The sequence below is a fragment of the Janthinobacterium sp. GW460-12-1-14-LB5 genome (assembly GCF_059423585.1).
Genome location: NZ_JBWKYD010000015.1, coordinates 1 through 55135, shown reverse-complemented (window position 1 = coordinate 55135; position 55135 = coordinate 1). Strand labels below are relative to the sequence as shown.

The window sequence follows — 55135 nt, the reverse complement described above, 5'->3', positions numbered from 1 at the left end:
ACAGCGGCCGCCTGCAGGCCCAGCTTGCCGGCGCGCGCAGCGAACGCAACGAGCTGATCGTTGACTACAACCAGAATGTCTTCAATGTCGTGCGCGACGTGGCGCAGGCCGGTGCCAGGGTGCAAGGCGTGGAAAACCAGCTGCGGCTGCAGCAGGAAAGCCTGCGCGCCAGCGAAGCGCAGTTGCGCAACGCGAATGCGCGGCTCAAGCAAGGTCTGGCCGACCGCGCCACGCAACTGAACGCGGAAATGACCGTGCGCGGCCAGGTGGACCTGGGCATGCAGCTGCAAAACCAGCGCCAGGACGCGGAAATCGGCCTGACCGTGGCCCTGGGCGGCGGCTACCGGGGCAGCAGCGACTTTGCCGCCACGACGACTAAACAATAACCATCGATTACGGAACACATCATGAGCAACGACACCACAGCCAGCAATGACAACCCCGGCAAGCGCAAGGCCGTCCTGATCGCCATCACGGCCGCCTTTGTCGTGGCGGGCGCGGCCTGGGCAGCTTATTATCAATTAGTGCTGGCCAGGGAAGAAGTCACGGACAACGCCTATGTGGGCGGCAACCTCGTCACCCTGTCCGCGCAAGTGACGGGCAATGTCGACGCCATCCGCGCCGACGAGACGCAGATGGTCAAGGCGGGCGCCCCGCTGATCACGCTGAACGCCATCGATGCAGACCTGGCCCTGAGCCAGGCGCAGGCACGGCTGGGCAACGTCGTGCGCCAGGAGCGCGAACGCTATGCCAGCGTGGCGCAGTACGACGCCGTCATCGAGCAGCGCCGCCTGGCCCTGGCCACGGCGCAGGGCAACCTTTCTCGCCGCGCGCCGCTGGCGGCGGACCAGACGATCTCGGGCGAAGACCTTGCCCATGCAAAACAGGCCGTCGATGACGCGAAAGCGGCCTTGATGGTGGCGCAGCGCCAGGCCGAATCCGCCAAATCGGGCGTGGCGGGCGTCAGCCTGGCCAGCCATCCGGCCGTGCTGTCGGCCCGGGGCGACGTGCTGCAGGCGTGGCTGGCCGTGCGCCGCAACGCCGTGGTCGCGCCCGTCTCGGGCTATGTGGCCAAGCGCAGCGTGCAGCTGGGCACGCACGTGACGCCGGGCACGCCGCTGATGTCCATCGTGCCGCTCGATCAATTATGGGTCGATGCGAACTTCAAGGAGTCCGAATTGCGCAATATCCGTGTCGGCCAGGCGGCCACGATCGAAACGGATTTGTATGGCAGCAAGGTGGTGTACCGCGGCAAGGTGCTGGGCATGTCGGCCGGCACGGGCAGCGCGTTTTCGCTGTTGCCGGCGCAAAACGCCACGGGCAACTGGATCAAGGTGGTGCAGCGCGTGCCCGTGCGCATCACCCTGGACCCGAAGGAATTGGCCGCCCACCCGCTGCGCATCGGCCTGTCGACGACGGTGACGGTCGACACGAGCCATGGCGAAGGGGCAACGCTGGATCAGCCGATGGCGGCATCGACCGTCTACACGACCCAGGCGCTGAGCCAGCCCGTGGATGAGGCGGAGAAGATGGCCGATGCGATTATTGCGCAAAACCTCGCACACTAGACCCAACTGCGACGACTGGGGTCGTACCCTGCAGGGTACGACCCCGGCATTTGCCATTCGGGTTTGATTATATTTACTTCGCCTTCCCCGCCGCGGCCACCTGGTCCAGTATATGCTTGGGCACGGCCGCATAGTGCTTGAATTCCATCGTGTAAGTAGCGCGGCCCTGAGTCAATGAACGCAAGGTTGTCGAGTAGCCGAACATTTCCGCCAGCGGCACCAGGGCCTTGACGATGCGCCCCGCGCCGCCGGGGATGTCGTCGACGCCCTGCACCATGCCGCGCCGGGCCGTCAGGTCGCCCATGACGTTGCCCATGAATTCTTCCGGCGTTTCCGCCTCCACCTGCATCATCGGCTCCAGCAGCACGGGCGACGCCTTGCGCATGCCGTCCTTGAAGGCGATGGAGCCGGCCATGCGAAAGGCGTTTTCGTTGGAATCGACGTCGTGGTAGGAACCGAACGTCAATGTCGCCTTCACATCGACGACCGGGTAGCCGGCCAGCACGCCCGCCTTCAGGGTTTCGATGATGCCCTTGTCGACGGCGGGGATGAATTCGCGCGGCACGACGCCGCCCTTGATGGCGTCGACGAACTGGTAGCCCGTGCCCGGCTCCAGCGGTTCGAGTTTCAGCACCACGTGGCCGTACTGGCCCCGTCCGCCCGATTGCTTGACGAACTTGCCCTCGATATCGTCCACCGTGCGCGTGATGGTTTCGCGGTATGCCACCTGGGGCTTGCCCACGTTTGCTTCCACGCCGAATTCGCGCCGCATGCGGTCGACCAGAATTTCCAGGTGCAGTTCTCCCATGCCCGACATGATGGTCTGGCCCGATTCCTCGTCCGTATGCACCCTGAACGACGGGTCTTCCTGCGCCAGGCGGTTCAGGGCGATGCCCATCTTTTCCTGGTCCGGCTTGGTCTTCGGTTCGACCGCCTGGGAAATCACGGGTTCCGGGAAGATCATCTTTTCCAGCACGATGATGTGGTCGATGGCGCACAGGGTGTCGCCCGTGGTGACGGCTTTCAGGCCCACGGCGGCGGCGATGTCGCCCGCATACACTTCCTTGATTTCCTTGCGCTCGTTCGCATGCATCTGCAGGATGCGCCCCAGCCGCTCGCGCGCGCTCTTGGTGGGGTTGTAGACCATGTCGCCCGAGTTCACCACGCCCGAATACACGCGGAAGAACGTCAATTGCCCCACGAACGGGTCCGTCATGATCTTGAAGGCCAGCGCGGAGAAATGCTCGTCGTCGGCCGGATGGCGCTCCACTTCCTTGTCGTGCTCGTCGTGGCCCATGATGGGCGGCACTTCCAGCGGCGACGGCAGGTATTCGATGACGGCGTCCAGCATCGCCTGCACGCCCTTGTTTTTAAAAGCGCTGCCGCACAGCATGGGCACGATTTCATTGCGGATGGTGCGCGCGCGCAAGGCTTGCTTGAGTTCCGCTTCCGTGAACGTGTCGCCATTCAGGTAGCGTTCCGTCATCTCCGTGGTGGCCTCGGCCGCGTGCTCGACCATATGCTCATGCCATTCCTGCGCCTGCGCCTGCAAGCTGGCGGGAATCTCGCCATAACTGAACTGCACGCCCTGGCTGGCGTCGTCCCAGGTGATGGCGCGCATTTTCAGCAAGTCGATGACACCCGTGAAGTGCTCTTCCGCGCCGATGGGCAGCTGGATGGGCACGGCCACGCCCTTCAGGCGCTCGGCAATCTGCTTGCGCACGCGCAAGAAATCCGCGCCCACCCGGTCCATCTTGTTGATGAAGGCGATGCGCGGCACATGGTATTTATTGGCCTGGCGCCAGACGGTCTCGGACTGGGGCTGCACGCCGCCGACGGCGTCGTAGACCATCACGGCGCCGTCGAGCACGCGCATCGAACGCTCCACCTCGATCGTGAAATCCACGTGGCCGGGCGTGTCGATGATGTTGATCCGGTGTTCGGGGAAGTTGCCGGCCATGCCTTTCCAGAAGGCCGTGGTGGCGGCCGAGGTGATGGTGATGCCCCGTTCCTGCTCCTGCTCCATCCAGTCCATGGTGGCGGCGCCATTGTGCACTTCGCCGATCTTGTGATTGACCCCCGTATAAAACAGGATGCGCTCGGTGGTGGTGGTCTTGCCGGCGTCGATATGGGCGCTGATGCCAATGTTGCGGTAGCGCTCGATAGGTGTTTTGCGGGTCATCACAATCTCCATGGCTAGCCCGGCACGCCAGTGTTTGCACCGGTTTTCCAGTGTAGCAGACATCGATTTGGACGGCACGGGGGACTAGTTTTTACCATGCGTACAACACTGTTCCCCCCGCGCACGGCTGGCGCACGGGGCAATCGAGGTATTCCGCTATACTTTCAAAACTATTAATCCAACAAAGATTAATCAGGATCAAGACGCACGGTGATTTATCGTGCAAGGCGACGCCGCCGGCATGCAGCCCAGGTGCGCACCGAATGACATGCCCCACTCAGCCTATGACCATCCAACTAAGAAAAATAATCCTCTCCTCCCTGCTGGCGTCGCCAGCGCTGGCCATGGCCGGCGAACTGGAACAGCAAATGCAGCGTTGCGCCGTGCTCGGTGACGCCAGCGCCCGCCTGGGCTGCTTCGACACCCTGGCCAAGGCGGCGGAAAAAGCCACCATCGCCGCTGGCGGCGACCCTGCCACGGCTGCCGTCACCCTGGCAGCAGCCGCCGAGGTCGCCCCGCTCACGTTTGTCAGCCCGCCGGGCGTGGCTACGCCGGACGCCGTCAACGCCGCCATACCCGCCATCGCGCAGGCTGGCGCGGCGCCGCCGGAAGCACCGATTTCGCGCACCCAGCAATCGTGGGAACTGAACGACGCCTCGAAGCGCGGCCTGTTCAACTTCCGCCCGCACCGCGACACTTATTTGCTGCTGGCCAACTACAGCGACGCCTCGAACGATGAACCGTTCCAGGATTTCACGCCGGGCGGCATCAAGAGCCAGCACGTGGAACTGACCTTCCAGCTCAGCTTCAAGATGAAGCTGCTGGAAGACATCGCCGGCACGCCCATCGACATGTGGTTCGGCTATACGCAGCAAAGTTTCTGGCAGGCGTATAACCGCAAGGCATCAAGCCCCTTCCGCGAGACCAATTACCAGCCGGAACTGATGCTGATCTTGCCGATCAACAAGAATTTCGCGGGCCTGGAATTCAATTACCTGAACCTGGGCCTGGTGCACCAGTCGAATGGCCAGACCTCGACCCTGTCGCGCAGTTGGAACCGCGTGTATGCGGAACTGGGCGTGGAAAAAGACAACCTGGCGATCACGGGCCGCGTCTGGCACCGCCTCGACAATAGTGCGACCGACAATGACAATATCGACATCACCGATTACATGGGCCATGGCGACTTGCGCGTAAGCTACCGCAACAAGGGCCATGAATACGCGGTGACGGCGCGCCGCAATTTCAGCAAGAAGCATGGTTCCATGCAGGCCAGCTGGGCTTTCCCGCTGAAGGCCAACCTGAAAGGCTATCTGCAACTGTTTTCTGGCTATGGCCAGAGCTTGATCGACTACAACTATTCGCAGAAATCGATCGGCGCCGGTTTCATGGTCGACCTGTAAGCGGCACGGCAAACAAAAATGGCGCCGAGGGCGCCATTTTTTATGGGAAATCCAGAAATCCAGTTCAGTGCCGTCCGCCGCCCAGCACGCGGGCCGGCAGCATGACGATGGCGCGCAGCAATTCGAACACGCCTTCCACGCCGATGCCGATCAAACGGAATGGCAGCAACAGCAGCCAGGCCAGCGGATACAGCACGAGCGCCAGCAAGGCCAGGGGCCAGCACACCAGCAAGAGCAGCAGCCACAGCACGAATCCCAGCATCGCGTTTCCCCTTAAATGAAATGTGCGGAGCAAGCCGTGCTTGCCCCGCTACCGTGACACCACTATAGTAACGCGCCGCCGGGGCGGCAACGGCCATGCGATGAACGGCACAATGCGGGGATGAACGGTGCAAAAACGGGAATGAACGGGGCTTACTGGCCGACGCAAATCACTTTCGTGACGTATTCATGCGCATTCGGCTTCTTGTTGGCGGCCCATTTGATGGCCTGGTTGGCCTCTTCGATGGTCAGGATGGAGGCCTTGTCCTTCGACTTGATGAAGGATACGCCTTCAAACACGCCTTCCTTGCTGCGCATTACCTTGGCAAACACGGGCGGTTTGGTCTCGCCGTCGCTGATTTTATTCTGTTGCACGAGGTAACGCTGATCGATCTGTTCCATGATAGTAAAACTGTCCAGTGGGTAAAAGACGGAATATACCCTGAATGGACAAACGCCGCAGGATGAAATCGCTGCGGCGTTGCCTTTACATTAATGATACTCAGGCGTAGACGGCGTTCTGCGTGGCAGGCTGCAGGTTGACGTCATAGATGACCTGCGCGCGGATCGACGCTTCCAGCGAGGGTATCGAGCCGCCCGCGCGGTACTGGAAGCTCACTTGCAGCACGTCGCCCGCCTTCACGGCCACCGGCGTGGCCAGCGGCAAGCACATGTAATGGTTCAGCCAGTCGATGGTGGACGAGCGCTCGGGCACCACGGCCAGGATGTTCTTGGTGACGAAACGCAGGGCATTCAAGGTGCCGCTGCGCTCGACGACGAACTTGCCGTCGAAACCGAACACGCTGTCCGTCGGCTGGCTGAAGTCGATGATGCTGTAGACGGACGGCGGCGCCAGTTCCAGCACGCCCGGATGGATGGCCGTGGTTTCCTGGAATTGCACGATGGGCGCATAAAAGCCCTCGAAATCGTATTCCTGCTGCATCGGCTGCACGGCCATGATGACGGCTTCGGGCAGGAAGATGGGCAACGGGCCGCCGAAGCGGGCCAGGTAGCGGCGCTTGAACGATTCGATCACTTCCACCTGCTTTTCGCGCAGCATGCCGACATGGATCATTTCGCAGATGACCACATCGACGGGCTCGGGCGGCAGGTATTCGAAGGCGTCCGCGTGGACGACTTCGACTTTTTCACCGTTCGGGTTGAGCGCCAGCATCTTGCGCGCTTCCTTGACCATGTCCGGATTGAACTCCACGCACCAGACCTTGTCGGCGCGCGCGGCCGCAAACCACGACAGCACGCCCGTGCCGCCGCCCAGCTCCAATACCTTCATGCCGGGTTTCACCGCGTAATCGATCGCCGACTTGAACCCGTGCATGCGGTTCTGGTCCATCAACATATTGTGGTGGTAATGGACGGGGATAAATTGCCCCAGGTAACAACTCTCGATTTCTCGTTCATTCAGCATGTCTGTCCTCTTGGAGTCTGGCTCCGATGGCCGATCGGTTTTGTCATTCCAGAAAGCAGTGATATCGCACGGGCTGCGCGAGGGGCGGCGACAATACAGCCGGCGCCTGACGGTGGTGGAATGGCCCATGCGAAAAATCTCCTGATTAATGCGACACGATCATTATCGTTAATCGCCAGGGAGAGCAAAGGGCTGAGGTGAGAGGCAATTCCATGCCAGTTTTGGCGCTGGCATGGAAAATATTAATACAAAGATTACTTTCTGGCAGCGCGCGCCTTTTGCGCCGCTTCGATGATGGCAACCACGCCCGGCTTGTCGCCGGCCTGGGCGAACTGCACGGCCGTCCAGCCGTGGTCGCTCTTCAGGCTGGCGTCCGCGCCCCAGGACAGCAGCAGCTTGACGGCGCCCTCCTGCCCTTCGCGGGCGGCAAACATCAGCGGCGTGACGTTGGCAGGCGCGCGCGCGTCGACCACGGCATCGCGCTCCAGGAAAATCTTCATGATGGGCAGGTCGCCAGCCGAGGCCGCATAGTGGAGCGCCGTCCAGCCGCTCTGATTGACCTTGGCACCCTTGGCCAGCAAGGCGTTCACCGCGTCCAGCTTGTGTTTATATGCGGCCATCATCAGCGCCGTGTTGCCGTTGGCCGAACGCGCCTCGATATCGATGCCGGGCGTGTCGAGCAGCAGCTTGAACACCTTGTCCGCATCATCGCGCAGAGCCAGCACCAGCGGTATGTCGCCCCGCTGCGCATCGGGCTGGTTCGGATTCATGCCGTCAGCCAGCATGCTGCGCACGCCGCTGTCGTTGTTGACGGAGACGGCGCGGAAGAAGGCGTCCGGTTCCGGCGCCGCGTAGCTGCTGCCAGCGCAGCACAGCAGCATCGCCAACGCGAGTTTTTTCATCATGGCTGACCTTAAGAAGTTATGGCAACTGATTGAATAGCTTGAAGAAATTATCCGTCGTCTGCTTCGCTACCTGATCCAGGGGAATGCCTTTCAAGGTCGACAGGTACTCGGCCACGTGGGCCACGTAGCCCGGTTCGTTCATGCGGCCGCGGAACGGCACGGGCGCCAGGTAGGGCGAATCCGTCTCGATGAGGATGCGCTCGAGCGGCACTTCCAGGGCCACGGCCTGCAAATCCCTGGCGCTCTTGAACGTGACGATGCCGGAAAACGAAATATAGAAACCCATGTCGATGGCGGCGCGCGCCACTTCCAGCGATTCTGTAAAGCAATGCATGACGCCGGCCACGCCGCCGTCGGCCACGCCCGCGCCCTCTTCGCGCATGATGCGGATCGTGTCTTCGCTGGCCGCCCGTGTGTGGATAATCAAGGGTTTACGGGTGATTCTTGAAGCTTTGATGTGCGTGCGGAAACGCTCGCGCTGCCATTCCAGGTCGCCCGTCAGGCGGAAATAGTCGAGGCCCGTCTCGCCGATGGCGATGATCTTCGGGTGGTCGGCCAGCTGGACCAGGTCTTCCACGGACGGTTCAGGCGTGTCCTCGTAATCGGGATGCACGCCGACGGAAGCAAAGATGTGCGGATACTGTTCGGCCAGGGCCAGCACCTGCGGGAAGTCCGGCAGGTCGACGGACACGCACAAGGCATGGGTCACCTTGTTCTCGGCCATCTTGGCGAGAATCTCGGGCATGCGAGCAGCCAGCTCGGGGAAATTGATATGGCAATGGGAATCGATATACATAAGGCGGGATTGTACCGGAGGGAGCGGAATCTGGCAGGGGGAAGGCGCAAATCCGCCCTGCCGGCGACTGCGCCCCCATCCCTCAGGCAAATTCCTCGAAGGGCAGCGGAACCGGGGAAACGAGGAATGACACGCCGTCCCGCTCCTGCTTGACGTGCCAGATGACGATGCCTTGCGTGGAGGTGCGCATGGACAGGGGAAACACGAACGGCGGCAGCCACAGCAGCTCGACCTCGCCATCGCCCTGCCAGCCCAGCGCGTAAAAATGACGGCTGGCCTCTTCGATGTAAGGCAAGGCTTGCTCGCGCGTTCCCAGCACGGCTTCCGGCGCCAGCGCAAACTGGCGGCAATCGATGTGCTCGTAGCCATACGCGTGGAAGGCGCGCATCTTTTCCGGTGCATAATCAATAGCTTTGCTCGGGTAGTTCATGTATTTTCTTTCATGCTCGTATGCGCTCCTGCCAGCGCGTGCGCCGCCTACTGCCCCTCCGGCGGCTGCCACAGCTCCACCTTGTTGCCCTCGGGATCGATGACCCAGCCGAACTGGCCATACTCGGAGTCGGGCGCCTTGTCCAGCACGTTGCACCCCTCGTCGCGCAGGGCTTGCAGCAGCGCGTCGAGGTCGTCGACGCGGTAGTTGATCATGAAGGACGCCTTGCCGGGCGCGAATTGTTCGTTGTCATTGGCCGCGACGGACCAGATGGTGGTGCCGCCAGTGGGTTTGCCCTCGGCATCCGTCCAGCTGAAGGCGGCGCCGCCCCACGGCTGCACGTCCAGACCCAGGTGGCGCTGATACCAGGCGCGCAGGGCGGCCGGGTCTTGCGCGTGGAAAAAGATGCCGCCAATGCCAGTGACTCGTTTCATGCACGCCTCCGTTGCTGTCCAATTCCTTGACTGTAACACCGGGCTCGGGAGGTGGCAATCAGACATGGACGGTAGGCAAAACCGTTATCAAGATGTATAGTTGCTTGCCGACGCGCAGCCATGGGGCGGCGTGCGGATACCTGGAGTGTTGCATGTTGAAAGTTGCCCGTCCCCTGATACTGACACTGCTGGCCTGTCTGGCGCAGACGGCGCATGCCCAGGACAAGCGCGACCTGCCCAAGCCGGCCGCCGATGCGGGCCTGTGCCAGCCCGTCTGCGCCTCGGCGCGCCAGGATTGCCGCGCGCAGGCGCAAGGCGCGACGGAAAACGATAGCAGCCCCATCTTGTCGATGAAGCCCAGCAGCAATCCCTACGTCGCGGCCGGCAGGAATGTCGACGCGCAAGCGGAGCAGCTGCGCCCCACTGAAGCCCAGGCCTTCCGCGCCCGGCGCGCCGAACGCCAGCAAGCGTGCGAAGTGCAGTACCGCAGCTGCACGCGCGCCTGCGGCTAAGTTCCCAGCGCGCCAAGAACCAGACAATCCGGATTAACTTAGCGATGCAAGTGCTTGATTTTATTGGCAGCTTGATGCGTAGTCGAGCAGCATGTCTTCCAGGAACAGCTTGGGCGACAAGGGGTGCTCGGCAATCGCGCGGCGCTCGTTGGCGGCCTTGATGGCGGCCATCAGGCGGCTGACGTTGATGCGGCCGGCCAGCGCTTCCAGCTCGCGCCGGTGGCGCGGGTAGTAGCGGATGGTGCCGGACAGCTTGACGGAAAACACGTCGTACAGCCAGCGCTGCAAGGAAGCCACCAGCGGCGCCAGCGGCGCCTTCTGCAATTTGTCGGCCGCCTTCAGGGCCGCTTCCACGCCCGGATTGGCCAACACTTGCAGCAACTGTTCCGTTTCTTCGCGGCCACCCGATTCGGACTGGGCCAGCGCAGCCAGCGGCGCGCCGCCCTGCTCGCGCAGCCAGCTGTCCGCATCGTTCAAGCCTTGGGCCTTGAGCCAGGTCAAGGCTTGCTCATGGCTGGGCATGGGCAAGGCAAATTTCCTGCAGCGCGACAGGATCGTCGGCAGCAAACGGTCCAGGCTGTTCGATGCCAGCAGGAACAGGGTGCCCGGCGGCGGCTCTTCCAGGGTTTTCAGCAAGGCGTTCGACGCGGGCGTGTTGAGCGCCTCGGCCGGGTACAGCACCACCACGCGCAAGCCTTGCCGGTGCGTGGAAATGTTCATGAAGTCGGCCAGGTTGCGGATCTGCTCAATCTTGATGTCTTTCGACGGCGTCTTGCTCTTGGCGCTTTTCTTCGCGCCCTCGCCCTCTTCGCCGTCGTCGGCCACCTCGTCTTCCAGCGCTTCCGGCCGCACGCGGCGGTAATCGGGATGGTTGCCCTGGCTAAACCAGCCGCACGAGGCGCAGGCGCCGCAGGCATGGCCGTCGGCGCGCACGTCTTCGCACAGCAAGGCTTGCGCGAAATGCTCGATGAAGTCGGCCTTGCCGATGCCTTGCGCGCCATGGAACAAAATGGCGTGCGGCATGCGCGGGCGCAAGGCTTGCAATTGCTGCCACGCGTCCTGTTGCCACGGATAGAGAGAACTGGTCATATTATTCTTTGTCAATCAACGTGTTGCAACACTTTGTTCAAGTAATACATCCAGCAGTTGCGCCAGCTGCACTTGAATATCGGCAATGCTTTGCGTGGAATCGATGATGCGGAAACGTTCGGGGAACTGCGCTGCGCGGCGCAGGTATTCGTTGCGCGTGGCGGCAAAGAAATCGGCCTGCTCCTGCTCGAATTTATCCAGCGCGCGCGTCGCGTCCAGGCGGGCACGGGCAACCTCCAGGGGCACGTCGAACAGGAACGTCAGGTCTGGCTGCAGGTGCGGATGCACCCACGCTTCCAGCTGCTCCATCTTGCGCAAGTCCATGCCGCGCCCGCCACCCTGGTAGGCGAAGCTGGCATCGGTAAAGCGGTCGGAAATGACCCACTCGCCCCGCTCCAGGGCGGGGGCGATGACTTGCGCGATGTGTTCGCGGCGGCTGGCGAACATCAGCAGGGCTTCCGTTTCCAGGTGCATCTTTTCATGCAGCAGCAGTTCGCGCAGCTTTTCGCCCAGGCTGGTGCCGCCCGGTTCGCGCGACGATACGAGGCTTACGCCCCGCTGTCGCAGGTAGTCGGTCACAAAGCCGATATGCGTCGACTTGCCCGCGCCATCGATGCCTTCGAAGGTGATGAAGCGCGGTTGATAGTGTTGTGTCATGAAACTTCTTACTTAATCAGGTGAAATTAGCAGGTGAAATTACCGCTGGTACTGGTTCACGGCGCGGTTATGGTCGGGCAGGTTGGCCGAAAACTGGCTGGTGCCGTCGCCGCGCGCGACGAAATACAGCGCCTGCGTGCGCGCCGGGGCCAGCGCCGCCGTCAGCGATTGCGCGCCAGCCAGGGCAATCGGCGTGGGCGGCAAGCCGCCGCGCGTGTAGGTATTGTACGGGGTGTCCGCTTCCAGGTCGCGTTTGCGGATCTTGCCCTGGTAGTTGTCGCCCATGCCATAGATCACTGTCGGGTCCGTCTGCAGCAGCATGCCCGTCTTGAGGCGGTTGACGAACACGCCGGCGATCATGGCCCGCTCGGATTTCTGTCCCGTCTCCTTTTCCACGATGGACGCCATGATCAGCGCCTCGTACGGGTTTTTATACGGCAAGGCCGGATCGCGCTTGTCCCACGCTTCGGACAGGCGGCCGATCATGGCCGCGTGCGCCTGCCTGAAAATCTGCATTTCGCTGGCGCCCTTGGCGAACAGATAGGTGTCCGGGAAGAACAGGCCTTCCGGCAGCACATATTCCGGGCTGATCTTCGCCATCAGTTCCTTGTCGGACAAGCCCACGGTGTCGTGCTTGAGGCCGGGATGGCTGGCCATGGCCATGCGCATCTGCCTGAAGGTCCAGCCTTCGATGATGGTCAAGGACTCTTGCGCGAACTCGCCCCGCGCCAGCTGCGTGATCAGGCGCTGCGGCGTCGTGCCCGGCTTCAGCTCGTAGGAGCCGGCCTTGATCTTCGAAGTCTTGCCTTCGATGCGCGCCAGCATGTTGAACAGGATGGGCACGATGGGCACGCCCGCGTCCGCGATCTGCTGGCCGGCCGCATGGGCGCCGCTGCCGGGCGCAATCGTAAACGGGATCGCTTCGCCTTCCGTGGTGATGGGCTGCTGCGCCCAGTACACAAAAGTACCACCGACGCCGATGGCGGCGATGACCGAGCTGACTACAAGTTTTTTAAAGAAAGCCATTGTTCCGATTCTTGTGATGCGGACGCTGATGGCCAACGTCCGCTTGTTATGATCGTTCATTTGTGAAGCAAGTGCGCGGAAAGCGGCGCCAACACTGGCAATCTTGCCGCTGCCGACGCAATCTGCGCGACATCACTATAATGAACCCGTAATGATAATGCTTAATCGCTGATCTAATGGAAATTATGAATAACTGGAATCAATTTTTAACCGCCCAAGGCGCCCGCCCCGCTGCCATCGATGGCGCGCCTGACGGCACCGCCCCCATCGCCGCCGCCCCTATCGCCGACTTCGGCCAGTCCCTGACAGTGTCCCAGCTACAAGAAGGTTTTGTCGCGGCCATCACGGACCAGGGCTTGATCGGCCTGAACGGCGACGAGGCAGCCAGTTTCCTGCACGGCCAGCTGACCAACGACGTGGAACACCTGAACCAGGAGCAAGTGCGCCTGGCCGGCTACTGCACGCCGAAAGGCCGGATGCTGGCCAGTTTCCTGATGTGGCGCAACGCCACCACCATTTATCTGCAATTGCCGCGCGCCATACAGCCGGCCATCCAGAAGCGGCTGCAAATGTTCGTGCTGCGCGCCAAGGCCAAGCTGCACGATGCATCGTTTGATGCAGCGAACCAGGTTGTCCTGGGCCTCGGCGGCACGCAAGCCGGCGCGGCACTGTCCGCCTGGTTCCCCGCCCTGCCCGCCACGCCGTTCAGCAAGGTCGAGCACGCGCTGGGCACCCTGCTGCGCGTGGCCGATGCCTTCGGCAGCGCCCGCTATGAATGGCTGACGTCGGCCGCCACGGCGCGCGACGTGTGGCCGCAATTGGCGGAAAAACTGGCCAAGGGCGGCAATGACGCTTGGCAACTGTCCGAGATCCACGCGGGCATCCCGCAGATCACGGCCGCCACGCAAGAGCAATTCGTGCCGCAGATGGTCAATTTCGAGCTGCTGGGCGGCGTCAATTTCAAGAAAGGCTGCTACCCGGGCCAGGAAATCGTCGCGCGCAGCCAGTACCTGGGCAAGCTCAAGCGCCGCACCACCCTCGTCAGCATCGCCGATGCATCCGTCGTGGCCGGCGGTGAACTGTTTGCCGTCAGCGACCCCGAGCAGCCTTGCGGCATGGTCGTCAACGCGGCGCCGAACGGCGTGGGCAGCTTTGACGCCCTCGTCGAAATGAAGCTGGGGGCGATCGAAGAAGGTTCAAGCGCCGCCGGCGCCGTGCGCTACGGCTCGGCCCAGGGCGCTGCCGTGCAGTTCCTGCCCATGCCTTACGTGCTCGACGCACTCGACTTGTGAGAATGCCATGAAAGATTTGTACATTTATTATCAGGTTAAGGAAGAGCACGCCCAGGCGCTGGAAGCCCGGGTGCGCGCCTTGCAGGCGAAACTGGCGGCCGCGTCCGGCGTGGCGCCGCAGCTGAAGCGCCGTCCCGAGGCCAAGGATGGCTTGCAGACGTGGATGGAAATCTATCCCGTCGTCGGCGAAGGCTTTGCGGAATTGCTGGCCAGCGCGGCCGATGAGGCGGGCTTGCTGTCGCTGACGGCCGGCGCGCGCCATACGGAAGTGTTCATGGATTTGCCCCCATGTGCCTGATCGTTTTTGCCTGGAAAGTCAATCCGCACATCCCGCTGATTGCCGCCGCCAACCGCGACGAATTCTACGAACGCGCCAGCGCCCCCGCCGGCGTCTGGCCCGAGCACCCGCAAGTGTATGCGGGCCGCGACCTGCAGGCGGGCGGCAGCTGGATGGGCATCACCCAGGCCGGCAGCGGCAGCTCGCGCTTTGCCGCCATCACGAATATCCGCAGCCCGCAAGACCGCAATCCTGACGCCCCCTCGCGCGGCGCCCTGGTGGCCGACTACCTGGCCGGCGATATATCGCCGCAAGACTATATCGCGCAAATCCGCCCCGGCTGCAAAGCCTACAACGGTTTTAACCTGGTGCTGGGCGACGCGGATACGCTGATCTGGTTTTCCAACCGGGGCGACGGCGATGCGCGCAATGGCCAGCCTTTGGAACCGGGCATCTACGGCCTGTCGAACGCCCTGCTGGACGCGCCGTGGCCGAAGGTCCTGAAGACCAAGGCCCAGTTCGCCAGCCTGCTGTGCCAGGGCGCGCCCGACGAGGCCTATTTCGACATGCTGGCCGACACCACGCGCGCACCGGACTTCCGCTTGCCCGACACGGGCGTGCCGCTCGACCTCGAGCGCGTGCTGTCCGCCGTCTGCATCGACACGCCCGGCTACGGCACGCGCACCTCCACCGTCGTCAAACTGTTCCCGGACTCGCCCGGCGAACTGCATGAGCTGGTGATCCAGTAGGTCAATACTGGGGTCTGACCCGCCGGGTCAGACCCCATGCACCACCGTCTCCCCTCTCCGCTTCACCGTCGCTTGTCTCCCTAAAAAATTGGCGCGCACAAAAAAGAAAGCGCTTGCGCAAGCGCTTTCTTTTGTTTACGATAGATTCCAACGCGGCGACACAGCCGCACACTATCGCAGCACACAATAAGAATAAAACCATCAGGAGACACCATGGCCACCATGGAAGATGTAGCGCGGGCGGCGGACGTATCGCTGTCGACCGTTTCGCACGTACTCAACGGCACCCGCAAGGTCAGCCCGAAAACCGTCGCCGCCGTCAACGCGGCCATGCAGCAGATCGGCTATGTACCGAACATGCTGGCGCGCGCCCTGGCCGGTTCCTCGTCGGGCACCATCGGCGTGGCCATTTCCGCCTTCACCAATCATTACTTCAGCGAAACGGTGCGCGCCATCGAGGCGGCCTGCACGCGCCATGGCTTGATGATGCTGTTTTCCGATACGCATGACGATCCCGAGCAGGAACTCAAGGTGGTGCAGAACTTGCACCAGCGCCGCGTCGACGGCATCGTGCTGGCGCCGTCCGGCGATGCGCACAACCGCGCCCTCGATTACTTGACCAGCAACAAGATCGCCTCCGTGCTGGTCGACCGCATGTCGCCCCAGCCTTTCGACCAGGTGGGCGTGGAAAACATCGAGGCGACGGCCGAACTGGTCAGCCATCTGATCGCGGCCCACGGCCACCGCCGCATCGGCTTCATCAGCGGCGCACCGGGCCTGTCGACGACGGACGAGCGTATCGACGGCTACCGCCTGGCCTTGCAGCGCGCCGATATCGCGTTTGACCCGGACCTGCTGCGCTCGGGCGATTCGAACCTGGAGCGCAGCGGCGCGGCCACGCGCGAACTGCTGGCCCTGCCTGCCGGACAGCGCCCGACGGCCATCGTAGCCGGCAATAACCTGATGACCATCGGCACCATGCACGCCTTGCGCGATGCACACATTGCGGTACCGCAAGACGTGGCGCTGGCAGGCTTCGATGATTTCGACTGGGCCGATTATTTTAGCCCCCGCCTGACCGTGATGGCGCAGCCGCTCGAAGAGCTGGGCGCCATGGCCGTCGACCTGTTGATCGACCGTATCGCCAACCCGGGCCGCGCCCAGCACGTGCAGCGCTTGTCGCCGACCTTGCGCGTGCGCAATTCCTGCGGCTGCCCCTGACCTTTCACTGTAAATCAACATGCATCCAGCGATTTCCCTCGGTATCGACCTCGGTACCTCCGAACTGAAAACCGTGCTGATGGACGGCACCGGCGCCGTGCGCGGCCAGGCCTCCGTGCGCATCGACACCAGCCGCCCGCAGCCGGGCTGGTCCGAACAGGCGCCGCAAGACTGGTGGGCCGCCTGCGTCAACGCGCTGGCCCAGCTGCGCGCCGGCTGGCCGCAGGACTATGCGCACATTGCCTGCATCGGCCTGTCGGGCCAGATGCATGGCGCCGTGCTGCTCGACAGCAACGATGGCGTGATCCGCCCCGCCATCCTGTGGAACGATGCGCGCGCCGAAGCCGAAGCGGCGAACCTGGCGCGCGACTATCCCGCCTACGCGGACGTGACGGGCAGCCTGCCCATGGCGGGCCTGACGGCGCCAAAACTGCTGTGGCTGCAAAAGCATGAGCCAGCCGCGTTTGACGCCATCGCCTGCCTGCTGTCGCCAAAGGATTATCTGCGCCTGCGTTTGACGGGGATCAAACTGACGGACATGTCCGACGCGGCCGGCACCCTGTGGCTGGACGAGGCCAACCGTGCCTGGTTCGCGCCCATGCTGGCCGCCTGCGGCTTGACGCCGGAGCAGATGCCGGCGCTGGCCGAAGGCGACGCGGCCACGGGCACGGTGCTGGCTGCCATCGCCGACCAGCTGGGCTTGTCAGCAACCGTGGTGGTGGCTGGCGGCGGCGGCGATAACCCCGTCTCGGCCGTGGGTATCGGCGCCGTCAACGGCGGCGACAGTTTTATTTCGCTCGGCACCAGCGCCGCCATCGTGTCCGTCACCGAGAAGCCGCTGGGCAACCCGGCCGGAGGCGTGCACAGCTTTTGCCACGCCCTGCCCGGCCGCTGGTATGCGATGGGCGCGATCCTGTCCGGCGCCAGCTGCGTGCGCTGGGCCACCGGCGTGCTGGGCCAGCCGGACGAAGCCGCGCTGCTGGCCCTCGTGGAAGCGGGCTTGCCGCTCGACACTGTCATCGCACCGTCCGCACCGCTGTTCCTGCCGTATCTGTCGGGCGAGCGCACGCCGCATAACGACCCGCAAGTGCGCGGCGCCTTTTTGCAACTGGGCCACGACAGCACGCCGGCGCAGCTCGGCTACGCCGTGCTCGAAGGCGTGGCGTTCGCCTTGCGCGACGCCATGGCGGCCGTCACGTCGACCGGTGCCGTCGTTCCCCACTGCATGCTGGTGGGAGGCGGCGCGCGCAGCCAGTACTGGGCGCAGCTGCTGGCCAACGTGCTGGGACGCGAAATGCGCACGCTGCACAACAGCGAACTGTCGGCCAGCCTCGGCGCGGCCAAGCTGGGCTTTGCCGCCATCGGCGACGCCAGCCTGCTGACGCAGGGATTGCCCATCAAAAACATTTTCCTGCCCGATGCCGCGCACAGCGCAGCCTTGAGCATCCGCTACGGCCGCTACCGTAGCCTGTTTCCAGCCGTGCAAGCTCTGCACCAACTCAGTGATAAGGAATAGCAATGAATCAGCTGCAACAATTGAAGCAACACAGCACCGTCGTCGCCGACACGGGCGACTTTTTGCAACTGGCGCGTTTCGCGCCGCAAGACGCCACCACCAATCCGTCGCTGATTTTAAAAGCCGTGCTGCAGCCCGATTACGCGCCCTTGCTGGAAAGCACGGTTGCCGCACATAAAGCCGCGTCGCTCGACGATATCGTCGACCAGGTGCTGGTGCGTTTCGGCCTGGAAATCTTGAAAGTGGTGCCGGGCCGTGTGTCGACGGAAGTCGATGCCCGCCTGAGCTTTGACCGCGACGCCACCGTGGCCCGCGGACGCCGCCTGATCGCCCTGTACGAGCAGGCTGGAGTAAAACGCGAGCGCGTGCTGATCAAGGTCGCCGCCACCTGGGAAGGCATTCAGGCCGCGCGCGAACTGGAAAAAGATGGCATCTTTTGCAACCTGACCCTGCTGTTCGCGTTTTGCCAGGCCGTCGCCTGCGCCGATGCGAAAGTACGGCTGATTTCGCCATTCGTCGGCCGCATCTACGACTGGCATAAAAAATCGCTGGGCGCGGCATGGGACGAAGCGGCGCGCAGCCTGTCCAACGATCCAGGCGTGCAATCGGTCACGCGCATCTTCAATTACTACAAGCAACATGGCATCGCCACGCAAGTGATGGGTGCCAGCTTCCGCAACGTGGGGCAGATCACGGCCCTGTCCGGCTGCGACTTGCTGACCATCAGCCCCGATTTGCTGGCCAAGCTCGAAGCGGCCGACGCGCCATTCGAGCGCGCGCTGGGCGGCGACCTGGGCGCGGCGCAGCCGGCCGTCACCTACGACGAAGCGGCTTTCCGCTACGCCCTGAACGACGATGCGATGGCGACCGAAAAGCTGGCCGAAGGCATCCGCGGCTTTGCCGTCGATGCGGGCAAGCTCGATGCCATGATCGAGAAATTGCGCACTCGCTAAGTTTTCACCCAGTTTTTACCGTAGCACCGTTTGTTTTTTACAATAAAAAACCTTGGAGATCCTCATGAAAAAAGTCATTACCGCCACCCTGCTGCTGTCCGCCGCCTGCGGCGCCTTTGCCGCCGACAAACCGCTGAAATCGATCGGCGTGAGCGTGGGCGACCTGGCCAACCCGTTTTTTGTCGCGATTGGCCGCGGCGCGGAAGAAAGCGCCAAAAAGCTCGGCGGCCCCGGCGTGAAAGTCACGACTGTTTCCAGCAAGTATGACCTGAACACCCAGGTGGACCAGATCGAGAACTTTATCGCCAACAAGACCGACATCATCATCCTGAACGCCGTCGATTCCAAGGGCATCGCGCCAGCCATCAAGAAGGCGCGCAATGCGGGCGTGGTCGTGATCGCCGTCGACGTGGGCGCCGTGGGCGCTTCGGCCACCGTGATGTCCGACAACACCATGGCGGGCGACGTGTCGTGCGCCTACCTGGCCAAGCAGATCGGCGGCAAGGGCAACGTGGTGATCCTCAATGGCCCACCGGTCACCTCCGTGATCGACCGCGTCAACGGCTGCAAGAAGACCCTGGCCGCCTTTAAGGACATAAAAATCCTGTCCGACAACCAGAACGCGGGTGGCAGCCGCGACGGCGGCATGACCGTGATGTCGAACTTGCTGACGGCCCATCCGAAGATCGACGGCGTGTTCGCCATCAACGATCCGACCGGCATCGGCGCCGAACTGGCGATCAAGCAATCGAAGCGCACGGACGTCAAACTGATCACGGCCGTCGATGGCGCGCCCGATGGCCAGAACGCCCTGAAAAACAAGGCCGGCCTGTTTGCCGCCACCTCGGCGCAAAACCCGTACCGCATGGCCACCGATGCCGTGCAGATGGGCTACGACATCATGAACGGCCGTACGCCGAAACAGACCATGGTGCTGTTGCCGACCCCTGCCATCACCAAGGAAAACGTCGCCACCTACACGGGCTGGGTAAAGAACTGATCTGCCTGACCTGAACCACGCGGCGCCGCCGGCCAGCTGGCAGGCGGCGCCAGTTTCACCAGCAAGGAAGGACAGTCATGAGCGACGATATTATTTTTGAAATGCGCGGCATCGAGAAGCGCTTTGGCGCCACGCGCGCGCTGCGCGGCGTGCACCTGACGGTGCGCAGCGGCGAAATCCATGCCGTAATGGGCGAAAACGGCGCCGGCAAGAGCACCCTGATGAAGATTTTATCCGGCGTATACACGCCCGACGCCGGTGAAATCATTCTCGACGGCAAGCCAATTCGCATCCGCAACCCGGGCGAGGCCCGCGCGCTCGGTATCAACCTGATCTACCAGGAACTGAGCGTGGCGAAGAACATGACGGTGGCGCAGAACGTCTTCATGGGCAGCGAGCCGCAAGGCCCGTTCTGGACCGTCAAGGGCGGCGAGATGCGCGCGCGCACGAACGCCATCCTGGCCGACCTCGGCTCCCGCTTCGACGCGGACACCATGGTATCGAGCCTGTCGATCGCCGAGCAGCAGCAGGTGGAAATCGCCCGCGCCCTCGTGCACGAAAGCCGCATCCTGATCATGGACGAGCCGACGGCCGCCCTGTCCGACCGGGAAACCGAACAATTGTTCCGCATCATCGAGGAACAGCGCGACAAGGGCCTGGCCGTGCTCTACATCAGCCACCGCATGGCCGAGGTGGAACGCCTGGCGCGCCGCATCACGGTGCTGCGCGACGGCGCCTATGTGGGCGAACTGGGCAAGGATGAGCTGGATCAAAAGAAAGTCGTGCAAATGATGGTGGGCCGCCCCGCCGACGACTTTTATTCGCATCAGCGCCGCACGACGCGGGGCGCCGAGCGCCTGCGCGTGGAAAACGTGGGCGGCGGCAAGGTCAAGCCCGCCTCGTTCAGCCTGCATGCGGGCGAAGTGACGGGTCTTGCCGGCCTCGTCGGCGCGGGCCGCACGGAACTGGCGCGCCTGATTTTTGGCGCGGACAAGAAACAATCGGGGCAAGTATGGCTCGACGGCCAGGAAGTGCACATCCAGCGGCCGCTGGCGGCCATCCGCCACGGCATCGGCTATTTGCCGGAAGACCGCAAGAGCCTGGGCTTGTTCATGCAATTGTCGGCCATGGAAAACATGTCGATGAATATCCTGTCCAAGCATGCAACGGCAGGCGTGGTCAACCGTGGCGCCCTGACCCAGCTCACGCGCGAGGCGATCGCCAACCTGAACGTCAAGGTCTCCGGCCCGGACGGCATCGTGGGGGGACTCTCTGGCGGCAACCAGCAGAAAGTCTTGCTGGCGCGCTGGCTGGCCATCGCGCCCAAGGTCCTCATCCTCGACGAACCGACGCGGGGCGTGGACGTGGGCGCGAAGAGCGAAATCTACAAGATCATCCACCAGTTGGCGGACGCGGGCACGGCCGTGCTGTGCATTTCCAGCGAACTGGCCGAGCTGGTCGGCATCTGCGACCGCGTGATGGTGATGTGCGAAGGACGCCTGACGGGCGAAGTGACGGGCGACGACATTACGCAGGAAAACATCCTCGCCTATGCCACCCAGCTGGAAGCGGCATAAGAATAATCATTCAGGAGATTCAACATGACAACTACTACCACCCGCGGCGCCGCGCGCGCCGGCGAACCCTTCAATGCCTCGAACCTGATGCGCCGCCTGGGCATGCTACCCGTGCTGGTCGTGCTGTACCTGGCCATGTACGGCTTGACCGTGTATTTCTCGGCCGACGGCACGTCGACGTTCATGACCAGCAACAACACCATGAACATCTTCCGCCAGGTGTCGATCAACATCGTGCTGGCGTCCGGCATGACGTTCGTCATCCTGACCAGCGGCATCGATTTATCGGTCGGCTCCGTGCTGGCCGTCTCGGCCGTGGCAGGCATGCTGATGTCGCTGTCGGCCCAGTTCGCCGGCTTTTCGATTCCTGCCTTCCTCATCGTCGGCTTGCTGCTGGGCGCGCTGAACGGCGTGCTGGTCGCCCTCGTCGGCCTGAACCCCTTCGTCGTGACCCTGGGCACCATGACGGCCCTGCGCGGCGCCGCCTACCTGCTGGCGGACGGCACCAGCGTGCTGAACACGGAAATCCCCAGCTTCGAATGGATGGGTAACGGCAGCTTCCTGGCCGTGCCCTGGCTGATCTGGCTGGCGGCCGCCGTCGTCGTGCTGACGTGGTTTATTTTGCGCAAGACCACCCTGGGCCTGCATATCTATGCCGTCGGCGGCAATATCCAGGCAGCGCGTTTGACAGGCATCAAGGTCGGTCTCGTATTGATGTTTGTCTACACCATCAGCGGCCTGTTCGCGGGCCTGGGCGGCGCCATGTCGGCCAGCCGCCTGTATGCGGCCAACGGCAACTGGGGTACCGGTTATGAACTCGATGCGATTGCGGCCGTCGTGCTGGGCGGCACGAGCCTGATGGGCGGCGTCGGTTCCGTGTGGGGCACCGTCATCGGCGCGCTGATCATCGGCGTGATGAACAATGGCTTGACGATTTTGGGGCTGTCGTCGTTCTGGCAGTATGTGGCCAAGGGCGTCGTGATCGTGCTGGCTGTGATCCTCGATAAATGGCGCCAGAGCCACGCGCAGAATTAAACCCTAAACCCATGAACTGCCGGGGTCGGACCCTGTAGGGTCCGACCCCAGTCCTTGCTCCTGGGTTAACGCTTAAAACTGCAGCCGCATCTCCACATGCGCAATCCCCGCCTCTTCGAATTGTTCCCCCTGCTGCACGAAACCGTGGCGCGCATAGAATGGCGCGGCCACGGTTTGCGCGTTCAGCACCACCGCCGCATCACCGCGTTCGCGGGCTTTCTCCATCAGCAAGGTCAGGATGGCGCCGCCCACGCCCGTGCCGCGGCCCGGCTGGCGCACGGCCATGCGGCCGATATGGCCATCGGGCAATAAGCGGCCCGTGCCGATGGCTTGGCCCGCGTCGTCGTAGGCGACGGCGTGCAGGCAGACGGCGTCCATGTCGTCGAGTTCGATCTCGGCCGGCACTTTCTGCTCATCAACAAAAACTTCAAAACGGATGGCGGTGGCGTCAAGGCCCAGGGTGGCCCAGTCGCCGAGGCGGATGGTGTGCTTGGTCATGGTAGCGAGTAATAAGAGACGGGCCGTGATTGTCGCACGGCCCGCCTCTCCTGGGGGACTAGCCCAGCTTGACCAGCTGCTTGCCGAAGTTACGGCCTTTCAACAGGCCGATGAAGGCTTCAGGCGCGCTGGCCAGGCCCTCGGCCACGGATTCGCGGAATTTCAGCTTGCCCGTCGCCACCAGCGTTCCCAGCTCCGCCAGTCCCTGCGGCCAGAATTCCGGCTGCTCCGAGACGATGAAACCGCGCACGGTGAGGCGGTTGGTGAGGATCAGGCGCGCATTGTCGAGCGGCGTCGGTTCGCCGTTGTAGCCGGCGATCCAGCCGCACACGGCCACGCGGCCGAACGCGTTGGTGCGGGCCAGGGCCGCGTCGAACACGGCGCCGCCCACGTTTTCAAAGATGGCGTCGATACCGTCCGGCGTGGCCGCCGCCAGGTCCGCTGCCAGGTTGCCCGCCTTGTAATCGACGCAGGCATCGAAACCCAGTTCATTCACCACATACGCGCACTTTTCCGCCCCGCCCGCGATGCCGACGACCCTGCAACCCTTGAGTTTGGCCAGCTGGCCCACGACGCTGCCGACGGCGCCGCTGGCGGCCGACACGACCACCGTTTCGCCCGCTTTGGGCGCCATGATCTGGTTCAAGCCATACCAGGCCGTCATGCCGGGCATGCCGACGGCGCCCAGGTAGGCGGACGCGGGGATATGCGCCGTATCAACCTTGCGCAGCATCGTGCCGTCCGACACGGCCACTTCCGTCCAGCCCAGGGTCCCCACCACCGTGTCGCCCGCGGCGAATTTCGGATGCTTCGATTCCAGCACCACGCCCACCGTGCCGCCGATCATGGTTTCATCGAGCGCCTGCGGCGCCGCATAGCTTTTATTGGCACTCATGCGCCCGCGCATATAAGGATCGAGCGACAGGTACTGGTTACGCACCAGCAACTGGCCATCCGTGATGGCGGGAATGTCTTTCGTTTCCAGACGAAAATGCGCCGGCTGCACTTCTCCCGTGGGGCGCGAGGCGAGGACGATGCGTTGGTAGGTGGTCATGAAGGCTCCTTGTTGGACGAACAATCTAAACCCCAGAGCAAATACCGGGGTCAGACCCTGAGGGTCTGACCCCAGCCCTTCGTTTGGGGTTAACGGGTTTTCACACTTCGTAGTCCATGCACTGCCGCGCTTCGCGCACGGCGCCAAAAAACGGCTTGATCTTCACGTGCTCTGGATGGTTCTGGTAAGCGTCGAGCGCTGCGCGGCTGGCGAACTCGCTGTACAGGACGATGTCGTAGGTCGCTTCCAGGCCGGGCTGGGCCACGGCTGCCTCGAATTTCAAGATGCCGGGTACCAGGTCCGAACAGGAATCGAGCAGGGCTTTCAGTTTCAGGGCGTTCGTGGCGCGGTCGGCGCCTTCGGCGTGGTCTTTGAGTTTCCAGAAAACGATGTGCTTGAGCATGGTGGCAGGCTGCTTGTTTATTAATGAAGCATTACTGTACCCGCTATCGGCGTGCCTTGCAGAAAGTGAGCAGCAAAAGAAAACGGGCGGCCCTGGAAGCCGCCCGCAGACTGGGTTCACGCAAACATTACAGCACTTCGAACAGGCCGGCCGCGCCCTGGCCGCCGCCGATGCACATGGTGACCACCACGTATTTGACGCCGCGGCGCTTGCCTTCGATCAAGGCGTGGCCCGTCAGGCGCGCGCCCGACACGCCGTACGGGTGGCCGACGGCAATCGCGCCGCCGTTGACGTTCAGGCGGTCCATGGGGATGCCCAGGGTGTCGGCGCAATACAGCACTTGCACGGCAAACGCTTCATTGAGTTCCCACAGGCCGATGTCGGCCACCGTCAAGCCCGCCTTTTTCAGCAGTTTCGGGATGGCGTAGACGGGGCCGATACCCATTTCATCGGGTTCGCAGCCTGCCACGGCAAAGCCGCGGAAGATGCCCAGCGGCTGCAAGCCTTTCGCCTCGGCCACTTTCGCGTTCATGACGATGGCCATCGAAGCGCCGTCGGAAAACTGGCTGGCATTGCCGGCGCTGATGACGCCGCCCGGGATGGCCGGGCGGATCTTCGCCACGCCGTCATACGTCGTGTCGGCACGGATGCCTTCGTCGGCGGCAATCGTCACTTCGCGCGATACCAGCATGCCGCTGGCCTTGTCGGCCACGCCCATGACGGTGGTCATCGGCACGATTTCCGCGTCGAACAGGCCGGCCGCCTGGGCCGCGGCCGCGCGCTGCTGGCTTTGCGCGCCATAGGCATCCTGGCGCTCGCGCGAAATCTGGTAGCGCTTGGCCACGGTTTCCGCCGTCTGCAGCATGGGCCAGTACACTTCCGGCTTGTGCTGCTGCAGCCAGACGTCGCGGTACATATGCGTATTCATTTCATTTTGCACGCAGGAAATCGATTCCACGCCGCCCGCCGCATAGATATCGCCTTCGCCGGCGATGATGCGCTGCGCCGCCAGGGCGATGGCCTGCAAGCCAGAAGAACAGAAGCGGTTGACGGTCATGCCGGCCGTCGTGACGGGGCAGCCGCCGCGCAAGGCCACCTGGCGCGCGATATTGCCGCCCGTGGCCCCTTCGGGAAAGGCGCAGCCGACCAGCACGTCTTCCACTTCTTCCGCCTCGATGCGCGCGCGCTCGACGGCCGCCGCCAGCACGTGGCCGCCCAGGGTGGCGCCATGCGTCATGTTGAACGCGCCCTTCCAGGACTTGGCCAGGCCCGTGCGGGCGGTCGATACGATGACGGCTTCATTCATGCTGAGTCTCCTTGTAGGAATGTTATGTGGTCAATGATGCTAGCTCGGAAGCAGAATAGCACATTTAAGTACGGTCGTTCGCAAAGTTGCAATGACCGATAATTTGTAAGCTTGGCGTAAGTTTCAAGCAAGCATGACGTAAGGTTCGGAGAACACACTCGCCCCAAGCTGTTGCAAGAATGGTCAAAAAGACCTCGGCACCAGTTCACTATAAAACATAGGGAGACAAACCATGGCATCACCATCCGGCTCGGCCGACGTACGGAAAATTTCCACCAAAGGAACGCCGATTACGCCCGAGGAACGCAAGGTCATCTTTGCGTCCTCCTTGGGCACCGTTTTTGAATGGTACGATTTTTACCTGTACGGTTCGCTCGCATCGATCATCGCCAAGCAATTCTTCATCGGCGACCCCACCACCACCTTCATTTTCGCGCTGCTGGCCTTTGCCGCCGGCTTCATCGTGCGTCCGTTCGGCGCGCTGGTCTTCGGCCGCCTGGGCGACATGATCGGCCGCAAGTACACCTTCCTGATCACCATCCTGATCATGGGCGGCTCCACCTTCATCGTTGGCTTGCTGCCGGGCCATGCGTCCATCGGCATCGCCGCGCCGATCATCCTCGTCATCCTGCGCATCCTGCAAGGCCTGGCGCTGGGCGGCGAATACGGCGGCGCAGCCACCTACGTGGCCGAGCACGCGCCTGAAGGCAAGCGCGGCGCGTTCACGGCGTGGATACAGACGACGGCCACCCTGGGCTTCTTCCTGTCGCTGATGGTCATCCTGGGCACCCGCCTGGCGACGGGCGAGAAGGATTTCGAGGCATGGGGCTGGCGCATTCCCTTCCTGGTCTCCGTCATCCTGCTGGGTATTTCCGTGTGGATCCGCCTGGCCATGAATGAATCGCCGGCGTTTTCCAAGATGAAGGCCGAGGGCAAGACCTCGAAAGCCCCGCTGACGGAAGCGTTCGGCAAGTGGAAAAATCTGAAGATCGTCATCCTGGCCCTGATCGGCCTGACCGCCGGCCAGGCCGTCGTCTGGTACACGGGCCAGTTTTACGCGCTGTTCTTCATGATCCAGACCCTGAAAGTGGACCTGGCCACGGCCAACGTGCTCGTCGCCATCGCCCTGCTGCTGGCCACGCCGTTCTTCCTGTTCTTCGGCAGCCTGTCGGACCGCATCGGCCGCAAGTACATCATCCTCGGCGGCTGCCTGATCGCCGCGGCCACCTACTTCCCCATCTTCAACGGCCTGACCCACTTTGCCAATCCGCAACTGGAAGCAGCACTGAAGAACTCGCCAGTGGTGGTGGTGGCCGATCCCGCGTCCTGCCACTTCCAGTTCAACATGACGGGCACGAAGAAATTCCCGTCGTCGTGCGACATCGCCACCGGCTTCCTGTCGAACAGCTCGGTCAACTACACGAAAGAAGCGGCACCGGCCGGCTCAATCGCCAAGGTACGCATCGGCACGAAGGAATTTACGTCGTTTAACGCCGTCATGACGCCGGACGGCCTGAACTTCGATGCGGAAAGCAAGGCCCATGAAGCAGCGTTCAAGAAAGAAATCGGCGCCGGCATCAAAGAAGCGGGCTACCCGGCCAAGGCTGATCCGGACCAGATCAACAAGCCGATGGTCGTGCTGCTGCTGTTCATCCTGGTGCTGTACGTGACCATGGTGTACGGCCCGATTGCCGCCATGCTGGTGGAAATGTTCCCGACGCGTATCCGTTACACCTCGATGTCCCTGCCCTACCATATCGGCAACGGCTGGTTCGGCGGCCTGCTGCCGACCACGGCCTTCGCGCTGGTGGCCTTCAAGGGCGACATCTATTATGGCCTCTGGTATCCGATCGTCGTCGCCCTGGCGACGGTGGTGATCGGCACCCTGTTCGTCAAGGAAACCAAGGACAACAATATCTACGCCGACGATTGATCCGGCGCAAGCCCCGGCCGCATGGCCGGGGCCCGCAATGCAAAACGCCGCTGACTGGTCAGCGGCGTTTGTTTTTTAAGCAGCGTATGCGGCGCAGGCGGCGGCAGGCTTACTTGTCGCTCTTGCCCTTTTTCACCTGGTCGCGCTGCTGCACGTATTCCTGGTAGCTGGTCTGGTTGCGCTTGCGGCAGGCATTGCGGTCGTCGAAATTATTGAGGCTGTTGCAATACTCGCCGATCTTGTCCCGGTTTGCGTCATACAGTACTTCACAGCCGCTCATGGCCAGCAAGAAGGGAAGGATCAGATATTTCATTGCTACTCTCATGGATAGGGACGAATTGCGCGAAAAAAACACCAGATTGCCCGCTGGATAAGCGTGCAGCTTTATCTTAACGCGATCCTGGCGAAAAGTACAAGCGCTCGGTATTACTTAATAGAAAGGATTTCCGGCGCAGCGCACTAGCCGGCCCCGTCATCCCCGTTCAACAGCGGATTGGCCGCCGCAAACGCCGCCAGGTGCTCGAGCAGCACGCGCACGCGGGCCGGCAGGTAGCGCCGCTGCGTCCACACGGCATACACGTGGCGCGGCTGCGGCATCCAGTCGGGCAGCACGCGCACCAGCGAACCGCGCGCCACTTCGTCGCGGCATTGCAGCAACGGACACAGCAGGATGCCGATGCCCGCATCGGCCATCTCCACGGCCAGGCGCATTTCATTGACGCGCAGGCGCGCCTGCGGTTCGATCACCATTTCGGCGCCGTCGCCGGGCCGCCGCAAGCGCCACGAGCGCAGCGGTTCGGCCACGATCAGCTCGTGCTTTTCCAGTTCCTGAAAGTCGCGCGGCACGCCCGCGCGCGCCAGGTAGGCGGGCGCGGCCACCATCACCAGCGCGGCGCTGCCCAGGCGCCGCTGCATCAGCGAGGAATCGTCGAGCGCGCCCACGCGGATGGCCAGGTCGGCGCCGCTGCCCACCAGGTCTTGCAGCAGGTTCGACAGTTCCAGCTCCAGGCGGATGTCCGGATACTGCTGCATGAAGCTGACCCAGGCGGGCGTCAGCAAGCCGCTGGCGAAGTTCACGGGCGCCAGCACGCGGATGCTGCCCGAGACGGCCGACAGGCTGGCGTCGAGCTGCTGCGTCGCCTGCCGCAGCGCGTGCACGAGGGGACGGCACTGCTCGTAGTATTGCCAGCCTTCCGCCGTCGGCTGCAGGCGGCGCGCGCTGCGGTTGAGCAAGCGGTAGCCGAGCTGGCTTTCCAGCTTTTGCAGCCGGCGCGTAACGGTGGCGGCGGGCAAGTCTTCCTTGACGGCCGCCGCATGCAGGCTGCCCGCCTCGACAATGGCGACGAACAGGGCGAGATCATCTAGCATGATTTCATTTTCGGAATTTGAAATTAAAAATATGGCTCTAGTATAGATTGCTGCAAGTCGTTACGCTGGCATCTTTCCAACTATTTTGAAAGCATGCCATGTCCGATGCCCTGCGCCTGCGCTGCACGTTCGCCTTCCTGATGTCGCTGCTCATGACCCTGCTGATGAGCGCCTGGGTCACCTGGCTCAATATCGGCCTGCAGGCGGACTTCCTGCCCCGCTGGCGCCATGCCTTCTTTGCCGCCTGGCCCGTGGCCTTCTGCGCCGTGATGCTGTTCGCGCCCCGCGTGCAGCTGATGAGCCGCAGTATCGTGGCGCGGCTGGCCAGCCGCCCTTAACCGGCAGTCGACCAGCAACAGTATCACTCGGTCACTCCCGCCCACGGCCGCCCTGATCCGGGCTATGCTATGGCCGTCCTTGTTTTTACAGCGGAGTGCCGATGCTCGATCACGTTTCCCTCACCGTCAGCGACCTGGAACGCGCCGAACGCTTCTATGACGCCGTCTTCGCCGCGCTGGAGGTGCCCAAGGTGGGCAGCGACCATGCCAACGCCTGGATAGGCTACGGCGAGCGCAGCGACGCGCAGCACCCCGAACGCAGCTATTTTTCCGTGCGCCTGGGCCCGCAGCCCGACGACGCGCCGCGCCGCCACTGCTGCTTCAAGGCCCCCTCGCGCGCGGCCGTCGACGCGTTCTGGCAGGCGGGCCTGGCGCATGGCGGCATCGACCTGGGCGCGCCCGGCCTGCGCCACTATCACGCCAGCTATTACGCGGCCTTCCTGTTCGATCCGGACGGCAACCGCATCGAAGCCGTCTGCCATCGCGCCGACGCCGGCTGACAGGTGGGGAAATCCCCTTCTGTTCGGCATTTCCACTTCCATATGGTTTTGCCTATAATGGCTGGCACGCCATACCGGGCAGTGAACCAAGAAGGAGCTTCATGCATCATCTATTCGTCGGCCGCCCCGCGCGCACCATGCTCCTCTCCAGCGCCGGCTTGCTGCTGGCAGGCTGTTTTTCCGGCTGCTCGCTGTTGCCATCGACCCCGGCCACGCCAGGCATTCCCGCCACGGCCGCCTTGCCCGACGCCAGCATCGCCTACACCCTGAGCGGCCAGGGCGGCTTGCCCGTCGTCTTCCAGTCGGCCATGGGCGACGGCAAGGATGTGTGGGCCAAGGTGGTGCCGGAAGTGGCAAAGCAGCACCGCGTGCTCGTCTACGACCGTCCCGGCTACGGCGACAGCAAGAAGACCACCACGCCGCGCGACCCGTGCACCATCGCCGCCCAGCAGCGCGCCCTGCTGGCGCAGGCGGGCCTGACGCCGCCGTATGTGCTGGTCGGCCATGGCCTGGGCGGCCTGTACCAATATGTATATGCCAGACTGTACCCGCAGGACGTGGCCGGCCTGGTCCTGCTCGATCCCACGCACCCGCAGCAATGGAGCCGCCTGCAGACGGACGCCTCCACCTACGCCATGCTCGTCAAGACGCGGCGCAAGCTCATGTTCAACAGTACGGAATCGGCCGAATTCGATGCCCAGACGCAATGCCTGCAACATGTGGACATGAGCAGCCCGCTGCGCGTGCCCGCCATGCTGCTGGTGCGCGACAAGTTCGGCATCGAGGAAATGGGCTCGTTCGAGAACGTCGTGCGGGCGCAGGAAAAGGATTGGCAGCGCCTGTCCGGCGCGCCAGCCATCGAGCGCATCACGGGCGCAGGCTACTATATCCAGAAAGACAACCCCGTCATCGTCAACGAGGCGGTCAAGATGGTGGCAAAGAAGAAATAAAAAAAAGGGCAGAGAAATCTGCCCTTTTTGCATTCAGCACCTGAATCAGCTATTGAACCCCTTGCCCTCGCCCGCCAGCTTCACCAGCAGGGGCGCCGGCGTCCACGCTTCGCCGTGGCGGCCCTTGGCATAGCCGGCTATCGTATCGAGCACGTTCGGCAAGCCGACCGTATCCGCATAGAACATCGGGCCGCCGCGGAACAGGGGGAAGCCGTAGCCCGTCAGGTACACCATGTCGATATCCGAAGCGCGCAGGGCGATGCCCTCTTCCAGGATGCGCGCGCCTTCATTGACGAGCGCATACACGAGGCGTTCGACGATTTCCTGGTCGCCGATCTTGCGCCGCGCCACGCCGATATCGGCCGAGTGCTGGACTATCATGGCATTGACCTGTTCCGAGGCATACGCCTTGCGGTCGCCCGGCTTGTAGTCGTACCAGCCGGCGCCCGTCTTCTGGCCATAGCGCCCCAGTTCGCACAGCAGGTCGGCCGTCTTCGAATACGTGACGTCCGGTTTTTCCACGTAGCGGCGCTTGCGGATGGCCCAGCCGATGTCGTTGCCGGCCAGGTCGCCCATGCGGAACGGCCCCATGGCGAAGCCGAATTTCTCGACCGCCTTGTCGACCTGTTCCGGCAGACAGCCTTCTTCCAGCAGGAAACCGGCTTGCCGGCTGTATTGCTCGATCATGCGGTTGCCGATGAAGCCGTCGCATACGCCCGAGACGACGCCCGTCTTCTTCAGTTTTTTCGACAGCGCCAGCGCCGTGGCCAGCACGTCCTTGCCCGTTTCCTTGCCACGCACGATTTCCAGCAGTTTCATCACATTTGCCGGGCTGAAGAAATGCGTGCCGATCACGTCTTGCGGGCGCTTGGTGAACGCGGCGATCTTGTCCAGGTCTAAAGTGGACGTGTTCGAGGCGAGGATGGCGCCCGGCTTCATGACGGCGTCGAGCTGTTTGAACACGGTTTCCTTCACGCCCAGCTCTTCGAAGACGGCTTCGATGACGATGTCGGCTTGCGCGATGTCGGCATACGCCAAGGTGCCGCTGACCAGAGCGATGCGCTGCTCGGCCTTGTCCTGCGTCAACTTGCCCTTCTTGACCGTGTTTTCATAATTCTTGCGGATGGTGGCCAGGCCCTTGTCCAGCGCTTCCTGCTTGGTTTCCAGCAGCATCACGGGGATGCCCGCGTTGGCGAAGTTCATGGCGATGCCGCCGCCCATGGTGCCGGCGCCTACGATGGCCGCGCTGGCGATCGTGCGCACGGGCGTGTCGGACGGCACGTCGGGCACCTTGCTGGCGACGCGCTCGGCAAAGAAGGCGTGGCGCAAGGCTTTCGATTCGGGCGACTGCACCAGTTGCATGAACAGTTCGCGCTCGTACTTCAAGCCTTCGTCGAATTTCATCGTCACGGCGGCCGCCACGGCATCGACGCATTTGAGCGGCGCGGGGAACGGGCCGGACATGGCTTTGACGGTATTGCGCGAAAACTGCAAAAAGGCTTCGTGGTTCGGGTAGTCAACCTTGCGCTCCCGCACTTTCGGCAGCGGGCGCACGTCGGCCACTTTCGTGGCGAAGGCCACGGCGGCTTGCAACAGGTCGGCGCCAGGGGCGATGACTTCGTCGAACAGGGCCGTGCCGGCCAGCTTTTCCGAGGCCACGGGCGTGCCCGAGACGATCATGTTGAGGGCCATTTCCAGGCCCAGCACGCGCGGCAGGCGCTGCGTGCCGCCCGCGCCCGGCAAGATGCCGAGCTTGACTTCCGGCAGGGCCATCTGCGCGCCGGGCGCGGCCACGCGGTAGTTGCAGCCCAGCGCCAGCTCCAGGCCGCCGCCCATGCAGACGCTGTGGATGGCCGCCACCACCGGCTTGGTGGATTGCTCGACGACGTTGATCAGGGTGTGCAGGGTCGGTTCCGTGAGCGCCTTGGGCGAATTGAATTCCTTGATATCGGCGCCGCCCGAGAATGCCTTGCCGGCGCCCGTGATGACGATGGCTTTGACGGCTTCGTCGGCCAGCGCCTGGCGGATGCCGGCCACGGCGGCCGTGCGCGTTGCCAGGCCCAGGCCATTGACGGGCGGATTGGCGAGGGTAATGACGGCAACGGCGCCGTTCACTTGATATTCAGCACTCATGTCTCTTCCTTATTGGTTTTGCTCAACGTATGAGGTGGTTGCAAGGGATGAAGCTTTACTATACCGCATAAAAGAACGCTCGTATTATTTTTATCGTTTTCCGCTACGGCATGCATTGTTCGCCATGGTACCTCAACGTTTGAGGAAAGATTCTGCTGCAAGCAGCAAGTTCCAGTAGAAGCTATCACTTGAATATTCATTTTAATAATAAAACCATAACAATAATAACATCGTTTTATTATGCGGAAGAATGCGTTTGTTATATGCTGGCAGGGGCCAATTGCGACAGTTTTTACATTATTTATTCACGCCTCTTGTTTTTCGCCAAACGCTGGGGAATAATAAAATTATTGATTCAAATCAATACTCTACAATTTATCTACAATAAGGCAAACCGCAGGACAAACACGGGCGGCCGTTCATCACGCACATTCTCACCGATTATCACCCTGCATCGCCCCATGCGATAACATCGCTGCCTTATATGAATAGCAGAAAAAATAATAACAGCAGCCTTATCGCTCCCATTCCTCTTCTCACACCGAAGGAAACATTATGGACGCAGCCAGCCATGTCAGCCACTCCCAGGATCTGGACTTACAAGCGATAAATACTGCACTGAACCGTGTCCAGGCCGTGATCGAATTCGAACTCGACGGCACCATCCTGCATGCGAATGACAATTTCCTGCGCGTGCTCGGCTATACCCTGGCCGAAGTGCAAGGCAAGCACCATGCCATCTTCTGCGACCCCGAGTATGTGAAAACGGATGAATACAGCAACTTCTGGGCCAAGCTGGGACGTGGCGAATTCGACCAGGGTGAATACAAGCGCCGCGCCAGGGATGGGCGCGAAGTGTGGATCAACGCGTCGTACAACCCCATCCTCGACGCGAATGGCAAGCCGTATAAAGTCATCAAGTTCGCTACCGACGTCACGGCCATGAAGACGCGCAACGCCGAATACGAAGGCAAGGTCAGCGCCATCGGCAAGGCGCAGGCCGTGATCGAATTCGACATGCAGGGCAATGTGCTGGACGCGAACGACAATTTCCTCGCCGTCATGGACTACGACTTGAGCGATATCCAGGGCGAGCACCACCGCATGTTTTGCGAACCCGAGTATGCCAGCAGTGCCGAGTACAAGAAATTCTGGCAAAAACTCAACCGCGGCGAATTCGACGCGGGCCGCTACAAGCGCCTGGGCAACCATGGCAAGGCGGTGTGGATACAGGCCACCTACAATCCCATCCTCGACCTGAACGGCAAGCCGTACAAAGTGGTCAAGTTCGCCATCGACATCACGGAACAGGTGAACCTGGAAAACAGCATCCAGGCCAGGGCCGCCAGCGACAGCCGCAAGGTCGATGCCCTGCTCAAGTCGGTGGCGCGCGCGGCGCAGGGCGACCTGACCGGCAATATCGTGCCCGAAGGCGACGAGCCGATCGACCTGCTGGCCGGCGGCATCAGCAAGATGATCGTCGACTTGCGCGGCGTGATCGGCACCGTGGTGTCTGCCGCGAACGGCTTTGGCGACGCCTCGCACACGATCGCCGAGCGGGCCACGGGCGTGGCCGTGGGCACGCAGGCGCTGGGCGCCACGGTGGAAGAAATGAACGCCTCCATCGACGGCCTGACGTTTTCCATCAATTCCATCGCGGAAAATACCTCAAATGCGGATTTCCTGGCAAAAGCCACGCAGCAGGAAGCGGAAGCGGGCGCGCGCGCCGTCGCCAAGTCGATCGAGGCGATGGACCTGATCAACCGCTCGTCGGAAGACATCGGCGAAATCGTCAAGGTCATCAGCGAGATCGCCAACCAGACGAATATGCTGGCCTTCAATGCGGCCATCGAGGCGGCGCGCGCGGGCGAGCACGGCCTGGGCTTTTCCGTCGTCGCCGACGAGGTGCGCAAGCTGGCCGAGCGTTCCTCGCAGGCAACAAAAGAGATTTCCAAGCTGATCAACGAATCCGTCAAGCGCGTCTCGACGGGCAGCGAAATCTCTCGCCAGGCCAGCGACGCCTTCGACAAGATCGTCTCGGGCGTGGCCAAGACCACCCTGGCCATCTCCGATATCTCGAAGGCGGCCAACGAGCAGCTGCTGACGGCGCGCGAAGTGTCGACGGCGATCCAGTACATTGCGGAGGAAACGGAAAAGTCGGCCGCCAACTGCGACAGCATCGCCCGCTCCACGGATGGGCTGAACGAGCGCGCGGGCAGCCTGAACCAGACTGTCTCCGGCTTCGTGGTGTAGGCCATGAGCCACGCGGCCACCTTGACGCCCGAGGTGCTGACGACCCTGATCGCGCTGGTGCGCCAGCATACGGGCATCGCCATGACGGCGCGCAAGAGCGTCTTGCTGGAACGGCGCTTGCAGCCACGGCTGCAGGCGCTGTCCCTGCACAGCTACCAGGCTTACCTGGACCGCGTGGCCAGCGACCGCGACGAGGTGGCCCATTTCATCGACCTGGTGACCACCAACGACACCCTGTTCTTCCGCACGCCGCAGGTCTGGGATTACTTCCGCGACCGCTACCTGCCCGCCTGGGCGCGCGCCCATCCCGATGGCTGCCTGTCCATCTGGTCGGCCGCCGCCGCCAGCGGCGAGGAACTGTATTCGATCGCCATGCTGTGCGAGCAATTCAGGCTGCAAGCGCCCGCCTTCCGCTACCAGATCCTGGCCAGCGACATTTCGCAGCAGATCCTCGCGGCGGCGAAGGCCGGCCAGTACAGCGGGCGCTCCGTCGAGCGCATCCGATTGTCGCACCCGGACTTGCTGCGCAAATATTTCTCGCCCGCGCCGTATGGCGTCCAGGTCAACGAGGAATTGCGGCAGCACGTGAGCTTTGCGCAGCACAATCTGCTCGAAGCGCTGCGCCCGGCGCGGCAATTCGACCTGGTGTTCCTGCGCAATGTGCTCATTTATTTCGACGCCGAGCACCAGGAAACCGTGCTGCGCCAGGCGCGCCTGAGCCTCAAGGATGAAGGACGGCTGATCCTGGGCGAGTCGGAAACCATCGCCCGGCTCGGTACCGGCTATCAATTCGAATTTCCCATGATTTACAAGGCGGGCAGCGCATGAGCATCATCATCGAACATGGCCTGCCGCTGCACCATGTTGGCATGGGGCAACTTAGCGTGGGCACGCCGGGGCAACAACTGCAAGCGCTGCTGGGCTCCTGCATCGGCATCGGCTTCATCTGGAAGAATGGCCCCTGTTGCGGCCTGGCCCACTGCCTGCTGCCGGAAGCGCCGGGCGCCGACAGCAGCCTGGGGGCGCGCTATGTGAGCCAGGCCGTGCCTTCGCTGCTGCGCCTGATGGGCGTGCGCCAGGCCGATTACGCCGATATCGAGGTGGTGCTGGCGGGCGGCGCCAGCATGTTCGGCCCCGCCCACGTGCATGGCCGCCTGCAGGTGGGCCGGCAAAACGCGGAAGCGGCGCAAAAATACCTGGCCCAGTGCGGCTTGCACGTCGGTTTTTGCGCGCTGGGCGGCCGCCACGGGCGCCAGTTGCTGATCGATTGCGCCCGGCACAGCTATGCCGTCACCGAGGTGGTGGCGCCACCCGAATTGATACCACGCAAGGAAGGCGCATATGGATATGCATGAAGCGACGGGCTTGCAAGCGCAGGGCGCAAGCGACACGGCCACCGAACTGTTCGGCTCCTTCCACCTGGGCGAGGATGAATTCGCCCTGCCCGCCAGCTGCATCCGCGAAGTCGTCAATTACCCGGCGAAAGTCACGGCCCTGCCCCTGTCGCCCGCGTATCTGGAAGGCATGTTCACCTTGCGCGGCAGCGTCATTCCGGTGGTCAACCTGGGCCGGCTGTTCCGCGCCGACGCGCCGCGCGCCGTGGCCACGGACAAGATCGCCATCCTCGACTTCCAGCAAGTGCTGGTCGGCATCGTCTTCCAGGATACGGGCGAGATCCTGCGCGTGCCCGCCAGCGCCCGCAGCGCCCTGCAGTACGCGGCCGGCGACAGCCACGCCGTCATCGCCGGCACGATTTTGCTCGATGGCGGCGCGCGCCTGCTGCAAGTGCTCGACCCGCACGCCCTGCTGCGCATCGAAAACGTGCCCCATGTGCTGGCCCTGCAGGCGACGGGCGCCAAACTGAGCACGGCCCGCTACCATGCGCAAAGCGAACGCCGGCAGTGCGTCAGCTTCCATGCGGCCGGCGCCACGTTCGCCTTTGAAATGCTGGCCATCCAGGAAATCATCAAGGTGCCGGAACTGCACAGTTCCCTGCTGAATAGCGCGCTATGCCTGGGCCGCATGCATTTTCGCGGCAGCCAGGTGGCGGTCGTCGATTTCGGCGCCCTGCTGCAAGCGCCCGCGTCCGGCACGGCGGCCACGGCCGCAACAGGCGATCAGCGCATCATCGTCGTGCGCCTGGGCGACACGACCGTGGGCTTCCTCGTCGATTCCGTCGACAGCATCGTGCATTTCTTTGGCGACGAGGTGCTGCCGATTCCCCTGCTGAGCAAGGCGCGCGCCGCTATGTTTGCTGGCTGCATCACCAAAGAAGGCCTGGGCGACATCATTTTCCTGAACCACAAGGAAATCCTATCGCAGGCGGAAATCGTCGAAATGCGCGACGGCCACGCGCGCCTGTACCCGGCCGACACGGAAACGGCCAGCGCCGCCACGCGCAAGGCGCAGCGCCGCGTGTACATCACATTCACGGTAGAAACCCCGTTCGCCGTGGAAATCGGGAAAGTGCGCGAAATCATCGACTTCAGCGGCGCCATCACGACGCCGCCGGGCATGCCGGCCTGCATGCTTGGCATGCTGAACCTGCGCCAGCAAATGATCAGCATCATCGACCTGCGCCAGCTGTATGCGATGCCGGCGCTGCCGGACGCCAGCAGCGGCAAGATCCTGATCGTGGAACGGGGCACCGAACGCTACGGCTTCCTCGTCGACCATGTCGATAACATCATGACCATTTCCGACAGCCAGCGCTTTGCGGCGCCGCAAATCATCCGCACGGGAGAACATGACGATCTGCGCAGCGAAATGGATGAAATGATCGACATCGGCACGGAGGCGCAGCGCCAGACCCTGTCCGTCTTCCAGTGCGATCATCTGCTGGAAAAGCTGGGGTCGGCGCTGCCGCAAGCTGCCTAGGCCGCTTTACATGCCTGGCAGCTGGTGCCCCTTGAACTGCTCGCGCAGCTTGTTCTTCTGGATCTTGCCCGTGGCGCCCATGGGCAAGGCGTCGATGAACAGCACGTCATCGGGCGTCCACCACTTGGCGATCTTGCCTTCGAAAAACTGCAGCAAGGCGTCGCGCGTGACCGTCATGCCGGGACGCAATACCACCACGAGCACGGGACGCTCGTCCCATTTCGGGTGGAACACGCCGATGCAGGCCGCCTGCAGCACGGCCGGGTGCGCCATGGCCAGGTTTTCCAGGTCGATGGTGCCGATCCATTCGCCGCCCGACTTGATCACGTCCTTGCTGCGGTCCGTGATCTGCATGTAGCCGTCCGCGTCGATGGTGGCCACGTCGCCCGTGGGGAACCAGCCGTCCTGCAGCGCCTCGCCGCCCTCGTTCTTGTAGTACGAGGAAATGATCCACGGCCCTTTCACCAGCAAATGGCCATACGCCACGCCATCCCATGGCAATTCCTTGCCGTCGTCGTCGACGATCTTCATGTCCACGCCGTAGATCGCATGGCCCTGCTTTTGCAGGATCTTGCGCTGCTCTTCCTTCGGCAAGTCCAGGTGCTTGGTCTGCAAGCCGCCCGCCGTGCCCAGCGGCGACATTTCCGTCATGCCCCAGGCGTGGATGACCTCGATGTCGAACTTGTCGATCAGGGTATCCATCATGGCCGGCGGGCACGCCGCGCCGCCGATCACCGTGCGGCGGAAGGAGGAGAATTTCAAGTCATTCTGCAGCGCATGGTTCAGCAAGCCCAGCCAGACGGTGGGCACGCCGGCCGAGAACGTCACTTTTTCCGCCTCGAACAATTCATACAGCGACTTGCCGTCCAGCGCCGCGCCGGGAAACACCATGCGCGCGCCGGACAGGGGCACGGAATACGGCAAGCCCCAGGCATTCACGTGGAACATGGGCACGACGGGCAGCACGGTATCGGAGGCACGCACGTTCAGGGCGCTGGGCATGGCCGACGCGTACGCGTGCAGCACGGTCGAGCGGTGCGAATACAGGGCGCCCTTGGGGTTGCCCGTCGTGCCCGACGTATAGCACAGGGTAGCGGCCGAGTTCTCGTCGAACAAGGGCCATGCGTAATCGTCGGAATGCGTGGCGATCAAGTCTTCATAGCACAGCAGGTCGGGAATGGTGCTGCTGGCGGGCATGCGGTCGCGGTCGCACATCAGGACGAAATGGCGCACGAACGTGCAGTCGGCGGCGATTTTTTCCACCACGGGCAAAAAGGTCAGATCGAACAGCAAGACCTGGTCTTCCGCGTGATTGGAAATATAGGCGATCTGGTCGGGAAACAGGCGCGGGTTAATCGTGTGCAAGACGGCGCCCGAGCCGGACACGGCATAATAGGCTTCCAGGTGGCGGTAGCCATTCCAGGCCAGGGTGGCGACCCGGTCGCCCATGCCGACGCCAAGGCCATGCAAGGCATTGGCCAGCCGGCGCGCGCGCTGGTGGCAATCGCGGTAGGTGTAGCGGTGCATATCGCCCTCCACCCGCCGCGAAATGATTTCGCTGCCGCCATAATGACGCGCTGCAAACTCGATAATGCTGGAAATCAGCAGGGGCTGATTCATCATCTGGCCCATCACTGGACTCAAGGGAAATGCCGACATCGTGTCTCCTGGGGTGGATACTCGGTTATTGTTGGAATCTAAAGATTTTTCCTAGTTTCGTACGGTCGTGCGGAAATCGTCAACGCATTTCGATATTGCGGTGCAGCATGGAATTTTTGATTCCGTTTCCAGCCGCATGGGCGCCCGCCGCACGCCTTGGCGCCGTGCGGTAAAATCGCATTCCAGGCTGGCGCCATCTGCCAGCGCACCTACCTTGAATGGAATTGCCATCAGCGCTACTACCTTACCACTGGATAATGCCTTTGCGGCCTTGCCGCCCGCGTTCTATACGCGCTTGATGCCCACGCCCCTGCCCGCGCCCTACTTTGTCGCGGCCAGCGCGCCGGCGGCAAGCCTGATCGGCCTCGATGCGGCGCGCCTGGCCGAGCCCGGCTTTGTGGCGCTGCTGGCCGGCAATGCCGTGGCCGAGCGCTCGCAACCCCTGTCGGCCGTGTATTCGGGCCACCAGTTCGGCGTCTGGGCCGGCCAGCTGGGCGATGGCCGCGCCATCCTGCTGGGCGATATCGCCACGGCAAACGGTCCGATGGAGCTGCAGCTGAAAGGCGCCGGCGCCACGCCGTATTCGCGCATGGGCGACGGGCGCGCCGTGCTGCGCTCGTCCATCCGCGAATTCCTGTGCTCGGAAGCCATGGCCGCGCTCGGCATTCCCACCTCGCGCGCGCTGGCCATCATGGGTTCGCAGCAAGGCATCATGCGCGAAACGGTCGAGACGGCGGCCGTCGTGACGCGCATGGCGCCCACGTTCGTGCGCTTCGGCTCGTTCGAGCACTGGTTTTACCGCAAGAAGCCGGACGAGCTGAAAATCCTCGCCGATTACGTGATCGACGGCTTCTATCCCGCTTTGCGCGCTGCAGCAAATCCATACCAGGCCTTGCTGGCCGAAGTGTGCGTGCGCACGGCGCACATGATCGCGCAGTGGCAAGCCGTCGGCTTCATGCATGGCGTCATGAACACGGACAATATGTCCATCCTGGGCCTGACGCTCGATTACGGACCCTTCGGCTTCATGGAAGCGTTTGACGCCGAACACATCTGCAACCATACGGACCAGCAGGGACGCTACTCGTATGCGAACCAGCCGCAGGTGGGACACTGGAACTGCTACGCGCTGGGCCAGGCCCTGCTGCCGCTGATCGGCGAAGTGGAACTGGCGCAGGCGGCGCTGGACAGCTACCAACCCGCCTTCGCGGACAAGATGAATAGCTTGCTGCGCGCCAAGCTGGGCTTGCAGACGAGCCAGGACGACGATACGGTCCTGTTCGACAACATGTTTGCGCTGATGCAAGCCAATCACGTGGATTTCACGAACTTCTTCCGCGCCTTGTCTACACTGCAGGCAGCGGCGCCCGAACATGACACCATGCTGCGCGACATGTTCATCGACCGCCCCGCCTTCGATGCGTGGGCCGCGCAATACCGCGCGCGCCTGATGGCGGAAAACAGCGCCGATGCCGTGCGCCAGACGGCCATGAACCAGGTCAACCCGAAATACGTGCTGCGCAACTATCTGGCGCAGGTGGCCATCGAGAAAGCCCAGCAGCAGGACTACACGGAAGTGGCGAAATTGCTGGAAATACTGCAAAAGCCATTTGACGAACAGCCCGAACACCAGCACTATGCGGCCCTGCCGCCCGACTGGGCCAGCCACCTTGAAGTCAGCTGCTCATCCTAAGGAGTCATTATGACCACGAATAAAGTCAAGAAAACCGACGCCGAATGGCGCGCCATGCTCGACTCGATGCAATACGAAGTCACGCGCCACGCGGCCACGGAACGCGCGTTCACGGGCAAGTTCTGGGACCACCACGAACACGGCGTCTACACCTGCGTCTGCTGCAACACGCCCCTGTTCGCCTCGGATACGAAGTTCGATTCCGGCTGCGGCTGGCCCAGCTATTTCCAGGCGCTGGACCCGGCGAATGTCACGGAAATCGTCGACCGCAGCCACGGCATGCTGCGCACGGAAATCGTCTGCGCCGTCTGCGACGCCCATCTGGGCCACGTCTTCCCGGACGGCCCGCCACCCACCGGATTGCGCTATTGCATCAATTCGGCATCCTTGCGCTTCGATCCGCAGCCGTGAGACACAGAATCGCCTGGGAGCAACTCGGTTGCTCCTAAGCCATTCCTAAGATGATTTTAATAAGACCAGTGTAAAGTCTCGCCATGAAATTTCTATTCGACCTCTTCCCCCTGATCGCCTTCTTCGCCGCCTTCAAGCTGGGCGGCATGTATGAAGCGGCCACGCACGATTTCGTGCAGCAATATTTGTCCGGCTTCGTGTCAGGCGGCCTGATCAAGGCTGACCAGGCGCCGTGGATACTCGCCACCCTCGTCGGCATCGTCGCCACGGCTTGCCAGGTCAGCTATCTGCTATTGCGCGGGCGCAAGGTGGACGGCATGCTGTGGCTGTCGCTGTTCATCTTTGTCGTGTTCGGCGGCGCCAGCATTTACCTGCATGACGATTTCTTCCTGAAATGGAAGCCGACCCTGATCTACTGGCTGTCCGGCCTGGCCCTCTTGATCGCCCACGTGGGTTTCAAGAAAAACCTGATCCGCAAGACCATGGAAGCGCAAGTGCAATTGCCCGATGCCGTCTGGAATCAGTTGCTGGCCGCATGGATCATCTTCTTCGGCGCCATCGGCGCACTGAATTTGTTCGTCGCCTTCGTGCTGTACAAGGGCGACATGGCCGCCTGGGTCAGTTTTAAAGCATTCGGCGCGACGGGCATTTTCTTTGCCTTTATCGTGGCGCAAACCCTGTTCCTGGCAAAACATATCAAGGAAGACGCATGATGAGCACCACCAGCACCGAAAACACCGCACCGGAAACGCGCATGCAGCGCATCCGCACCCGCCTGGAAACGGCACTTTCCCCTCTGGAATGCGTGCTGGAAGACGACTCGGCGCGCCACCGGGGCCATGCGGGCGCCGCCTCGGGCGGAGGCCATTACAATCTACGCATTATTTCTAGCCGATTTGAGGGGCTCAGGCTCGTCATGCGCCATCGACTGGTGTATGATTCCGTGCACGATATGATGCATAATGAGATACATGCATTGGCGATTGTGGCCCTGGCGCCGTCCGAAGTAGTGTAAGGATGGCGTTTTGGCGTACCCGAGCCATGTGATGGATTTCTTCCCATGCGTTTTTTACGAAACTTTCCCTAACAGGATTTAATAATGACTTTTAAGCCAGCCCGCTTGCTGATCGCACTACTCGCCGTTGTCGCGGTACCTGTTTTTGCGCAAAATGTTGCCGTTGTTAATGGCAAGCCTATTCCATCGTCGCGCGTTGATGCAGTCGTCAAGCAAGTCGTCGCCCAAGGCCAGCAACCGGATTCGCCGCAACTGCGCGAAATGATCAAGAAGGACTTGATCGGCCGTGAAGTGCTGATGCAAGAAGCGGAAAACAAAGGTTTCGGTAAAGATGCAGCCGTCAAGCAGCAAATCGAGAACGCGCGCCAGGCCATCGTCATCAACGCCCTGGTCGGCGACTACCTGAAAAAGAACCCCGTCAACGACGCTGAAATCAAGGCCGAATACGACCGCTTCGTGGCACAGACGGGCGACAAGGAATACCACGTGCGCCACATCCTGGTGGCCACCGAAGCGGAAGCGAAAGACATCATCGCCAAGCTGAAAGGCGGCGCCAAGTTCGAAGACCTGGCCAAGCAATCGAAAGATGCGGGTTCGGCCGACAACGGCGGCGACCTGGACTGGGCAGCCCCATCGTCGTTCCCGAAAGTGTTCTCCGACGCCTTCGTGAAACTGCAAAAAGGCCAGGTCACGGACACCCCGGTGCAAACGCCTAACGGTTTCCACGTGATCAAGCTGGACGACACCCGCGCGGCAAAACTGCCGACCCTGGAAGAAGTCAAGCCACAGATCGCCGAAGCGCTGCAGCAAAAGAAACTGCAAGCGTATCAGGAAGAAATGATCAAAAAAGCGAAAGTTCAGTAAGAACTGACCTCCCCGGCGCCCTTTTCGGCGCCGGTCGTGTATTCTGCGCCTGAACACGCACTGCGCGACAGTCGCGCGTATCGATTTTTAGTATATTTTTAGGAATGAACATGATTTTGAAGCCAGCCCGCCTGATCTTAGCCCTGGTCGCCGTCGTCGCGATCCCTGCATTTGCGCAAAACGTCGCTACCGTGAATGGCAAGGCCATCCCATCGTCGCGCGTTGACCAGGTCGTCAAGCAAGTCGTCGCCCAAGGCAAGCAAGCCGATTCGCCGCAATTGCGCGAAGCCATCAAGAAAGACCTGATCGGCCGCGAAGTGCTGATCCAGGAAGCCGACAAGCAAGGCTACGGCACGCGTCCGGAAGTCAAGTCGCAGATCGACAATGCCCGTCAAAGCATCATCATCAACGCCCTGCTGGCCGACTACGTCAAGAAGAACCCTGTCAAGGACGCTGAAATCAAGGCCGAGTACGACAAGTTCAAGGCCCAGGCCGGCGACAAGGAATACCATGCACGCCACATCCTGGTGGCTACCGAAGCGGAAGCGAAAGACATCATCGCCAAGCTGAAAGGCGGCGCCAAATTCGAAGAACTGGCGAAAGTATCGAAAGACGGTTCCGCAGCCAATGGCGGCGACCTGGACTGGGCCAGCCCAGCTTCGTACGTGAAGCCATTCTCCGACGCCATGGTGGCCCTGAAACCAGGCCAGGTCACGCAAACGCCGGTGCAATCGCAGTTCGGCTTCCACGTGATCAAGCTGGAAGAAACCCGTCCGACGAAACTGCCGGCACTGGAAGAAGTCAAGGGCCAGGTAGCCGAGTCGCTGCAGCAGAAGAAACTCGCCGCCTACCGCGATGAACTGATGAAAAAAGCCAAAATCCAATAAGAATACCCGATCAAACCTACTGCGCGTCGTGACTTGCGGCCTGCGATGCTCACCGTACTAAAGTACGGTTGCGCTTCTCGGCCACAATTCACTTCCGCTCGCTACGGTTTTATCGGGCATTCTGCCCGGATATAAAGCGCTCTTCGGAGCGCTTTTTTTACGCCTGGAGATGCCATGAATCTACATCAAGAACTAAAAATCGCGCTGGAAGCGGTTGCCGAACCGGGCCGCGCGGCACCGATGCAGGCGTATATGCGCGACCAGTTCATATTCCTGGGCGTGGCCGCGCCGCAGCGGCGGATGGCCGCCAGGGACTTGCTGGCGGGCTTGCAAGGCGTGGGGGCTGATGTGCTGCTGGAACATGCACAGCTGCTGTGGCAGCAGCCCGAGCGCGAGTACCAGCACGTGGCGCTCGACATGCTGGCCCTGCACTGGCGGCAATTGGACGTCGAACATATTCCCGCCCTGCTGGCACTGGCGCGCCAGCGCGCGTGGTGGGACAGCGTCGACGGCATGGCGGGCATCGTGGGCGACGTGCTGCAGGCGGAGCACCGGCGCGGCGGCGATGGCCATGAGCACATGGATGGTGCCTTGCGGCACGCGGATTTCTGGCTGCGCCGCATCGCCATGCTGCACCAGCTGGGCTGGCGCGCCGATACGGATGCCGCCTGGCTGTTCGATGCGGCGCTGGCGCTGGCCCATGAAGACGAGTTTTTCATCCGCAAGGCCATCGGCTGGGCCCTGCGCGATTACGCGCGCCACGCCGCCGAAGCTGTGACGGCGTTTGCTGGCGCGCACCGCCGGCAACTATCGCCGCTCAGCTACCGCGAAGCGCTGAAGCACCAGCGACCTTGAACGCCTGCCCGCCCAGCAAGCGCAGCGCTGCATCGATGCGGGGCGCCGCATCCCAGGCCGGCACGGGCGCCAGCAAGCCCAGCGCCATCTGCCGCAACGGCTCGGCGATCACCATGGCCAGCAGCAAGCCGGCCATTTCCGCTCCATCCTGCAGCACCAGATGGCCGCGCGCGGCCTGGCGCTGCAACCATTCGGCCAGCATCGCCGTGCCCCGCTCGATGCCGTTGCGCTGATACACGGCCAGCAAATCGGCGCGGGCGGGAAACTCCGTGCATAGCAGGCGGAACAGGCCGACGGCATCCGCCGTCAGCACGCGCGCCGCCATCACCTGCAATATCTCCTTCAATAGCGGCAAGACGTCGCCAGGCGCGGCCGCATCGTGCGCCATGGCCGGCAAAAAGGCGTCCGTCCAGCCGCGCACCACCAGCGCCACGAGTTCTTCGCGGTTGGCCGCATATTGATACAGCGACTTTTTTGCCATGCCCGCGTGGCGCGCCACCGCTTCCATGGTCGTGGCCGCATAGCCTTCGTTCAGCAGCAGCCAGGTGGCCGCCTGCACGGCTGCCTCCAGTGCCTCCCCGTGCGGGCGCGCCGGGCGGCCACGTCCGCGCAAGGCCTTGCTCTCTTCTTCCCGCATGCCATCTCCAAGCTTGATTGATGGGCAATTTTACACTGAAACATATTTAGGAAACGTTAAACGTTTCTTTAATATATAATTGGCTCATCCCAACAAAGGAGAACGACATGACGAGCGACACGCACAATGAATTCCCATGGAGCATCACCGGCACGGGCAACTTGCTCGATCCGTTTCCCCTGCCCCTGGAAACGGGCATCACGCGCCTGGAAAATGGCTGCCTGCTGGTGGCGGCGCGCACGGAACTGCAAGGCTGCAGCGGACGCATGCTGGACTGGTGGTTCACATTTTTCGAGACGACGCAGCACATCAAGTGGTGGCATCCGCACGATCACGTGGCCCATCACGGCTGGAACAAGGCGTGGAAAAAGGGAGAGAGTTACTACGGCGCCTCGATCGAGGCGGTGGAGTCGCTGGGCGATATTCCGCCCGTGAAAGCCAAGCTGAAGTTCCATGATCCGAAGGAAGTCTTCGATCCCGCGCAATTGCAGCAGGCCAGGGACAGCGGCGCCCTGTCGGCCGCCATCTGCGCGCGCATCGGCTTTGGCGATTACGTCGTGCTCGACCCGTACGGCGATCCGCTCGACGGCGAAATGCTGCACCTGACGCGCGACACGCCCACGGGCTGCGTGCTGCGCAGCCGATTCTTGCTGGGTCGCAATAGCCTCAATCCCGTGCGCGACGAGCCCGACGTGCTGGGACTGAATTTGCTGCGCCATTGCTACAGCGAATTTACCTATCTGTCGCGCTTTTTGCCATCGCTGTATTACGGCGAGCACGCCAACGGGGAAAAGGCGCCGCTGCCCTGGTAGGCTGCCTTACAGCCGCTTGTGCATGCGCGCCAGCGGCAGTTGTATATCGCCCGGCAAGTCCAGGTGAAAATCTTCCGTGACGGCAAAGCCGCTGGCCAGGTACAGGGGCACGCCGGGCAAGGTGGCGGCCAGTTCCAGTGCCGTAAAACCGGCGGCCCGCGCCTGACGTTCGCAATGGCGCATCAGCATGCTGCCCAGCCCCTGGCGCGCCGCGGCCGGCTCCACGAAGAAGGCGCGGATACGGCCCGGCTGGCTGGCCGGGTCGAGCAGCGGATCCGGCCCGCTCTTGGCGCGGTCGGCGCCGTACAGGGTGGCGCGCCGGCTCCAGCCGCCGCAGGCCAGCATGGCGCCGTCGCGTTCGATGACGAAATACGTCCGGTCGGCAACGAGCTGCGTATCGACGCCGAACACGTGGCGCGTCACGGCCTCGGCCTGCTCTTCACTATAAAATCCCGCGCTCAGCACCATGCCGGAACGGGCGATCAGCGCATTCATGGCAGGCACATCACCAGACAGCGCCACGCGCAGGCTGGTCAGGGCGCCAAAGCTGAACCAGGCGCGGCTGATACGCCCCTGCTCCACTTCATACGTCGCCACCAGTTCCTGCGCGGAAACACCGTCCGGCGCGTCGCCATGGACGATTTCATGGTCGATCACCAGCTTGCCGCAGGCGATACGGTTGAGCAATTGCGCCCGGGGCCGGCTGGCGGCGAAACGGGCCGTGAAGCGGGGACCGATCTGCGCGCCACCTTGGGCCAGCAAGGTATCGGGATGCTGGAATTGCTGTGCGTCATCGGCGTAGATGGCCAGCAAGGCCGGCACGTCGTGGGCATTGTAGGCATCCAGTTGGGCCTGAACCACCGCGACGGGAGAAATGCGTGTATCGTTGGCAAGCGCCATGCGTGTACCTGTTGTGGAGTGGGTGAAAAGTTGCAAAGGGTAACATTGTCGCCCCTGTCGCGGCGTGGTTTACTGCGATAATAACAAGATTCGTCGCAAGAAGCATATGCAGGCGTCACCAATCAATCGCACAATCGCAGCAGGAGTAAAGATCATGAAATGGGAAGGCAATCGCGAAAGCGACAATGTGGAAGACCGCCGCGGCGAAGACGGCGGGGGCGGCGGTGGGGGCGGCTTCGGTTTTGGCGGGCGCTCGATCGGCATCGGCACCATCGTCATCGCCCTCGTCGGCTCGTATGTGCTGGGCGTCAATCCCTTGACCTTGCTCAACCTGCTCAGCGGCGGTGGCGGCCAGATCAGCACCCAGCAAAGCCAGGCGCCTGCGCGCCAGGCACCCGCAAACGACGAGATGACCCGCTTCGTGCGGACCGTGCTGGCCGATACGGAAGACACGTGGGGCGCCCTGTTCAAGGCCGAAGGCGGCAGCTATGTCAAACCCAAGCTGGTGCTGTTCTCGGGCAGCATCCCGACGGCCTGCGGCACGGGCCAGAGCGCCAGCGGCCCCTTCTATTGCCCCGGCGACCAGAAAGTCTACCTGGACCTCGATTTCTTCAATCTGATGCAGCAGCGCTTCAAGGTCTCGGGCGAATTTGCCGAGGCCTATGTGATCGCGCATGAAGTGGGACACCACGTGCAGAACCTGATGGGCCTGTCCGAAAAGGTCGACAATGCGCGCCGCACGCAATCGGAGCGCCAGGCCAACGCCATGTCCGTGCGCCTGGAGTTGCAGGCCGACTGCTTTGCCGGCGTGTGGGCATTCCACGCGAACCAGGACCGCAAGATCCTGGAACAAGGCGACGTGGAAGCGGCCCTGAAAGCGGCCACGGCCATCGGCGACGATGCGCTGCAGCGCCAGGCGCAAGGCCATGTCGTGCCGGACTCGTTTACGCACGGCACCTCGGATCAGCGCGTGCGCTGGTTCAGCAAGGGCATCGAGAGCGGCCAGATCAGCCAGTGCAACACCTTCGAGGCGCGCCAGCTGTAAGCATGGCCAGCCCCGTGCCGCCCCGCGGGCGCACGGGGACGTTACTTCACATCGATGCGTCCGTATTGCCCGTGCGCCTCGTCATCCGGCCCGGCCGCATAGAACAGGGTATTCAGAGGCTGATTGTTGAGGCCATTGCCGAAGGCAATCCCCCACAAGCCATCGATCACCAGCGGCGTGCCGTCAGCCTTGCGCAGCGGACCGCCGGCGGCGCCCGTGGACGGGTCATAGGCATTGATCTTGCCGTCGCCAAAATTCCCTATCAATAACATATTGCTGGCCGTGCCGAAATCGGCCGGCGCCAGCGCCATGCCCCAGGGCGCATTCAGAGCCCCGCCGCTCACCAGCCGCTTGAGCAGTGTGCCGCCCGTGTCATACACATTGACGATGCCGAGGCCCGCGCCCGCCTCCTCGTCGTCGCCGCTGGCCTCGCGCATGGCATAGGCGACATAGATGCGCTCGCCGATGGCCTGGATGCCGAACGGCGCATAGCCGGCCGGCAAGCTGGGGTCGCCGAAGGCGCCAGGCAAGCTGACTCTGGCGAAATTGGCATCGAAGACGTCGACGCGCCGGTTATGGAAATCGGCCGCATACAGGTAATTGGCGTTCGCATAGCGCGAGATGGCCAGGCCCTTGTAGACGCTGCCGTCCGCGCTGCCGTCGAACACGACCAGGGCCGTCGTCGGGCTGACCGTGGGCGACCAGGCCGAGATGCTGCCGCTTTCGCTGGCGAAGATGAACGGGCTGGGCGCCGTCACGCCGTTCTGGCTCAGCTTGAAGTCCTGCGTGCCGTTGAATACGATGCCCGTCGGGCCGGCCGGCGTGCTGACCACCAGCGACTGCGGTACGCCGTTGCCGTCGTACAAGGTCGACTTCGCCGTGCCATTCGCGGCTACCCAGACGAAACCGCGTGGATTGAAGGCCACGCCCCAGGCGTTGACGAGGTTAGGGTCCGTGTGCGCGGCCGGCAAGGCCGCCGTGTCGGACACGAGGCTGGTCGCCACATACGTGTTCAGCACTGGCGGCTTGTGGTGGTGATGGCCGCCGCAGGCAAACAGCGCGGCGGCCAGGATGACGGCGAGACAGGCGTAAAGAATCTGCTTGCTGGTATGCGTTTTCATGGCGTTCCCCTTCTGCGCGATGGACAGAATTGCGCTGCCTGTCATCAGGGTATAACCAGGCCGAGCAGGACGCTTGAGGCGCGTCAAACACAGGGAAGATAGGCCGTGTCAGGGCATGCCGACGTCGTAGCGCTTGCCCAGCCGTTTCAGTTCGCCCGTCTCGATCAGGCTATTCAATTCCTGGTCGAACTGCAGGCGCAGCTTGTCGAAAGCAGGCGAGCGGGGATAGGCGAAATAGCCGTTTTGGATTTCTATGACTTTGGGCAAGGGTTTCACCTGGCGGCCATAGCCGAGCCGGGCAATCACGGGGTCGGTATTGCGGCGGTTGCTGACGAAGACGTCGACGTGGTTGTGCACCAGCATCTTCAAGCCATTTTCCACGTTATTGGCCACGCTGACCTGCAAGCCGGGCCGGACTCTTTCCCAGTCCGCGCCATAGGCCCAGCCATTGAGCAGCACCACGCGGCGCTGCTTCAGCGCCGCGTAGTCGCCATCCCAGCCGAAACTGGCGTCCTGGCGCGCATAAAAGACCATCTGGTCCTGGTAAAACGGCTTGTCGGAAAACGCCATGCTGGCGATGCGCTCGGGCGTCTTGTAGGGGCCGATCAGGATATCGGCCTGCCCCTGCACCAGCATGGCTTGCGCGCGCGCCCACGGCACCATGCGGAAACGCACGGTATTGCCCGTGCGCGCCGCCATCAGGCGCAGCAGTTCCGCGCCCAGGCCGCCATACTCGCCGCTGTCCTGGTACTCGAACACGCGCTCGAACTGCGCGCCCACGGCCAGCAGCTCGCGCGCCTGCGCGTGCAAGGGCACGGCCAGGGCCGGCCACAGCAGCGCCAGGGCCAGCAGGCGCCGCCCCGCTCCTCTCATCAGCCGACGATGCGCAAGGAGTAATCGGTGGCCTGCACATCTTTGGTCAGGCTGCCGATCGAGATGCGGTCCACGCCCGTTTCGGCAATGGCGCGCACGGTGTCGAAGTTAATGCCGCCCGACGCTTCGAGCAAGGCGCGGCCGTTGGTAAGGGCCACGGCCTCGCGCATCATGTCGTTGCTGAAGTTATCGAGCAGCACGGAGACGGCGCCCGCGTCCAGCGCTTCCTGCAATTGCGCCAGGGTTTCCACCTCGATTTGCACGGGCACGCCCGCATCGAGGTTGCGCGCGTTTTCCAGGGCCTGGCTGACGCCGCCGGCGGCCGCGATATGGTTTTCCTTGATCAAAATGCCGTCGTACAGTGCCAGGCGCTGGTTCTTGCCGCCGCCCACGCGCACCGCATACTTTTGCGCCAGGCGCAGGCCAGGCAGGGTCTTGCGCGTGTCCAGAATGGAGGCTTTCGTGCCGGCGATCACGTCGACATAGCGGCGCGTGGCCGTGGCCACGGCCGACAGCAGTTGCAGGAAATTGAGGGCGCTGCGCTCGGCCGTCAGCAAGGCGCGCGCCGGCGCCTGAATCGTGCACACGACGCTGTCGGCCGTCATCATGTCGCCTTCGGCATAATGCCAGGCGATGTCGATGCTGCGGTCCAGGCTTTTCATGATGCCTTCGAACCACGGCGCGCCGCACAGCACGGCCGCTTCGCGCACGATGACACGGGCCGTGACGATGTGGTCGGGCGGCACCAGCTCGCCCGTCAGGTCGCACTGGCCCACGTCTTCCAGCAAGGCGGCCAGCAGATTGCCCTCGAACGCGCGCGCCAGGGCGGGGTCAAAGGGAGCGAAAGAATTGACGAGAGTACTCATGCTGGACCGATTCCTTGGAACAATTTAGTTTCTTTAGCCAGGTCCGCGCCTGGCTGCAAGCCTGCCTTCTTGGCGGCGGCGAAGTCGAGCATGCGATTGATCGAACGCACGGCCAGCTGGCCGACGGCAGGATCGACGTGGATTTCGTTGTGCATGTTTTCCAGCGTTTGCGCCAGGTTCAGCAAGCCGTTCATGGCCATCCACGGGCAGTGCGCGCAGCTTTTGCACGTGGCGCTGTTGCCGGCCGTGGGCGCTTCGATGAAGCGCTTGCCGGGCGCGGCCGCGCGCATCTTGTGCAGGATGCCGTTGTCGGTGGCGACGATGAAAGTGTCCGTGTCCATGGTTTGCGCTGCCGCAATCATTTGCGACGTGGAACCGACCATATCGGCCAGCGCCACCACGTTGGCGGGCGACTCCGGATGCACGAGCACCTTGGCTTGCGGATACTCTTCCTTGAGCAAATCGAGTTCGATGCCCTTGAATTCGTCGTGCACCAGACAGGAACCTTGCCACAGCAGCATGTCGGCGCCCGTTTCTTTCTGGATATACGAACCCAGGTGCTTGTCCGGTGCCCACAGGATTTTCTTGCCCTGCGCATGCAGGTGGGCCACGATGTCGAGGCCGATGGACGACGTCACCATCCAGTCCGCGCGCGCTTTGACGGCCGCGCTGGTGTTGGCGTAGACAACGACGGTACGGTCCGGATGGGCGTCGCAGAAGGCCGTGAATTCGTCCACCGGGCAGCCGAGGTCGAGCGAACAGGTCGCGTCGAGGTCAGGCATCAGGACGGTTTTCTCGGGGCTGAGGATCTTGGCCGTTTCGCCCATGAAGCGCACGCCGGCCACGACCAGGGTCTTGGCCGGATGGTCGCGCCCGAAGCGGGCCATTTCCAGCGAGTCGGAGACGCAGCCGCCCGTGGCTTCCGCCAGGTCTTGCAGGTCAGCATCAACGTAATAGTGGGCAACGAGCACGGCTTCGCGCTCGGTCAGCAGGCGCTTGATGCGCGTGATCAGTTCGGCTTTTTCAGCCGGGGACGGCGTCGCTGGCGTGCGTGCCCAGGCGTGGGCAGTGCAGCTGGCTCCGTCTTGCGGGTGTTCGTACTCGACGGATTTGATGGCTAAAGTTTGCATGGCTGTGTCAAACAAAAACGGGATAGACCGGCACGATTGCAATAAAGCAGGTGCGCCGGAACGAAATAACCGCGGCGCGTCGGTGTGGTGCTACCAGAGTACACCACCAGCTTTCCAAACGCCTGATAAAACCGTAGCGAGCGGCAGCGATTTGTGGCCGAGAAGCGCAACCGTGCTGAAGCACGGTGAGCATCACAGGCCGCAAAGCGCGACGCGCAGTAGGTTTGATCAGGCGTTTAATCGATACCCTGGCTCTTGAGATAGTCTTCGTAGTTGCCGCGGTAATCGACCACTTCATCTTCCTTGATTTCGATGATGCGGTTGGCCAGCGAAGAGACGAATTCGCGGTCATGCGACACGAAGATCAGGGTGCCCGCGTATTTTTCCAGCGCGATGTTCAGGGATTCGATCGATTCCATGTCCATGTGGTTGGTCGGCTCATCGAGCATCAGCACGTTGTGGCGGCCCAGCATCAGCTTGCCGTACATCATGCGGCCCTTCTCGCCACCGGACAGTACCTTGACAGCCTTTTTCACGTCGTCGCCGCCGAACAGCAAGCGGCCCAGGATGGAGCGCACGGCCTGGTCGTCGTCGCCCTCTTTCGTCCACTGGCCGATCCAGTCGGTCAGGTTCGTGTCCTTGGCGAAATCTTCCGTCGGATCTTGCGGCATGTAGCCCACGTTGGCGTTTTCCGCCCACTTCACGCGGCCCTGGTCCGGCTGCAGGCCGGCGATGTCGCCCGCGATGCAGCGCAGCATGGTGGTCTTGCCGGCGCCGTTGGCGCCGATGATGGCGATGCGTTCGCCCGCTTCGACCATGATGCTGAAATTCTTGAACAGCTGACGATCGAAGCCTTTCGAGATGTTCTCGACTTCCACGGCCAGGCGGTGCAATTTCTTTTCGCCGTCGAAACGCACGAACGGATAGGCGCGCGACGATGGCTTGATGTCGTCGACCTTGATCTTTTCGATCTGCTTGGCGCGCGACGTCGCCTGGCGGGCCTTCGATTTGTTCGCGGCGAAGCGGCGCACGAATTCCTGCAATTCCGCAACCTTGTCTTTCGCTTTCGCGTTGTTGGCCAGTTGCTGGTTGCGCGCCTGGGTCGAGGCGAACATGTATTCGTCGTAGTTGCCCGGATAAATCTTCAGGGTGCCGTAATCCATGTCGGCCACGTGGGTGCAGACCTGGTTCAGGAAGTGACGATCATGGGAAATGATGATCATGGTGGAGTTGCGCTCGTTGAGCACGTCTTCCAGCCAGCGAATCGTGTTGATGTCCAGGTTATTCGTCGGCTCGTCGAGCAGCAGGATGTCCGGGTTCGAGAACAGCGCCTGCGCCAGCAGCACGCGCAGCTTCCAGCCTGGCGAGACATTGCTCATCGGACCTTGGTGCAGGTCGATGGCGACGCCGGCGCCCAGCAGCAGTTCGCCGGCGCGCGATTCGGCCGTGTAGCCGTCGTATTCGGAAACCTTGCCTTCCAGTTCGGCGGCCTGCATGTAGTCGTCGTCCGTCGCTTCCGGGTTCGCGTAGATGGCGTCGCGTTGCTGGATGGCGGCCCACATTTCCGTGTGCCCCATCATGACGACGTCGAGCACGCGCATGTCTTCAAACGCGAACTGGTCCTGGCGCAGCTTGCCCAGGCGCTCGTTGGTGTCGAGCATGACGTTGCCGCCGGAAGGATCCAGGTCGCCGCCCAGGATCTTCATGAACGTCGACTTGCCGCAGCCGTTCGCGCCGATCAAACCATAGCGGTTGCCGTCGCCGAACTTGACGGAGATATTCTCAAACAATGGCTTGGCGCCAAACTGCATCGTAATGTTAGCTGTAGAAAGCATTAGTGAGGTCTTTATCCAGTGAAAACAGGTAGTTAGGTACTTTTCTCCCATTATACAGTACGCACCCCCTTCCCTCTATAGCGCCCCGAGGAAACCGCCAGCGGCGGCTAGCAGCAAGGGCAACGCCGCCATGCCGATCAAGGAAGGCGTCACACCGATGGCCGATATTTCACTCAAACAACCCTACCATCTGCTCTCGCAATATTGCCAAAAAAAATATCATAGCAAATGAGCCATGTTTTGCTACAATCAACTCACCCTCTTCAACGAATGTGTATCATCACGAAAGGTAATAAGCATGAAATTGTTTTCTGATTTTTGTTATTTATTAATCAGTATTTCTGCATTGTCGCTGGCTGGCTGTGCCACCCCCGAACCTGCAGCTGAAAATGGCGCGCCCAAGCTCGCTGCCCGCAAATGCAATGCCAGCGTATCGCTCGGCACCATGATTGCCAAGAATTGCGGCGACACCACGGAAGCAAGGAACATTGATCCCAAGGAATTCCTCGACGCGATGCAGTCCCCTGGGACAATTCAAAGCAAATAATAGTCCGCCCTGCATCAGACCGCTGCGCTGGCACCCCGCCTTCTCCAGGCCGGACGTGACAAG

At 62.5% G+C, this 55135-nt stretch carries 57 protein-coding genes (1 of these 57 cut by a window edge); 31 read left to right on the top strand and 26 right to left on the bottom strand.

The features are described from left to right. Both AC07X6_RS16760 and AC07X6_RS16755 read left to right on the top strand, forming a co-directional pair. A protein-coding gene (locus tag AC07X6_RS16760; protein ID WP_494791686.1) for an efflux transporter outer membrane subunit crosses the window boundary here: on the top strand, window positions 1-386 show its 3' end. It extends 1048 nt beyond the left edge of the window; only the last 386 of its 1434 coding nucleotides appear in the window; its start codon lies beyond the left edge, outside the window; its stop codon occupies window positions 384-386. Between the two features lie 21 nt (window positions 387-407). Next, complete coding sequence (locus AC07X6_RS16755; RefSeq protein ID WP_494791685.1) at window positions 408-1568, top strand: HlyD family secretion protein; 1161 nt, start codon at window positions 408-410, stop codon at window positions 1566-1568. Between the two features lie 73 nt (window positions 1569-1641). Here the strand turns inward: AC07X6_RS16755 and fusA are convergent, their stop codons facing one another. Then, a complete protein-coding gene (fusA, locus tag AC07X6_RS16750) occupies window positions 1642-3750 on the bottom strand; it encodes an elongation factor G (protein WP_494791684.1) in 2109 nt (702 codons plus the stop codon). Window positions 3751-4034: 284 nt separating this feature from the next. On the opposite strand from fusA, the gene AC07X6_RS16745 reads away from it, so the two are divergent. Continuing rightward, window positions 4035-5153 carry a phospholipase A gene (locus tag AC07X6_RS16745; RefSeq protein ID WP_494791683.1) on the top strand — a complete coding sequence of 373 codons (1119 nt, stop codon included), beginning with the start codon at window positions 4035-4037 and terminating at the stop codon, window positions 5151-5153. 64 nt (window positions 5154-5217) lie between these two features. On the opposite strand, the gene AC07X6_RS16740 is transcribed toward AC07X6_RS16745, so the two are convergent. The 7 genes from AC07X6_RS16740 to AC07X6_RS16710 form a co-directional block, all read right to left on the bottom strand. Continuing rightward, the gene (locus AC07X6_RS16740) at window positions 5218-5415 is read right to left on the bottom strand and encodes a hypothetical protein (RefSeq protein ID WP_070218341.1); all 198 of its coding nucleotides are present in this window, start codon (window positions 5413-5415) and stop codon (window positions 5218-5220) included. Between the two features lie 152 nt (window positions 5416-5567). Beyond that, window positions 5568-5816, bottom strand: coding sequence for a hypothetical protein (locus tag AC07X6_RS16735; RefSeq protein WP_230537624.1), 249 nt, complete (start codon window positions 5814-5816; stop codon window positions 5568-5570). Between the two features lie 100 nt (window positions 5817-5916). Further along, window positions 5917-6840 (bottom strand): class I SAM-dependent methyltransferase, encoded by a 924-nt coding sequence (locus AC07X6_RS16730; RefSeq protein ID WP_474291308.1) that lies wholly within the window; start codon window positions 6838-6840, stop codon window positions 5917-5919. A 254-nt stretch (window positions 6841-7094) separates the two neighbouring features. Further along, the gene (locus AC07X6_RS16725; RefSeq protein WP_494791682.1) at window positions 7095-7745 is read right to left on the bottom strand and encodes an ankyrin repeat domain-containing protein; all 651 of its coding nucleotides are present in this window, start codon (window positions 7743-7745) and stop codon (window positions 7095-7097) included. A gap of 16 nt (window positions 7746-7761) precedes the next feature. Further along, window positions 7762-8541, bottom strand: coding sequence for a TatD family hydrolase (locus tag AC07X6_RS16720; protein ID WP_494791681.1), 780 nt, complete (start codon window positions 8539-8541; stop codon window positions 7762-7764). An 82-nt stretch (window positions 8542-8623) separates the two neighbouring features. Then, window positions 8624-8971 carry a hypothetical protein gene (locus AC07X6_RS16715; RefSeq protein WP_494791680.1) on the bottom strand — a complete coding sequence of 116 codons (348 nt, stop codon included), beginning with the start codon at window positions 8969-8971 and terminating at the stop codon, window positions 8624-8626. A gap of 47 nt (window positions 8972-9018) precedes the next feature. Continuing rightward, entirely contained in the window at window positions 9019-9405 is a 387-nt protein-coding gene (locus AC07X6_RS16710) for a VOC family protein (protein ID WP_494791679.1), read from the bottom strand. A gap of 152 nt (window positions 9406-9557) precedes the next feature. Here AC07X6_RS16710 and AC07X6_RS16705 point away from each other — a divergent pair, with 152 nt between their 5' ends. Continuing rightward, entirely contained in the window at window positions 9558-9917 is a 360-nt protein-coding gene (locus AC07X6_RS16705; protein ID WP_230537619.1) for a hypothetical protein, read from the top strand. A 60-nt stretch (window positions 9918-9977) separates the two neighbouring features. Here the strand turns inward: AC07X6_RS16705 and AC07X6_RS16700 are convergent, their stop codons facing one another. Genes AC07X6_RS16700 through mltG form a run of 3 tightly spaced genes read right to left on the bottom strand, consistent with a single transcriptional unit; the run spans window position 9978 to window position 12689 of the window. Beyond that, the gene (locus AC07X6_RS16700; RefSeq protein WP_230537618.1) at window positions 9978-11006 is read right to left on the bottom strand and encodes a DNA polymerase III subunit delta'; all 1029 of its coding nucleotides are present in this window, start codon (window positions 11004-11006) and stop codon (window positions 9978-9980) included. A 15-nt stretch (window positions 11007-11021) separates the two neighbouring features. Next, window positions 11022-11663, bottom strand: coding sequence for a dTMP kinase (gene tmk, locus AC07X6_RS16695; RefSeq protein ID WP_494791678.1), 642 nt, complete (start codon window positions 11661-11663; stop codon window positions 11022-11024). A gap of 39 nt (window positions 11664-11702) precedes the next feature. Beyond that, a complete protein-coding gene (mltG, locus tag AC07X6_RS16690; RefSeq protein ID WP_230537616.1) occupies window positions 11703-12689 on the bottom strand; it encodes an endolytic transglycosylase MltG in 987 nt (328 codons plus the stop codon). 176 nt (window positions 12690-12865) lie between these two features. Here mltG and ygfZ point away from each other — a divergent pair, with 176 nt between their 5' ends. The 9 genes from ygfZ (at window position 12866) to AC07X6_RS16645 (ending at window position 22309) form a co-directional block, all read left to right on the top strand. Continuing rightward, window positions 12866-13981, top strand: coding sequence for a CAF17-like 4Fe-4S cluster assembly/insertion protein YgfZ (gene ygfZ / locus AC07X6_RS16685; RefSeq protein ID WP_494791677.1), 1116 nt, complete (start codon window positions 12866-12868; stop codon window positions 13979-13981). A gap of 7 nt (window positions 13982-13988) precedes the next feature. Then, window positions 13989-14279 carry a DUF4936 family protein gene (locus AC07X6_RS16680; RefSeq protein ID WP_230537614.1) on the top strand — a complete coding sequence of 97 codons (291 nt, stop codon included), beginning with the start codon at window positions 13989-13991 and terminating at the stop codon, window positions 14277-14279. After that, window positions 14270-15007 (top strand): NRDE family protein, encoded by a 738-nt coding sequence (locus AC07X6_RS16675; RefSeq protein WP_494791676.1) that lies wholly within the window; start codon window positions 14270-14272, stop codon window positions 15005-15007. The genes AC07X6_RS16680 and AC07X6_RS16675 overlap by 10 nt, the downstream gene beginning before the upstream one ends. Window positions 15008-15220: 213 nt before the next feature. After that, window positions 15221-16228 (top strand): LacI family DNA-binding transcriptional regulator, encoded by a 1008-nt coding sequence (locus AC07X6_RS16670; protein ID WP_494791675.1) that lies wholly within the window; start codon window positions 15221-15223, stop codon window positions 16226-16228. A gap of 31 nt (window positions 16229-16259) precedes the next feature. Next, the gene (gene xylB / locus AC07X6_RS16665) at window positions 16260-17744 is read left to right on the top strand and encodes a xylulokinase (protein WP_494791771.1); all 1485 of its coding nucleotides are present in this window, start codon (window positions 16260-16262) and stop codon (window positions 17742-17744) included. Between the two features lie 2 nt (window positions 17745-17746). Beyond that, window positions 17747-18697 carry a transaldolase gene (gene tal / locus AC07X6_RS16660; RefSeq protein ID WP_494791674.1) on the top strand — a complete coding sequence of 317 codons (951 nt, stop codon included), beginning with the start codon at window positions 17747-17749 and terminating at the stop codon, window positions 18695-18697. Between the two features lie 64 nt (window positions 18698-18761). Then, window positions 18762-19697 carry an ABC transporter substrate-binding protein gene (locus AC07X6_RS16655; RefSeq protein WP_121669532.1) on the top strand — a complete coding sequence of 312 codons (936 nt, stop codon included), beginning with the start codon at window positions 18762-18764 and terminating at the stop codon, window positions 19695-19697. Between the two features lie 77 nt (window positions 19698-19774). After that, window positions 19775-21274: a sugar ABC transporter ATP-binding protein gene (locus AC07X6_RS16650; protein WP_230537609.1), complete on the top strand. Its 1500-nt coding sequence runs from the start codon at window positions 19775-19777 to the stop codon at window positions 21272-21274. Between the two features lie 24 nt (window positions 21275-21298). Next, on the top strand, window positions 21299-22309 hold the full coding sequence (locus tag AC07X6_RS16645) for an ABC transporter permease subunit (protein WP_099667894.1): 1011 nt from the start codon (window positions 21299-21301) through the stop codon (window positions 22307-22309). Between the two features lie 72 nt (window positions 22310-22381). Here the strand turns inward: AC07X6_RS16645 and AC07X6_RS16640 are convergent, their stop codons facing one another. From AC07X6_RS16640 to AC07X6_RS16625, 4 genes are all read right to left on the bottom strand, one after another. Continuing rightward, on the bottom strand, window positions 22382-22807 hold the full coding sequence (locus tag AC07X6_RS16640; protein WP_494791673.1) for a GNAT family N-acetyltransferase: 426 nt from the start codon (window positions 22805-22807) through the stop codon (window positions 22382-22384). 58 nt (window positions 22808-22865) lie between these two features. Next, on the bottom strand, window positions 22866-23861 hold the full coding sequence (locus tag AC07X6_RS16635; RefSeq protein ID WP_494791672.1) for an NADP-dependent oxidoreductase: 996 nt from the start codon (window positions 23859-23861) through the stop codon (window positions 22866-22868). A 100-nt stretch (window positions 23862-23961) separates the two neighbouring features. After that, window positions 23962-24264 (bottom strand): Dabb family protein, encoded by a 303-nt coding sequence (locus tag AC07X6_RS16630; RefSeq protein WP_070218360.1) that lies wholly within the window; start codon window positions 24262-24264, stop codon window positions 23962-23964. A gap of 127 nt (window positions 24265-24391) precedes the next feature. Next, on the bottom strand, window positions 24392-25570 hold the full coding sequence (locus tag AC07X6_RS16625) for an acetyl-CoA C-acyltransferase (protein ID WP_494791671.1): 1179 nt from the start codon (window positions 25568-25570) through the stop codon (window positions 24392-24394). A gap of 232 nt (window positions 25571-25802) precedes the next feature. Here AC07X6_RS16625 and AC07X6_RS16620 point away from each other — a divergent pair, with 232 nt between their 5' ends. Then, entirely contained in the window at window positions 25803-27503 is a 1701-nt protein-coding gene (locus AC07X6_RS16620) for an MFS transporter (RefSeq protein ID WP_230537605.1), read from the top strand. A gap of 109 nt (window positions 27504-27612) precedes the next feature. On the opposite strand, the gene AC07X6_RS16615 is transcribed toward AC07X6_RS16620, so the two are convergent. Beyond that, window positions 27613-27816 (bottom strand): hypothetical protein, encoded by a 204-nt coding sequence (locus AC07X6_RS16615; RefSeq protein WP_230537604.1) that lies wholly within the window; start codon window positions 27814-27816, stop codon window positions 27613-27615. Window positions 27817-27962: 146 nt separating this feature from the next. Continuing rightward, the gene (locus AC07X6_RS16610) at window positions 27963-28871 is read right to left on the bottom strand and encodes a LysR family transcriptional regulator (RefSeq protein ID WP_494791670.1); all 909 of its coding nucleotides are present in this window, start codon (window positions 28869-28871) and stop codon (window positions 27963-27965) included. A 98-nt stretch (window positions 28872-28969) separates the two neighbouring features. Between AC07X6_RS16610 and AC07X6_RS16605 the strand changes: the two genes are divergently transcribed. From AC07X6_RS16605 to AC07X6_RS16595, 3 genes are all read left to right on the top strand, one after another. After that, entirely contained in the window at window positions 28970-29209 is a 240-nt protein-coding gene (locus AC07X6_RS16605; protein ID WP_474291342.1) for a DUF2798 domain-containing protein, read from the top strand. A gap of 101 nt (window positions 29210-29310) precedes the next feature. Then, on the top strand, window positions 29311-29709 hold the full coding sequence (locus AC07X6_RS16600) for a VOC family protein (protein WP_474291344.1): 399 nt from the start codon (window positions 29311-29313) through the stop codon (window positions 29707-29709). A 101-nt stretch (window positions 29710-29810) separates the two neighbouring features. Further along, on the top strand, window positions 29811-30659 hold the full coding sequence (locus AC07X6_RS16595; protein WP_494791669.1) for an alpha/beta fold hydrolase: 849 nt from the start codon (window positions 29811-29813) through the stop codon (window positions 30657-30659). Window positions 30660-30704: 45 nt separating this feature from the next. Here the strand turns inward: AC07X6_RS16595 and AC07X6_RS16590 are convergent, their stop codons facing one another. Further along, window positions 30705-32792, bottom strand: coding sequence for a 3-hydroxyacyl-CoA dehydrogenase NAD-binding domain-containing protein (locus AC07X6_RS16590; protein ID WP_494791668.1), 2088 nt, complete (start codon window positions 32790-32792; stop codon window positions 30705-30707). A 555-nt stretch (window positions 32793-33347) separates the two neighbouring features. Between AC07X6_RS16590 and AC07X6_RS16585 the strand changes: the two genes are divergently transcribed. Genes AC07X6_RS16585 through AC07X6_RS16570 form a run of 4 tightly spaced genes read left to right on the top strand, consistent with a single transcriptional unit; the run spans window position 33348 to window position 37922 of the window. After that, window positions 33348-35045, top strand: coding sequence for a methyl-accepting chemotaxis protein (locus AC07X6_RS16585; protein ID WP_494791667.1), 1698 nt, complete (start codon window positions 33348-33350; stop codon window positions 35043-35045). A 3-nt stretch (window positions 35046-35048) separates the two neighbouring features. Beyond that, window positions 35049-35873 carry a CheR family methyltransferase gene (locus AC07X6_RS16580; protein WP_494791666.1) on the top strand — a complete coding sequence of 275 codons (825 nt, stop codon included), beginning with the start codon at window positions 35049-35051 and terminating at the stop codon, window positions 35871-35873. Next, a complete protein-coding gene (locus AC07X6_RS16575) occupies window positions 35870-36400 on the top strand; it encodes a chemotaxis protein CheD (protein WP_230537596.1) in 531 nt (176 codons plus the stop codon). Before AC07X6_RS16580 ends, AC07X6_RS16575 begins: the two co-directional genes overlap by 4 nt. Further along, complete coding sequence (locus AC07X6_RS16570; protein WP_494791665.1) at window positions 36387-37922, top strand: chemotaxis protein CheW; 1536 nt, start codon at window positions 36387-36389, stop codon at window positions 37920-37922. Before AC07X6_RS16575 ends, AC07X6_RS16570 begins: the two co-directional genes overlap by 14 nt. A 6-nt stretch (window positions 37923-37928) precedes the next feature. Here the strand turns inward: AC07X6_RS16570 and AC07X6_RS16565 are convergent, their stop codons facing one another. Beyond that, the gene (locus AC07X6_RS16565; RefSeq protein WP_268993672.1) at window positions 37929-39581 is read right to left on the bottom strand and encodes a 3-(methylthio)propionyl-CoA ligase; all 1653 of its coding nucleotides are present in this window, start codon (window positions 39579-39581) and stop codon (window positions 37929-37931) included. 136 nt (window positions 39582-39717) lie between these two features. Here AC07X6_RS16565 and AC07X6_RS16560 point away from each other — a divergent pair, with 136 nt between their 5' ends. From AC07X6_RS16560 to AC07X6_RS16530, 7 genes are all read left to right on the top strand, one after another. Beyond that, window positions 39718-41274, top strand: coding sequence for a protein adenylyltransferase SelO (locus tag AC07X6_RS16560; protein WP_494791770.1), 1557 nt, complete (start codon window positions 39718-39720; stop codon window positions 41272-41274). A gap of 9 nt (window positions 41275-41283) precedes the next feature. Continuing rightward, complete coding sequence (msrB, locus tag AC07X6_RS16555) at window positions 41284-41685, top strand: peptide-methionine (R)-S-oxide reductase MsrB (protein ID WP_099393747.1); 402 nt, start codon at window positions 41284-41286, stop codon at window positions 41683-41685. A gap of 83 nt (window positions 41686-41768) precedes the next feature. Next, entirely contained in the window at window positions 41769-42398 is a 630-nt protein-coding gene (locus tag AC07X6_RS16550; RefSeq protein ID WP_046682773.1) for a septation protein A, read from the top strand. Further along, on the top strand, window positions 42395-42700 hold the full coding sequence (locus AC07X6_RS16545) for a BolA family protein (RefSeq protein WP_474291360.1): 306 nt from the start codon (window positions 42395-42397) through the stop codon (window positions 42698-42700). The genes AC07X6_RS16550 and AC07X6_RS16545 overlap by 4 nt, the downstream gene beginning before the upstream one ends. A gap of 84 nt (window positions 42701-42784) precedes the next feature. Further along, window positions 42785-43564, top strand: coding sequence for a peptidylprolyl isomerase (locus AC07X6_RS16540; protein WP_077404793.1), 780 nt, complete (start codon window positions 42785-42787; stop codon window positions 43562-43564). Window positions 43565-43674: 110 nt separating this feature from the next. Further along, window positions 43675-44451, top strand: a complete 777-nt coding sequence (locus tag AC07X6_RS16535; protein ID WP_034756072.1) for a peptidylprolyl isomerase — start codon at window positions 43675-43677, stop codon at window positions 44449-44451. 174 nt (window positions 44452-44625) lie between these two features. Continuing rightward, window positions 44626-45306 carry a DNA alkylation repair protein gene (locus AC07X6_RS16530; RefSeq protein WP_494791664.1) on the top strand — a complete coding sequence of 227 codons (681 nt, stop codon included), beginning with the start codon at window positions 44626-44628 and terminating at the stop codon, window positions 45304-45306. On the opposite strand, the gene AC07X6_RS16525 is transcribed toward AC07X6_RS16530, so the two are convergent. After that, entirely contained in the window at window positions 45269-45943 is a 675-nt protein-coding gene (locus AC07X6_RS16525; RefSeq protein ID WP_494791663.1) for a TetR/AcrR family transcriptional regulator, read from the bottom strand. The two genes, AC07X6_RS16530 and AC07X6_RS16525, sit on opposite strands and share 38 nt — an antisense overlap. Before the next feature lie 107 nt (window positions 45944-46050). Here AC07X6_RS16525 and AC07X6_RS16520 point away from each other — a divergent pair, with 107 nt between their 5' ends. Next, window positions 46051-46755: a DAPG hydrolase family protein gene (locus AC07X6_RS16520; protein ID WP_494791662.1), complete on the top strand. Its 705-nt coding sequence runs from the start codon at window positions 46051-46053 to the stop codon at window positions 46753-46755. Between the two features lie 6 nt (window positions 46756-46761). Here AC07X6_RS16520 and AC07X6_RS16515 read toward each other — a convergent pair whose 3' ends face one another. After that, on the bottom strand, window positions 46762-47655 hold the full coding sequence (locus tag AC07X6_RS16515; RefSeq protein WP_494791661.1) for a GNAT family N-acetyltransferase: 894 nt from the start codon (window positions 47653-47655) through the stop codon (window positions 46762-46764). Window positions 47656-47809: 154 nt separating this feature from the next. Between AC07X6_RS16515 and ypfJ the strand changes: the two genes are divergently transcribed. Next, window positions 47810-48700 (top strand): KPN_02809 family neutral zinc metallopeptidase, encoded by an 891-nt coding sequence (gene ypfJ, locus AC07X6_RS16510; RefSeq protein ID WP_230537587.1) that lies wholly within the window; start codon window positions 47810-47812, stop codon window positions 48698-48700. A gap of 41 nt (window positions 48701-48741) precedes the next feature. Here the strand turns inward: ypfJ and AC07X6_RS16505 are convergent, their stop codons facing one another. The 5 genes from AC07X6_RS16505 to AC07X6_RS16485 all read right to left on the bottom strand — a co-directional run bounded on the left by AC07X6_RS16505 (window position 48742) and on the right by AC07X6_RS16485 (window position 54525). Beyond that, entirely contained in the window at window positions 48742-49821 is a 1080-nt protein-coding gene (locus tag AC07X6_RS16505; RefSeq protein WP_494791660.1) for a TIGR03118 family protein, read from the bottom strand. 108 nt (window positions 49822-49929) lie between these two features. Next, the gene (locus tag AC07X6_RS16500; RefSeq protein ID WP_494791659.1) at window positions 49930-50694 is read right to left on the bottom strand and encodes a substrate-binding periplasmic protein; all 765 of its coding nucleotides are present in this window, start codon (window positions 50692-50694) and stop codon (window positions 49930-49932) included. After that, the gene (nadC, locus tag AC07X6_RS16495) at window positions 50694-51560 is read right to left on the bottom strand and encodes a carboxylating nicotinate-nucleotide diphosphorylase (RefSeq protein WP_494791658.1); all 867 of its coding nucleotides are present in this window, start codon (window positions 51558-51560) and stop codon (window positions 50694-50696) included. The genes AC07X6_RS16500 and nadC overlap by 1 nt, the downstream gene beginning before the upstream one ends. Further along, window positions 51557-52690: a quinolinate synthase NadA gene (nadA, locus tag AC07X6_RS16490; RefSeq protein WP_230537583.1), complete on the bottom strand. Its 1134-nt coding sequence runs from the start codon at window positions 52688-52690 to the stop codon at window positions 51557-51559. Before nadA ends, nadC begins: the two co-directional genes overlap by 4 nt. 236 nt (window positions 52691-52926) lie before the next feature. Continuing rightward, the gene (locus AC07X6_RS16485; protein ID WP_034756044.1) at window positions 52927-54525 is read right to left on the bottom strand and encodes an ABC-F family ATPase; all 1599 of its coding nucleotides are present in this window, start codon (window positions 54523-54525) and stop codon (window positions 52927-52929) included. A gap of 298 nt (window positions 54526-54823) precedes the next feature. Between AC07X6_RS16485 and AC07X6_RS16480 the strand changes: the two genes are divergently transcribed. Continuing rightward, the gene (locus AC07X6_RS16480) at window positions 54824-55072 is read left to right on the top strand and encodes a hypothetical protein (RefSeq protein WP_230537582.1); all 249 of its coding nucleotides are present in this window, start codon (window positions 54824-54826) and stop codon (window positions 55070-55072) included. The last annotated feature ends 63 nt before the right edge of the window (window positions 55073-55135 follow it).

Bases quoted from the DNA above. Each gene is read 5' to 3' on its own strand.
- AC07X6_RS16535 (WP_034756072.1), top strand. From the start codon at position 43,675: ATGATTTTGAAGCCAGCCCGCCTGATCTTAGCCCTGGTCGCCGTCGTC.
- AC07X6_RS16650 (WP_230537609.1), top strand. From the start codon at position 19,775: ATGAGCGACGATATTATTTTTGAAATGCGCGGCATCGAGAAGCGCTTT.
- AC07X6_RS16590 (WP_494791668.1), bottom strand. From the start codon at position 32,792: ATGAGTGCTGAATATCAAGTGAACGGCGCCGTTGCCGTCATTACCCTC.
- AC07X6_RS16705 (WP_230537619.1), top strand. From the start codon at position 9,558: ATGTTGAAAGTTGCCCGTCCCCTGATACTGACACTGCTGGCCTGTCTG.
- tal (WP_494791674.1), top strand. From the start codon at position 17,747: ATGAATCAGCTGCAACAATTGAAGCAACACAGCACCGTCGTCGCCGAC.
- AC07X6_RS16505 (WP_494791660.1), bottom strand. From the start codon at position 49,821: ATGAAAACGCATACCAGCAAGCAGATTCTTTACGCCTGTCTCGCCGTC.
- AC07X6_RS16485 (WP_034756044.1), bottom strand. From the start codon at position 54,525: ATGCTTTCTACAGCTAACATTACGATGCAGTTTGGCGCCAAGCCATTG.
- AC07X6_RS16625 (WP_494791671.1), bottom strand. From the start codon at position 25,570: ATGAATGAAGCCGTCATCGTATCGACCGCCCGCACGGGCCTGGCCAAG.
- AC07X6_RS16480 (WP_230537582.1), top strand. From the start codon at position 54,824: ATGAAATTGTTTTCTGATTTTTGTTATTTATTAATCAGTATTTCTGCA.
- AC07X6_RS16500 (WP_494791659.1), bottom strand. From the start codon at position 50,694: ATGAGAGGAGCGGGGCGGCGCCTGCTGGCCCTGGCGCTGCTGTGGCCG.
- AC07X6_RS16570 (WP_494791665.1), top strand. From the start codon at position 36,387: ATGGATATGCATGAAGCGACGGGCTTGCAAGCGCAGGGCGCAAGCGAC.
- AC07X6_RS16545 (WP_474291360.1), top strand. From the start codon at position 42,395: ATGATGAGCACCACCAGCACCGAAAACACCGCACCGGAAACGCGCATG.
- tmk (WP_494791678.1), bottom strand. From the start codon at position 11,663: ATGACACAACACTATCAACCGCGCTTCATCACCTTCGAAGGCATCGAT.
- AC07X6_RS16605 (WP_474291342.1), top strand. From the start codon at position 28,970: ATGTCCGATGCCCTGCGCCTGCGCTGCACGTTCGCCTTCCTGATGTCG.
- AC07X6_RS16580 (WP_494791666.1), top strand. From the start codon at position 35,049: ATGAGCCACGCGGCCACCTTGACGCCCGAGGTGCTGACGACCCTGATC.
- fusA (WP_494791684.1), bottom strand. From the start codon at position 3,750: ATGACCCGCAAAACACCTATCGAGCGCTACCGCAACATTGGCATCAGC.
- msrB (WP_099393747.1), top strand. From the start codon at position 41,284: ATGACCACGAATAAAGTCAAGAAAACCGACGCCGAATGGCGCGCCATG.
- AC07X6_RS16600 (WP_474291344.1), top strand. From the start codon at position 29,311: ATGCTCGATCACGTTTCCCTCACCGTCAGCGACCTGGAACGCGCCGAA.
- AC07X6_RS16630 (WP_070218360.1), bottom strand. From the start codon at position 24,264: ATGCTCAAGCACATCGTTTTCTGGAAACTCAAAGACCACGCCGAAGGC.
- AC07X6_RS16540 (WP_077404793.1), top strand. From the start codon at position 42,785: ATGACTTTTAAGCCAGCCCGCTTGCTGATCGCACTACTCGCCGTTGTC.
- nadA (WP_230537583.1), bottom strand. From the start codon at position 52,690: ATGCAAACTTTAGCCATCAAATCCGTCGAGTACGAACACCCGCAAGAC.
- AC07X6_RS16610 (WP_494791670.1), bottom strand. From the start codon at position 28,871: ATGCTAGATGATCTCGCCCTGTTCGTCGCCATTGTCGAGGCGGGCAGC.
- AC07X6_RS16565 (WP_268993672.1), bottom strand. From the start codon at position 39,581: ATGTCGGCATTTCCCTTGAGTCCAGTGATGGGCCAGATGATGAATCAG.
- AC07X6_RS16745 (WP_494791683.1), top strand. From the start codon at position 4,035: ATGACCATCCAACTAAGAAAAATAATCCTCTCCTCCCTGCTGGCGTCG.
- AC07X6_RS16725 (WP_494791682.1), bottom strand. From the start codon at position 7,745: ATGATGAAAAAACTCGCGTTGGCGATGCTGCTGTGCTGCGCTGGCAGC.
- AC07X6_RS16700 (WP_230537618.1), bottom strand. From the start codon at position 11,006: ATGACCAGTTCTCTCTATCCGTGGCAACAGGACGCGTGGCAGCAATTG.
- AC07X6_RS16670 (WP_494791675.1), top strand. From the start codon at position 15,221: ATGGCCACCATGGAAGATGTAGCGCGGGCGGCGGACGTATCGCTGTCG.
- AC07X6_RS16520 (WP_494791662.1), top strand. From the start codon at position 46,051: ATGACGAGCGACACGCACAATGAATTCCCATGGAGCATCACCGGCACG.
- nadC (WP_494791658.1), bottom strand. From the start codon at position 51,560: ATGAGTACTCTCGTCAATTCTTTCGCTCCCTTTGACCCCGCCCTGGCG.
- AC07X6_RS16515 (WP_494791661.1), bottom strand. From the start codon at position 47,655: ATGGCGCTTGCCAACGATACACGCATTTCTCCCGTCGCGGTGGTTCAG.
- AC07X6_RS16675 (WP_494791676.1), top strand. From the start codon at position 14,270: ATGTGCCTGATCGTTTTTGCCTGGAAAGTCAATCCGCACATCCCGCTG.
- AC07X6_RS16715 (WP_494791680.1), bottom strand. From the start codon at position 8,971: ATGAACTACCCGAGCAAAGCTATTGATTATGCACCGGAAAAGATGCGC.
- ypfJ (WP_230537587.1), top strand. From the start codon at position 47,810: ATGAAATGGGAAGGCAATCGCGAAAGCGACAATGTGGAAGACCGCCGC.
- AC07X6_RS16530 (WP_494791664.1), top strand. From the start codon at position 44,626: ATGAATCTACATCAAGAACTAAAAATCGCGCTGGAAGCGGTTGCCGAA.
- AC07X6_RS16655 (WP_121669532.1), top strand. From the start codon at position 18,762: ATGAAAAAAGTCATTACCGCCACCCTGCTGCTGTCCGCCGCCTGCGGC.
- AC07X6_RS16710 (WP_494791679.1), bottom strand. From the start codon at position 9,405: ATGAAACGAGTCACTGGCATTGGCGGCATCTTTTTCCACGCGCAAGAC.
- AC07X6_RS16615 (WP_230537604.1), bottom strand. From the start codon at position 27,816: ATGAAATATCTGATCCTTCCCTTCTTGCTGGCCATGAGCGGCTGTGAA.
- AC07X6_RS16680 (WP_230537614.1), top strand. From the start codon at position 13,989: ATGAAAGATTTGTACATTTATTATCAGGTTAAGGAAGAGCACGCCCAG.
- AC07X6_RS16635 (WP_494791672.1), bottom strand. From the start codon at position 23,861: ATGACCACCTACCAACGCATCGTCCTCGCCTCGCGCCCCACGGGAGAA.
- AC07X6_RS16575 (WP_230537596.1), top strand. From the start codon at position 35,870: ATGAGCATCATCATCGAACATGGCCTGCCGCTGCACCATGTTGGCATG.
- AC07X6_RS16620 (WP_230537605.1), top strand. From the start codon at position 25,803: ATGGCATCACCATCCGGCTCGGCCGACGTACGGAAAATTTCCACCAAA.
- AC07X6_RS16595 (WP_494791669.1), top strand. From the start codon at position 29,811: ATGCATCATCTATTCGTCGGCCGCCCCGCGCGCACCATGCTCCTCTCC.
- AC07X6_RS16585 (WP_494791667.1), top strand. From the start codon at position 33,348: ATGGACGCAGCCAGCCATGTCAGCCACTCCCAGGATCTGGACTTACAA.
- AC07X6_RS16645 (WP_099667894.1), top strand. From the start codon at position 21,299: ATGACAACTACTACCACCCGCGGCGCCGCGCGCGCCGGCGAACCCTTC.
- AC07X6_RS16560 (WP_494791770.1), top strand. From the start codon at position 39,718: ATGGGCGCCCGCCGCACGCCTTGGCGCCGTGCGGTAAAATCGCATTCC.
- AC07X6_RS16525 (WP_494791663.1), bottom strand. From the start codon at position 45,943: ATGCGGGAAGAAGAGAGCAAGGCCTTGCGCGGACGTGGCCGCCCGGCG.
- mltG (WP_230537616.1), bottom strand. From the start codon at position 12,689: ATGGCTTTCTTTAAAAAACTTGTAGTCAGCTCGGTCATCGCCGCCATC.
- ygfZ (WP_494791677.1), top strand. From the start codon at position 12,866: ATGGAAATTATGAATAACTGGAATCAATTTTTAACCGCCCAAGGCGCC.
- AC07X6_RS16740 (WP_070218341.1), bottom strand. From the start codon at position 5,415: ATGCTGGGATTCGTGCTGTGGCTGCTGCTCTTGCTGGTGTGCTGGCCC.
- AC07X6_RS16730 (WP_474291308.1), bottom strand. From the start codon at position 6,840: ATGCTGAATGAACGAGAAATCGAGAGTTGTTACCTGGGGCAATTTATC.
- AC07X6_RS16720 (WP_494791681.1), bottom strand. From the start codon at position 8,541: ATGTATATCGATTCCCATTGCCATATCAATTTCCCCGAGCTGGCTGCT.
- AC07X6_RS16550 (WP_046682773.1), top strand. From the start codon at position 41,769: ATGAAATTTCTATTCGACCTCTTCCCCCTGATCGCCTTCTTCGCCGCC.
- AC07X6_RS16640 (WP_494791673.1), bottom strand. From the start codon at position 22,807: ATGACCAAGCACACCATCCGCCTCGGCGACTGGGCCACCCTGGGCCTT.
- AC07X6_RS16755 (WP_494791685.1), top strand. From the start codon at position 408: ATGAGCAACGACACCACAGCCAGCAATGACAACCCCGGCAAGCGCAAG.
- AC07X6_RS16735 (WP_230537624.1), bottom strand. From the start codon at position 5,816: ATGGAACAGATCGATCAGCGTTACCTCGTGCAACAGAATAAAATCAGC.